Annotated in this window: 56 protein-coding genes (1 of these 56 running past the window's edge); 17 read left to right on the plus strand and 39 right to left on the minus strand. The window is 69.9% G+C overall.

All coding sequences use genetic code 11. From position 1 onward, the window contains the following. The first annotated feature begins 385 nt into the window (after positions 1-385). Genes MT347_RS03140 through MT347_RS03150 form a run of 3 tightly spaced genes read left to right on the plus strand, consistent with a single transcriptional unit; the run spans position 386 to position 1,446 of the window. Complete coding sequence (locus MT347_RS03140) at positions 386-667, plus strand: metallopeptidase family protein (protein WP_235561256.1); 282 nt, start codon at positions 386-388, stop codon at positions 665-667. 18 nt (positions 668-685) lie between these two features. Next, positions 686-967 carry an ATP-dependent Clp protease adapter ClpS gene (gene clpS, locus MT347_RS03145; protein WP_279391020.1) on the plus strand — a complete coding sequence of 94 codons (282 nt, stop codon included), beginning with the start codon at positions 686-688 and terminating at the stop codon, positions 965-967. After that, a complete protein-coding gene (locus MT347_RS03150) occupies positions 964-1,446 on the plus strand; it encodes a DUF2017 family protein (RefSeq protein ID WP_243498011.1) in 483 nt (160 codons plus the stop codon). The genes clpS and MT347_RS03150 overlap by 4 nt, the downstream gene beginning before the upstream one ends. Before the next feature lie 22 nt (positions 1,447-1,468). Here MT347_RS03150 and MT347_RS03155 read toward each other — a convergent pair whose 3' ends face one another. From MT347_RS03155 to gatC, 6 genes are all read right to left on the minus strand, one after another. Continuing rightward, positions 1,469-2,062 (minus strand): hypothetical protein, encoded by a 594-nt coding sequence (locus tag MT347_RS03155; RefSeq protein WP_243498013.1) that lies wholly within the window; start codon positions 2,060-2,062, stop codon positions 1,469-1,471. Continuing rightward, on the minus strand, positions 2,037-2,357 hold the full coding sequence (locus tag MT347_RS03160; protein WP_243498016.1) for a hypothetical protein: 321 nt from the start codon (positions 2,355-2,357) through the stop codon (positions 2,037-2,039). The genes MT347_RS03155 and MT347_RS03160 overlap by 26 nt, the downstream gene beginning before the upstream one ends. 218 nt (positions 2,358-2,575) lie before the next feature. Continuing rightward, positions 2,576-3,832, minus strand: coding sequence for a DNA polymerase IV (locus MT347_RS03165; RefSeq protein WP_243498018.1), 1,257 nt, complete (start codon positions 3,830-3,832; stop codon positions 2,576-2,578). Positions 3,833-4,218: 386 nt separating this feature from the next. Then, positions 4,219-5,736: an Asp-tRNA(Asn)/Glu-tRNA(Gln) amidotransferase subunit GatB gene (gene gatB, locus MT347_RS03170; protein WP_243498019.1), complete on the minus strand. Its 1,518-nt coding sequence runs from the start codon at positions 5,734-5,736 to the stop codon at positions 4,219-4,221. Beyond that, a complete protein-coding gene (gene gatA, locus MT347_RS03175) occupies positions 5,736-7,256 on the minus strand; it encodes an Asp-tRNA(Asn)/Glu-tRNA(Gln) amidotransferase subunit GatA (protein ID WP_243498020.1) in 1,521 nt (506 codons plus the stop codon). Before gatA ends, gatB begins: the two co-directional genes overlap by 1 nt. Continuing rightward, positions 7,253-7,552 (minus strand): Asp-tRNA(Asn)/Glu-tRNA(Gln) amidotransferase subunit GatC, encoded by a 300-nt coding sequence (gene gatC, locus MT347_RS03180; RefSeq protein WP_243498021.1) that lies wholly within the window; start codon positions 7,550-7,552, stop codon positions 7,253-7,255. The genes gatA and gatC overlap by 4 nt, the downstream gene beginning before the upstream one ends. 147 nt (positions 7,553-7,699) lie before the next feature. Here gatC and MT347_RS03185 point away from each other — a divergent pair, with 147 nt between their 5' ends. Both MT347_RS03185 and MT347_RS03190 read left to right on the plus strand, forming a co-directional pair. Next, positions 7,700-9,379 carry a long-chain-fatty-acid--CoA ligase gene (locus tag MT347_RS03185; RefSeq protein WP_243498022.1) on the plus strand — a complete coding sequence of 560 codons (1,680 nt, stop codon included), beginning with the start codon at positions 7,700-7,702 and terminating at the stop codon, positions 9,377-9,379. A gap of 92 nt (positions 9,380-9,471) precedes the next feature. Then, complete coding sequence (locus tag MT347_RS03190) at positions 9,472-9,957, plus strand: hypothetical protein (RefSeq protein WP_243498023.1); 486 nt, start codon at positions 9,472-9,474, stop codon at positions 9,955-9,957. A 93-nt stretch (positions 9,958-10,050) separates the two neighbouring features. Here MT347_RS03190 and ligA read toward each other — a convergent pair whose 3' ends face one another. From ligA to MT347_RS03205, 3 genes are read right to left on the minus strand one after another with little or no spacing between them, the layout of a single operon-like run. After that, complete coding sequence (ligA, locus tag MT347_RS03195; protein WP_243498024.1) at positions 10,051-12,477, minus strand: NAD-dependent DNA ligase LigA; 2,427 nt, start codon at positions 12,475-12,477, stop codon at positions 10,051-10,053. A gap of 49 nt (positions 12,478-12,526) precedes the next feature. Next, on the minus strand, positions 12,527-13,624 hold the full coding sequence (gene mnmA, locus MT347_RS03200) for a tRNA 2-thiouridine(34) synthase MnmA (protein ID WP_243498025.1): 1,098 nt from the start codon (positions 13,622-13,624) through the stop codon (positions 12,527-12,529). A gap of 9 nt (positions 13,625-13,633) precedes the next feature. Beyond that, entirely contained in the window at positions 13,634-14,830 is a 1,197-nt protein-coding gene (locus MT347_RS03205; RefSeq protein WP_243498027.1) for a cysteine desulfurase family protein, read from the minus strand. A 47-nt stretch (positions 14,831-14,877) separates the two neighbouring features. Between MT347_RS03205 and glgX the strand changes: the two genes are divergently transcribed. From glgX to glgB, 3 genes are all read left to right on the plus strand, one after another. Further along, complete coding sequence (gene glgX / locus MT347_RS03210; protein ID WP_243498029.1) at positions 14,878-16,956, plus strand: glycogen debranching protein GlgX; 2,079 nt, start codon at positions 14,878-14,880, stop codon at positions 16,954-16,956. 185 nt (positions 16,957-17,141) lie between these two features. Next, complete coding sequence (locus MT347_RS03215) at positions 17,142-19,109, plus strand: alpha-1,4-glucan--maltose-1-phosphate maltosyltransferase (RefSeq protein WP_243499016.1); 1,968 nt, start codon at positions 17,142-17,144, stop codon at positions 19,107-19,109. Beyond that, complete coding sequence (gene glgB, locus MT347_RS03220; RefSeq protein WP_243498031.1) at positions 19,106-21,241, plus strand: 1,4-alpha-glucan branching protein GlgB; 2,136 nt, start codon at positions 19,106-19,108, stop codon at positions 21,239-21,241. The genes MT347_RS03215 and glgB overlap by 4 nt, the downstream gene beginning before the upstream one ends. A 49-nt stretch (positions 21,242-21,290) precedes the next feature. Here glgB and MT347_RS03225 read toward each other — a convergent pair whose 3' ends face one another. Both MT347_RS03225 and MT347_RS03230 read right to left on the minus strand, forming a co-directional pair. After that, positions 21,291-22,223, minus strand: a complete 933-nt coding sequence (locus MT347_RS03225; protein ID WP_243498032.1) for a tetratricopeptide repeat protein — start codon at positions 22,221-22,223, stop codon at positions 21,291-21,293. Then, the gene (locus MT347_RS03230; protein WP_243498034.1) at positions 22,220-24,025 is read right to left on the minus strand and encodes a glycosyl transferase; all 1,806 of its coding nucleotides are present in this window, start codon (positions 24,023-24,025) and stop codon (positions 22,220-22,222) included. Before MT347_RS03230 ends, MT347_RS03225 begins: the two co-directional genes overlap by 4 nt. Positions 24,026-24,197: 172 nt before the next feature. Here MT347_RS03230 and MT347_RS03235 point away from each other — a divergent pair, with 172 nt between their 5' ends. Then, positions 24,198-25,271 carry an AI-2E family transporter gene (locus MT347_RS03235; RefSeq protein WP_243498036.1) on the plus strand — a complete coding sequence of 358 codons (1,074 nt, stop codon included), beginning with the start codon at positions 24,198-24,200 and terminating at the stop codon, positions 25,269-25,271. Positions 25,272-25,273: 2 nt separating this feature from the next. Here MT347_RS03235 and MT347_RS03240 read toward each other — a convergent pair whose 3' ends face one another. The 9 genes from MT347_RS03240 to rpsB all read right to left on the minus strand — a co-directional run bounded on the left by MT347_RS03240 (position 25,274) and on the right by rpsB (position 32,114). After that, entirely contained in the window at positions 25,274-25,996 is a 723-nt protein-coding gene (locus MT347_RS03240; protein WP_243498038.1) for an alpha/beta hydrolase, read from the minus strand. After that, positions 25,996-26,283 carry a hypothetical protein gene (locus MT347_RS03245; protein WP_243498040.1) on the minus strand — a complete coding sequence of 96 codons (288 nt, stop codon included), beginning with the start codon at positions 26,281-26,283 and terminating at the stop codon, positions 25,996-25,998. Before MT347_RS03245 ends, MT347_RS03240 begins: the two co-directional genes overlap by 1 nt. Before the next feature lie 9 nt (positions 26,284-26,292). After that, on the minus strand, positions 26,293-27,009 hold the full coding sequence (locus MT347_RS03250; RefSeq protein ID WP_243498042.1) for a transglycosylase SLT domain-containing protein: 717 nt from the start codon (positions 27,007-27,009) through the stop codon (positions 26,293-26,295). A gap of 49 nt (positions 27,010-27,058) precedes the next feature. Beyond that, positions 27,059-27,631, minus strand: coding sequence for a DivIVA domain-containing protein (locus MT347_RS03255; RefSeq protein WP_243498044.1), 573 nt, complete (start codon positions 27,629-27,631; stop codon positions 27,059-27,061). After that, positions 27,628-28,677, minus strand: coding sequence for a phosphatidate cytidylyltransferase (locus MT347_RS03260; protein WP_243498046.1), 1,050 nt, complete (start codon positions 28,675-28,677; stop codon positions 27,628-27,630). Before MT347_RS03260 ends, MT347_RS03255 begins: the two co-directional genes overlap by 4 nt. 5 nt (positions 28,678-28,682) lie before the next feature. Continuing rightward, positions 28,683-29,237 (minus strand): ribosome recycling factor, encoded by a 555-nt coding sequence (gene frr, locus MT347_RS03265; RefSeq protein ID WP_243498048.1) that lies wholly within the window; start codon positions 29,235-29,237, stop codon positions 28,683-28,685. A gap of 75 nt (positions 29,238-29,312) precedes the next feature. Beyond that, positions 29,313-30,032 (minus strand): UMP kinase, encoded by a 720-nt coding sequence (gene pyrH / locus MT347_RS03270; RefSeq protein WP_243498050.1) that lies wholly within the window; start codon positions 30,030-30,032, stop codon positions 29,313-29,315. A 116-nt stretch (positions 30,033-30,148) separates the two neighbouring features. After that, entirely contained in the window at positions 30,149-30,976 is an 828-nt protein-coding gene (gene tsf / locus MT347_RS03275; RefSeq protein ID WP_243498052.1) for a translation elongation factor Ts, read from the minus strand. Positions 30,977-31,130: 154 nt separating this feature from the next. Next, positions 31,131-32,114, minus strand: a complete 984-nt coding sequence (gene rpsB, locus MT347_RS03280; protein ID WP_243498053.1) for a 30S ribosomal protein S2 — start codon at positions 32,112-32,114, stop codon at positions 31,131-31,133. A gap of 304 nt (positions 32,115-32,418) precedes the next feature. Here rpsB and MT347_RS03285 point away from each other — a divergent pair, with 304 nt between their 5' ends. Then, on the plus strand, positions 32,419-32,892 hold the full coding sequence (locus MT347_RS03285) for a murein hydrolase activator EnvC (protein ID WP_243498054.1): 474 nt from the start codon (positions 32,419-32,421) through the stop codon (positions 32,890-32,892). A 10-nt stretch (positions 32,893-32,902) separates the two neighbouring features. On the opposite strand, the gene MT347_RS03290 is transcribed toward MT347_RS03285, so the two are convergent. The 10 genes from MT347_RS03290 to MT347_RS03335 form a co-directional block, all read right to left on the minus strand. Continuing rightward, positions 32,903-33,508, minus strand: a complete 606-nt coding sequence (locus MT347_RS03290) for a DUF3060 domain-containing protein (RefSeq protein WP_243498055.1) — start codon at positions 33,506-33,508, stop codon at positions 32,903-32,905. Positions 33,509-33,606: 98 nt separating this feature from the next. Then, a complete protein-coding gene (locus MT347_RS03295; protein ID WP_243498056.1) occupies positions 33,607-34,575 on the minus strand; it encodes a tyrosine recombinase XerC in 969 nt (322 codons plus the stop codon). Positions 34,576-34,893: 318 nt separating this feature from the next. Further along, positions 34,894-36,066: a DNA-processing protein DprA gene (gene dprA / locus MT347_RS03300; RefSeq protein WP_243498057.1), complete on the minus strand. Its 1,173-nt coding sequence runs from the start codon at positions 36,064-36,066 to the stop codon at positions 34,894-34,896. After that, positions 36,063-37,586 (minus strand): YifB family Mg chelatase-like AAA ATPase, encoded by a 1,524-nt coding sequence (locus tag MT347_RS03305; protein WP_243498058.1) that lies wholly within the window; start codon positions 37,584-37,586, stop codon positions 36,063-36,065. Before MT347_RS03305 ends, dprA begins: the two co-directional genes overlap by 4 nt. Beyond that, positions 37,583-37,945, minus strand: a complete 363-nt coding sequence (locus MT347_RS03310; RefSeq protein ID WP_243498059.1) for a YraN family protein — start codon at positions 37,943-37,945, stop codon at positions 37,583-37,585. The genes MT347_RS03305 and MT347_RS03310 overlap by 4 nt, the downstream gene beginning before the upstream one ends. 92 nt (positions 37,946-38,037) lie before the next feature. Further along, the gene (locus MT347_RS03315) at positions 38,038-38,361 is read right to left on the minus strand and encodes a DUF2469 family protein (protein WP_055836674.1); all 324 of its coding nucleotides are present in this window, start codon (positions 38,359-38,361) and stop codon (positions 38,038-38,040) included. 305 nt (positions 38,362-38,666) lie between these two features. Then, on the minus strand, positions 38,667-39,320 hold the full coding sequence (locus MT347_RS03320) for a ribonuclease HII (protein ID WP_243498060.1): 654 nt from the start codon (positions 39,318-39,320) through the stop codon (positions 38,667-38,669). Beyond that, a complete protein-coding gene (lepB, locus tag MT347_RS03325; protein ID WP_243498061.1) occupies positions 39,317-40,066 on the minus strand; it encodes a signal peptidase I in 750 nt (249 codons plus the stop codon). Before lepB ends, MT347_RS03320 begins: the two co-directional genes overlap by 4 nt. A 144-nt stretch (positions 40,067-40,210) precedes the next feature. After that, the gene (gene rplS / locus MT347_RS03330; protein ID WP_243498062.1) at positions 40,211-40,558 is read right to left on the minus strand and encodes a 50S ribosomal protein L19; all 348 of its coding nucleotides are present in this window, start codon (positions 40,556-40,558) and stop codon (positions 40,211-40,213) included. A 181-nt stretch (positions 40,559-40,739) separates the two neighbouring features. Continuing rightward, positions 40,740-41,231, minus strand: coding sequence for an MFS transporter permease (locus tag MT347_RS03335; protein ID WP_243498063.1), 492 nt, complete (start codon positions 41,229-41,231; stop codon positions 40,740-40,742). 125 nt (positions 41,232-41,356) lie between these two features. Between MT347_RS03335 and map the strand changes: the two genes are divergently transcribed. Next, positions 41,357-42,139, plus strand: coding sequence for a type I methionyl aminopeptidase (gene map, locus MT347_RS03340; protein WP_243498064.1), 783 nt, complete (start codon positions 41,357-41,359; stop codon positions 42,137-42,139). Positions 42,140-42,367: 228 nt separating this feature from the next. Here the strand turns inward: map and trmD are convergent, their stop codons facing one another. Genes trmD through rpsP form a run of 4 tightly spaced genes read right to left on the minus strand, consistent with a single transcriptional unit; the run spans position 42,368 to position 44,418 of the window. After that, on the minus strand, positions 42,368-43,057 hold the full coding sequence (trmD, locus tag MT347_RS03345; RefSeq protein ID WP_243498065.1) for a tRNA (guanosine(37)-N1)-methyltransferase TrmD: 690 nt from the start codon (positions 43,055-43,057) through the stop codon (positions 42,368-42,370). 1 nt (position 43,058) lies between these two features. Continuing rightward, entirely contained in the window at positions 43,059-43,766 is a 708-nt protein-coding gene (rimM, locus tag MT347_RS03350; RefSeq protein WP_243498067.1) for a ribosome maturation factor RimM, read from the minus strand. Next, positions 43,766-43,996: an RNA-binding protein gene (locus MT347_RS03355; protein ID WP_058231430.1), complete on the minus strand. Its 231-nt coding sequence runs from the start codon at positions 43,994-43,996 to the stop codon at positions 43,766-43,768. The genes rimM and MT347_RS03355 overlap by 1 nt, the downstream gene beginning before the upstream one ends. A 5-nt stretch (positions 43,997-44,001) precedes the next feature. Then, positions 44,002-44,418: a 30S ribosomal protein S16 gene (rpsP, locus tag MT347_RS03360; protein ID WP_243498069.1), complete on the minus strand. Its 417-nt coding sequence runs from the start codon at positions 44,416-44,418 to the stop codon at positions 44,002-44,004. 233 nt (positions 44,419-44,651) lie between these two features. Here rpsP and MT347_RS03365 point away from each other — a divergent pair, with 233 nt between their 5' ends. Together MT347_RS03365 and MT347_RS03370 are read left to right on the plus strand one after the other, a co-directional pair. Beyond that, entirely contained in the window at positions 44,652-45,815 is a 1,164-nt protein-coding gene (locus MT347_RS03365) for a glutamate--cysteine ligase (RefSeq protein WP_243498071.1), read from the plus strand. Between the two features lie 47 nt (positions 45,816-45,862). Beyond that, positions 45,863-46,645 (plus strand): SGNH/GDSL hydrolase family protein, encoded by a 783-nt coding sequence (locus MT347_RS03370; protein ID WP_243498073.1) that lies wholly within the window; start codon positions 45,863-45,865, stop codon positions 46,643-46,645. 16 nt (positions 46,646-46,661) lie between these two features. On the opposite strand, the gene ffh is transcribed toward MT347_RS03370, so the two are convergent. Further along, on the minus strand, positions 46,662-48,206 hold the full coding sequence (gene ffh / locus MT347_RS03375) for a signal recognition particle protein (RefSeq protein WP_243498075.1): 1,545 nt from the start codon (positions 48,204-48,206) through the stop codon (positions 46,662-46,664). Positions 48,207-48,513: 307 nt separating this feature from the next. After that, on the minus strand, positions 48,514-49,062 hold the full coding sequence (locus tag MT347_RS03380) for a TetR/AcrR family transcriptional regulator (RefSeq protein ID WP_243498078.1): 549 nt from the start codon (positions 49,060-49,062) through the stop codon (positions 48,514-48,516). A 64-nt stretch (positions 49,063-49,126) separates the two neighbouring features. On the opposite strand from MT347_RS03380, the gene lipB reads away from it, so the two are divergent. Together lipB and lipA are read left to right on the plus strand one after the other, a co-directional pair. Further along, on the plus strand, positions 49,127-49,765 hold the full coding sequence (lipB, locus tag MT347_RS03385; RefSeq protein WP_243498080.1) for a lipoyl(octanoyl) transferase LipB: 639 nt from the start codon (positions 49,127-49,129) through the stop codon (positions 49,763-49,765). Then, the gene (gene lipA, locus MT347_RS03390) at positions 49,762-50,796 is read left to right on the plus strand and encodes a lipoyl synthase (RefSeq protein ID WP_243498082.1); all 1,035 of its coding nucleotides are present in this window, start codon (positions 49,762-49,764) and stop codon (positions 50,794-50,796) included. The genes lipB and lipA overlap by 4 nt, the downstream gene beginning before the upstream one ends. Positions 50,797-50,925: 129 nt before the next feature. Here lipA and MT347_RS03395 read toward each other — a convergent pair whose 3' ends face one another. The 3 genes from MT347_RS03395 to smc all read right to left on the minus strand — a co-directional run bounded on the left by MT347_RS03395 (position 50,926) and on the right by smc (position 55,975). Further along, positions 50,926-51,426 (minus strand): DUF2004 domain-containing protein, encoded by a 501-nt coding sequence (locus MT347_RS03395; RefSeq protein WP_243498083.1) that lies wholly within the window; start codon positions 51,424-51,426, stop codon positions 50,926-50,928. Positions 51,427-51,561: 135 nt separating this feature from the next. Beyond that, complete coding sequence (gene ftsY, locus MT347_RS03400) at positions 51,562-52,434, minus strand: signal recognition particle-docking protein FtsY (protein ID WP_243498085.1); 873 nt, start codon at positions 52,432-52,434, stop codon at positions 51,562-51,564. Between the two features lie 4 nt (positions 52,435-52,438). Then, entirely contained in the window at positions 52,439-55,975 is a 3,537-nt protein-coding gene (gene smc, locus MT347_RS03405; protein ID WP_243498087.1) for a chromosome segregation protein SMC, read from the minus strand. A 430-nt stretch (positions 55,976-56,405) separates the two neighbouring features. Here smc and MT347_RS03410 point away from each other — a divergent pair, with 430 nt between their 5' ends. Beyond that, a complete protein-coding gene (locus MT347_RS03410; protein WP_243498089.1) occupies positions 56,406-56,687 on the plus strand; it encodes a hypothetical protein in 282 nt (93 codons plus the stop codon). A 63-nt stretch (positions 56,688-56,750) separates the two neighbouring features. Then, positions 56,751-57,407 carry the 5' portion of a GNAT family N-acetyltransferase gene (locus MT347_RS03415; protein ID WP_243498091.1) on the plus strand. It continues 420 nt past the right edge of the window, so the window shows 657 of its 1,077 coding nt (coding positions 1-657); its start codon is at positions 56,751-56,753; its stop codon lies beyond the right edge, outside the window.

Below are 57,407 nucleotides of genomic sequence, written 5' to 3' on the forward strand. Positions count from 1 at the left end.
AAACCGCGTGATTCCGCGGTAGTACGTCCTCGAAGCAGTGGGTGGGCAAACAGATTCAAGTCCCGTTAGCCACCCCACACATCGAAAGCCCGGGCGGACACGATCCCCCGGGCTTTCGCGTTCCCGGCAGGTGCGCCTCGGGCGCCCGTAGAATCGACGACGGATGCCGCGGCCCCCGCCGTCGGCGCCGGTCATACGCTTCGATACGCCCCGGGAGGTCCGCGTGCACGACACCGACGACGCGCACCTCCGGGATCCGGAGGATCCGTCGGCGACGTCAGCACCCGCGGGCGGCATCGAGGTGGATCTCCTCCCCCCTCTCCACCTCGACGCTGACGCCTTCGAACGGATCGTGGTCGATGAACTCGACCGGCTGCCGGACGACATGATCGAGGGCCTCGACAACGTGGTCTTCGTCGTCGAAGACCGACCGGAGGACGGCTCGCTCGATCTGCTCGGCCTCTACGACGGCTGGGCGTTGACCGAGCGCGACCGGTACGGCGTCGGAGAACTCCCCGACCGCATCATCCTTTACCGCGAACCCCACCTCGCGGCGTGCGCAGACGAAGACGAACTGCGCGACGAGATCCACACGACCCTCGTCCACGAGATCGCCCACTTCTACGGCATCGACGACGAGCGGCTCCACGAGCTCGGGTGGGCGTGATGGGTGGCCTGGCCGTGCCTGACCTCGACGCCGACATGGATCGCGCGCTGTCGGCCCAGCCCCCCCTCGAGCTGGCAGACGGTCGTCTGGAACGACCCCGTGAACCTCATGAGCTACGTCTCGCACGTCTTCCGCAGCTACTTCGGCTTCGATGCCATCACCGCGAACCGGTTGATGTTGGCCGTGCACCATGATGGCCACGCGGTCGTGGCACGAGGACCCCGCGAAGTCATGGAGGCGCACACGCAGGCGATGCACGACTTCGGCCTATGGGCGACCGTCAGGAAGGATCCGGCGTGAGTGAGCGAATCGTGGTGCTCGAGATCAGCGGCCTCGAAGCCCTTCACCTCGCCGGCATCGTGGGGCAGTTCCGCGACCTGCTCGCCGATACACGGTCAGCCGACGACCCCGCGGTGATGAGATTGCTGCCCGACGCCTACCCCGACGACGAGGCCGCGAGTGGGGAGTTCCGTCGCCTCACCGGCGGCGACCTGCTCGAGCGACGGGCGCAGGACGCCGCGACGGTGTTGCGCACGCTGGGGATCGACGGCGCCGACGTCGACCCCACGAGCGACTCGGATGCCACCATCGCCGTCGCCCTCGGCGAGAGCGAGGCTTTGGCGTGGATGCGGACGCTCTCGGCGGTTCGTCTTGTGCTGGCGACGCGGCTCGGTATTCGGACCGAAGACGACCATCAGCCCGATGACCCGCGCTTCGGCGTGTACGACTGGATCGGTTACCGGCTCGACGGGTTGATGACGGCGCTCGACCGGCGTTGACCCGACGGCGCACTGCCCCGACTCAGGGAAGTCGCACGACCACCGACGCGAGCGAGACAGGGTCGTGTCCGGCGATGTGCCCATCTTCCTGCCGTGCCCACCTGTCCCAGTGAGGACGGTAGGTGTCGCCGTCCCGGTCCAGGGCGCGAGTCTTCCGTGACAGCGTCGGCGCGTCGACCCAGACCGACACATCCGCGAGTCTCGCAACCTCGGGCGTGAGAAGACCCGAGCCTTCGACGACCAGAGGCAGCGACGGGTCGACGGCGTGGGCCTCCGCGCGCTCGTCTGCGTCCCAGTCCCACCGCTCCCACACGCCGATCACCCCACGAGCATGCGGTCGCAGAATGGATTCGCACGCATAAGCGGAGCCGTCGGCGAGACCGTCCCAGCCGGGGTACACGTCATCCAACGCCACCAGCTGCACCCGACCTCGCCCCGGCCAGGCAGCCACCAGACGGCGAGCGAGCGAACTCTTACCGGCACCGCTCCTCCCGTCGAAGACCACCACGGGATTGGGCGCCCCCACGGCGACGACGCGTTCCGCCACCACGGACACTGCCGCGGTCAGGGCGTCGTCGAGCGGGTCCGCGCTACTTCTTGAGGGCGCGGATGACACGGCTGAGCGCTCGACCGGCGACCCATACGAACGGGATGCCGACGGCGAGCAGCGCGACGAGGTTCGGGTCGAAGCGCAGATCGTCACCACGGCGGATGTACGCGCCGAGCGGGAGCGTGTATCCGCCCCCACCACCGCCGCCATTGCCCTGCTCGTCGGAGCCGCCGCCGTACCCGGCCCACACGAGGGCGACGGGGACGATGCGCACACCATCGACGTCCTGCTGCTCGCCGTAGGCGGCGGTGACGCCGAATTGGGTGGACTGCTTGCCGAGTTCGAGTGCGATGTTGGGCATGAGCACCACCGTAGCGGGGGTGTCGAGGACACCGCACGGGTGTTGCGCCACGCGGCCGGTCGTGCGACGACCCGGGCTCCTCGCGCGTCCGGGCGTGCCACGACCCGGGGTCCTCGCCGTCCCCGTAAACGACGACAGCTCCTGCACCGGACGACGCCTCGGCTCTCTCGCGGAGACGACCTGCACGGCCGCGCGGCAGGGACCGGAGAGCGGCGGGCTCAATGGTCGTAGGACGGCCGTGGGTTGGTCGGCAGCGCTCCTCCCCCGCGCGACGGGCCGAGCAGCGACCCGCGTGTCACCGCCCCGCGCCCGAAGCGTGCCGTGGCCCCGTCGAGCGCGCCCTCGACCCTACGCCACTCGGCGTCGTCGTCCCACAGCGTGGCCGCCATCGCCGCGGGCTTGAGCTTCTCGCCGCGGACTCCGACGAGCCGGACGGCTTGGCGTCGGTCGATGGAATCGAACAGCTCGATGGCGGCGTCGCCGATGCGCTGACCCACCGAGGTGGGTTCGGGAAGGGTGCGCGAGCGGCTCAGGGTGGTGAAATCCGAGAACCGCACCTTGATCGAGATGGTCGACGCCTCGTAGTGCTGACTGCGCAGACGTGCCCCGACGCGATCGGCCAGGCGCCGAAGTTCGACGTGGAGAGTGCCGGTGTCGGAGATGTCGGCGTGGAATGTCTCTTCGTGTCCCACGCTCTTCTCTGCGCGCCCCGTGTGCACCTCGCGCGCGTCGATGCCGCGCGAGAGATGCCAGACTCGTTCCCCCATCGCCGGGCCGAGCACCTGGTCGAGCGCGTGCCGCGGAGTGTCGAGGATGTCGGACACGAGACGGATGCCACGCGACTCCAGCGCTTCGGCCGCCTTCGGACCGACCCCCCACAACGCCCGCACCGAGCGGGGCCGGAGGAACGCCTCGGTGTCGGCCGCGGCGACTACGAGGAGGCCATCGGGCTTGGAGATCGTGGAGGCCATCTTGGCCACGTGCTTGGTGGCAGCGACCCCGATGCTGCAGGTCAGCCCCGTCTCGGCTTTGACCCGAGAACGCAGATCGCGGGCGATCGTGCCGGGGGTCCCCCACAACCTCCGCGCGCCGCGCACGTCGAGGAACGCCTCGTCGATCGAGAGGGGCTCCACCAGGGGCGTGACATCGTGGAAAACCGCCATGACCTGGCGTGACATCTCGCTGTAGCGATGGAACGGCGGATTCACCACGATGGCCGTCGGACACAGGCGCAGGGCGATCGCCACCGGCATCGCCGACTTCACGCCGTATCGCCGGGCCTCATACGAGGCGCTCGAGACGACCCCGCGGCCTTCGGAACCGCCGATGATCAAGGGTTTACCGGCCAGTGACGGGTCATCGAGGACGGCGACCGACGCGAAGAATGCGTCCATGTCGACGTGGAGGATGCCGGTGCCGGTGTCATCCGCGTCGATGCTCGAGACGATGCGCCCTGTGCCGTCCCCGCGTCCCATGTCTCTATTGTCTCCCGGACCTCCGACATCGGGCCGGAGGGTCCCACCCTCGGACCGGATCGACGCCCGCGACATCCGCGATTCGCGCAACCTCCGCGGTTCGGGCGACCTCAGCGATTCGCGCGACCCCCGCGATTCGCGCGACCCCGCGATTCGCGCGACCTCAGCGATTCGCACAACCTCAGCCGACAACCCACGAACCGCCCTGAGTCTCTGCGGAATGCTGAGGTTTGCGCGACCCCACCATGCGCGCCTCGCACGACGGCCGACCGCACGTCCGCCGACCTGGCGTACGCGCACCTCGACGACTCGACCCGCGGCCGGAACGACGGATGCCACGACCCAGCCGTTCGAGACGGCGGGGGGTCGTGGCATCCGGTGTGCGCTTACTGGGCGGCGGCACGCTCCAGGACGAGCTCGCGTACGCGCGCGGCGTCGGCCTGGCCCTTCATGGCCTTCATGACGGCGCCGATGACGGCGCCGGCGGCCTGCACCTTGCCGTCGCGGATCTTCGCAAGCACGTCGGGCTGGGCGGCGAGGGCGGTGTCGATCGCCGCGATGAGGGCCCCGTCGTCCGAGACCACCGCGAGCCCGCGGGCGTCGACCACCTCTTGCGGGGTGCCCTCGCCGGCGATGACGCCCTCGAGCACCTGCCGCGCGAGCTTGTCGGTGAGCGTGCCCGCGTCGACGAGCTGCTGGAGGGCGGCGACGTGCGCGGCCGAGACGAGGTCGGCGGCGTCGCGGTCCTGCGCGTTCGCGACGCGGGTGATCTCACCCGTCCACCACTTGCGGGCGGCGGCGGGAACGGCGCCGGCGGCGACGGTCTCGGCGACCGCATCGAGCAGACCGCCGTTCGCGACGTCCTGGAACTCGAGATCGGTGAAGCCCCACTCGGCCTTGAGACGGCGACGGCGGGTCGCGGGGGGCTCCGGGAGGGACGCGCGCAGTTCTTCGATCAGCTCCGCCGCGGGGACGACCGGCAACAGGTCGGGCTCGGGGAAGTAGCGGTAGTCATCGGCATCCGACTTGGGACGGCCGGGCGAGGTGCGGCCCGTGTCCTCGTGCCAGTGACGCGTCTCTTGCGTGATGGTGCCGCCCTTCGCGAGGATCGCGGCCTGACGCTGAATCTCGTAGCGAACGGCGCGCTCGACCGACCGCATCGAGTTGACGTTCTTGGTCTCGGTGCGAGTGCCCAGCTTCTGCTGGCCGCGGGGGCGCAGGGAGACGTTCGCGTCGCAGCGGAGGTTTCCCCGCTCGAGCTTCGCCTCGGAGATGCCGAGGCCGCGCACGATGTCGCGGATCGTCGCGACGTACGCCTTAGCCAGCTCGGGGGCGGAATGCTCGGCGCCGAAGATGGGCTTCGTGACGATCTCGACAAGCGGAACGCCCGCGCGGTTGTAATCGACGAGCGAGTACTCGGCGCCCTGGATACGCCCGGTCGCGCCTCCCATGTGGGTGAGCTTGCCAGCATCCTCTTCCATGTGCGCGCGCTCGATCGGGATGGTGACGATCGTGCCGTCGGCGAGTTCGACCTCGACGGAGCCCTCGAACGCGATCGGCTCGTCGTACTGGGAGATCTGATAGTTCTTGCCGAGGTCGGGGTAGAAGTAGTTCTTCCGCGCGAAGCGGCTCGACGGGGCGATCGAGCACCCCAGAGCCAGGCCCAGGCTGATCGAGGAGCGGATCGCCTCCTGATTGACGACGGGGAGGGCTCCGGGAAGACCCATGTCGACGGGCGCCACGAGCGTGTTCGGCTCGGCGCCGTGATTCGCCTCGTTGGCCGGGTTCGGCGCCGCCGAGAACATCTTCGTCGCGGTGTTGAGCTCGACGTGCACCTCGAAGCCGAGGACGGGCTCGAATCGCTCGAGCGCCTCGTCGAAGTCCATGAGTGCGTCTTTGGCCATCAGAGCGACGCTCCGTTCGTGAGAGAAGGGGCACGATCCAGGAGGGGACCGCCCCACTGGTCGACGAGCAGCGCTTCGAGCGCCGCGCCGACGCGGTACAGACGCGCGTCCTCGCGGGCGGGAGCGAGGAACTGGATGCCGACGGGCAGGCCGTCTTCGTCAGCCAGGCCGCTGGGGATCGAGATACCGGGAACGCCGGCCAGGTTGGCCGGGATCGTCGTGATGTCGTTGAGGTACATCTGCAGCGGGTCGTCGATCTTCTCCCCGATGCGGAAGGCCGTGGTCGGTGCCGACGGGGTCGCGATGACGTCGACCCGGCCGAAGGCGGCGTCGAAGTCCTGCTGGATGAGCGTGCGCACCTTCTGCGCGCTGCCGTAGTAGGCATCGTAGTAGCCGGCCGACAGGGCGTACGTGCCCAGGATGATACGACGCTTGACCTCGGGACCGAAGCCCGCGTCGCGCGTGGCGGCCATGACGTTCTCGACGGTGGCGGCGCCCTGCGGGTTCACGCGGAGGCCGAAGCGCACCGAGTCGAACTTCGCCAGGTTGCTCGACGCCTCGGCCGGGAGGATCAGGTAGTACGCCGCCACGCCATACTCGAAGTGCGGAGCGCTGATCTCGACGATCTCGGCGCCCTGCGCCTCCATGGCGGCGAGAGCAGCGCGGAACGAGGCGGTGACGCCCGGTTGGAAGCCCGTACCGTCGAGCTCGCGCACGACGCCTACCTTCAGGCCGGCGAGCACCTGCCCCGTCGCGCCCTCACGGGCCGCAGCGGCGAACGAGGGCCACGCGTCGGAGAGCGACGTGGAGTCGTTGGCGTCATGACCGCCGATGACGTCGTGGAGGAGCCCGGCATCGAGGACGGTGCGCGTGACGGGCCCGACCTGGTCGAGGCTGGATGCCAGAGCGATGGCGCCGTAACGGCTCACTCCGCCATAGGTCGGCTTGACGCCCACCGTGCCCGTGACGTGCGCGGGCTGGCGGATGGAGCCGCCGGTGTCGGAGCCGAGGGCGAGCGGTGCTTCGAACGCCGCCACTGCCGCGGCCGACCCCCCGCCGGACCCCCCGGGGATGCGGTCCAGATCCCACGGATTGCGGGTCGGACCGTATGCGGAGAACTCGGTGGAGGAGCCCATCGCGAACTCGTCCATGTTGGTCTTGCCCAGCGGCACCAGTCCCGCGGCGCGCGAGCGCGCGACCACGGTGGCGTCGAAGGGAGACATGTAGCCCTCGAGGATCTTCGAGCCGCTCGTGGAAGGCATGTCGGTGGTGACGAGGACGTCCTTGACGGCAAGGGGAACACCGGCGAGCTCGTGCAGGTGTTCGCCGGCGGCGCGTCGGCGATCGATGTCGGCGGCGACCTCGAGCGCGTGGTCGCTGACGTGCAGGAAGGCATGGACGTCGCCGTCGACAGCGGCGATGCGGTCGAGGTGCGCCTGCGTGGCTTCGACGCTCGAGACGTCCTTCGCCGTCAGGGCGGCGGCGAGATCGGCCGCTGTCAGCCGAGTGAGATCGGTCACTGCTCCTCCCCCAGAATCGCGGTCACACGGAACCGGCCGTCGGCCTGGTCGGGCGCATTCGACAGCACCTGCTCGCGGCTGAGCGGCGGCTGTACGACGTCGGGACGGAAGACGTTCTCGAGCGGGATCGGGTGGCTCGTGGCGACGACGTCGGGAGTGGCCACCTCGGACACCTTCGCGATGTTGTCGACGATGGCATCCAGCTGGCCGGTGAGGCTGTGCACCTCTTCGTCGCTCAACTGGATCCGAGCGAGCACACCGAGATGGCGCACGAGTTCAGGGGTGATTTCAGACACCCCACGAGTCTAGTTCGCGCGCCGCCGACGCTTCGGCCCGCACGTCTGGGGAGGAGGGTGCGCCGGGCGTCGGCGCACCCTCGGCCGGCCCGCTCAGGCTGTGGAGACGGCATTCGACGAGTAGACGCCGCGTCATAGGCTGGCCGGGTGACGAGCTTCGATCCGCCGCGACCCTGGACCTCGAGCTACGCCGCGGGGGTGCCCGCAGACCTGCCGCCTCAGGACGGTTCGCTCATCGACATCGTCGACGCCTCCGTCCGCGATTATCCCGACGCCCCCGCCCTGCAGTTCTTCGGGCGCGAGACGAGCTACGCAGACCTGTCCGAGCAGATCGCCCGCGCGGCGGCCGCCCTCGCCGCGCACGGTGTGCAGGCGGGCGATCCCGTCGCGATCGTGCTGCCGAACTGCCCGCAGCACATCGTCGCCTTCTACGCGGTGCTGAGGCTGGGTGCGGTGGTGATCGAGCACAACCCCCTCTATACGCCACGCGAGCTGCGCACGCAGTTCGAGGACCACGGCGCGACGCACGCGATCGTGTGGAGCAAGGTCGTCGCCACGGTGCAGGGGTTCGCCGCCGATCTCGGGGTTGAGACGATTGTCTCGGTCGATGTGACCCGCGCGATGCCGTGGCCGACGCGACTCGCCCTGCGTCTGCCGGTCGCGAAGGCACGCAAGTCCCGCGCCGCGCTCCACGCCGCGACGACGGGCGCCGCGGACTGGGACGCCCTCGTGAGTCACGCCCCGCTCCCCTCGTCGCACCCGCGTCCGAGCTCCGACGACCTCGCCATCATCCAGTACACGAGCGGAACGACGGGCACCCCGAAGGGCGCGATGCTGACGCACGCGAACCTTCTCGCCAACGCGGCGCAGGCGCGGGCCTGGGTTCCCCAGATCGTTCGTGGTGAGGGCTGCGTCGTCTACGCGGTCCTTCCGATGTTCCATGCCTACGGCCTCACGCTCTGTCTCACCTTCGCGATGTCGATGGGCGCGCGTCTCGTGCTCTTCCCGAAGTTCGAGCCCGATCTCGTGCTCGCAGCGACCAGGAAGCACCCGGCCACGTTCCTGCCTCTCGTACCGCCGATCGCCGAACGCCTGCTGAAAGCGGCGCGGGAGGAGGGGGTGTCGCTCGCGGGGACCGATGTGGCCATCTCCGGCGCCATGGCTCTGGCGCACGAACTCGTCGTGCCGTTCGAGGAGGCGACGGGCGGCTTCCTGGTCGAGGGCTACGGTCTCAGCGAGTGCTCCCCCGTGCTGATGGCGAACCCCGTCGCCGACAACCGCGTCGCCGGTACGGTGGGCCTTCCCCTACCGGGAACGGAGTGCCGCGTGGTCGACCCCGACGATCCACGGACGGACGTCGATCGCGGCGAACTCCTCGTGCGAGGGCCTCAGGTCTTCCGCGGGTACTACGGCAAACCCGAAGAGACCGCGACCGTGTTCGTGGACGACTGGTTCCGCACCGGCGACATCGTGACGATCGACGAGGCGGGCTTCGTACGCATCGTCGACCGCATCAAGGAACTCATCATCACCGGTGGCTTCAACGTCGCACCGACCGAGGTGGAGGGCATCCTGCGCCAGCACCCGTCCGTGGCCGATGTGGCCGTCGTCGGGTTGCCCGACGACCACTCCGGTGAGCAGGTCGTCGCCGCGGTCGTTCCCACCGACCCCGATGCCTTCGATGCGGAGGCCGTTCGCGCGTTCGCGCGCGGCATCCTCGCGCCCTACAAGGTGCCGAAACGGCTCGTGGTGGTCGACGACCTTCCACGCTCACTGATCGGCAAGGTGTTGCGGCGACAGGTTCGAGACCGCCTGTCCTCCAAGTGACCCCGCCGAGGCGACTCGCTCGGCGGCCGAGCCCTTCGCTACGGTGGGCACGCGGGCCACTCGCGGCCCGAACGACACCAGCGGGGGAACTCTTGACCAACACACGCGCACCGTTCGCTCTCGTCGCAGCCTCCGCGCTGCTCCTGCTCGCCGGCTGCTCCGGTGGGGGCCCGACGACGACGGCCGCCGAAACGACGCCCCCTGCCGCCCCGTCTTCGGCAGCATCGTCCCCTGCCGCCCCTGCCGGCGAAACCGGACAGCCCAAGGCGGACGCCTGCGAGATCATCATCGCGTCGTTCAACGACGTGGCCTCGACGAGCGAGGCGATCGACACGAACGACCCCGACGGCACCCTCGCGGCGTTCGGGGCGCTCACCGAGAAGGTGCAGGCCGACTTCTCTCAGATCACGAACGCCGAGATCGCCCCCGGCGCTCAGAAGGCGAGCGCACAGCTGACCGAGTACTCCGCTTTCCTTCAGCGACTCATGGGCGACCCCAGCCAGGCGAGCGAGCTCATGACTCAGGTGACCGCGCTGCAGGAGAGCTTCACCGAGGCCGCAACCCCCTGCCAGGGCTGACGCCGAGCACGGCGGGGCGCGGGCCGAGGCTCTCGCCCCGTCGTGATCCGCGCCCGTCACCCGCATCCCGCACGGCGTCGGCCGCGCGATGTGTCACTCAGCGGTCCCGTCGGGCTCGACACCACCCGCGTCCACCTCGCCCGCATCGAGCGCCCCGGGCCCCCGCTCGACGAGGATCCGGAACTGGGCGGCGTCCAGGATGCGCAGACCGAGATCTTCGGCCTTCGCCAGTTTCGACCCCGCCCCCGGCCCGGCCGCCACGAAGTCCGTCTTCTTCGACACGCTCGACGCCGCCTTGCCGCCCGCGGCGATGATGGCCTCCTGAGCGCCCTCGCGGGAGTATCCCTCGAGCGAACCGGTCGCGACGACGGTCACCCCGACGAGCACGCCTCCGGCCGCCGCCGCGCCCCCCGGACCGGGGTGCCCCGGAATGGCGAACCGCACTCCGGCGGCCTGCCAGCGTTCGACGATCTCGCGATGCCACTCGACCTCGAACCAGTCGATGACCGCATCGGCGATGATGCCGCCCACGCCCTCGACCGCGGCGAGCTCTTCACGAGACGCCGCACGGATGGCATCCAGGGTGCCGAACCACTGCGCGAGAGCACGCGCAGCCACCGGGCCGACATGCCGGATGTTCAACGAGACGAGCAGTCGCCACAGGTCTTTCGTCTTGGCCTTCTCGAGCTCGGCGACCAGCTTGACCGCCTGCTCGGAGGGACGCACCTCGCGGAAGTCTTTCCGGATGCCGCGACGGCGGCGCTCCGCCGCATCGAGCTCTTCGCTGCCAGGTGGGTAGGAGGCCGGACCGAGCTTCTGGAACGGCGCCCGCCGCACGAGCTCCCCGGTGTCGGCATCGACCTTTCGTTCACCGGTCTCGGAGTCGCGGACGACGACCTCGATGGGCACGAGTTCATCGATCGTGAGCTCGAACAGACCCGCCTCGGTGTCGAGCGGCGGGAGCTCCGGCACCTCGGGCTGCGTGAGCGCCGCGGCCGTCACCTCACCGAGCGCTTCGATGTCGAGAGCGCCGCGCGATCCGATGTGCTCGACGCGCCCGCGGACCTGAGCCGGACAGGACCGGGCGTTCGGGCAGCGCAGGTCGATGTCGCCCTCTTTGGCGGGACGCAGCGCCGTTCCGCACTCGGGGCAATCGGCGGGCATGACGAACGCGCGCTCGCTGCCGTCTCGCAGCTCCACCACCGGCCCCAGCACCTCGGGGATGACGTCACCCGCCTTGCGCAGTACGACCGTGTCACCGATCAGCACGCCCTTGACCTTGACGACGTCCTGATTGTGCAGGGTGGCCTGACGCACGACGCTGCCCGCCACCCTCGCCGGCTCCATCACGGCGAAAGGAGTCGCACGGCCCGTGCGCCCGACGGAGACGACGATGTCGAGAAGTTTCGTGTTGACCTGCTCGGGCGGGTATTTGTAGGCGATCGCCCACCGCGGAGCGCGGCTGGTGGCGCCGAGCTCGTCGTGCAGAGCGAGCTCGTCGACCTTGACGACGACGCCGTCGATCTCGTGCTCGACGTCGTGCCGATGCTCGCCGTTGTAGGCGACGAACGAGAGGACGCCGTCGATGCTCGACTCGACGCGGCTGTAGGGAGACGTCGGGAGACCCCACGAACCGAGGAGGTCGTAGATCTCGCTCTGCGCCGCGACCGGCGGGTCGGGCCAAGCCCCGATGCCGTGGACGTACAACGCGAGCGAATCGATGCGGGCGAGACCCGCTTCGAGTTCGAGCCCGGACTTCTTCTCGATCTGCTGACGCAGACCCCCACTGGCGGCGTTACGGGGATTGGCGAAGGCGGGGAAGCGTCGCGCGGCGGCGACCTCGGCTTTCTCGACGTCGAAGGCCCGTGCACCGCGGCGCCCCGCCGCGCGTTCGCGCGCCTCGGCGACCGCGCGGTCACGGAACTCGCCCTGCAGCCGGTTGAGGTTCTCGAACTTCGCGACGGGGATGAACACCTCGCCGCGCACTTCGACGAGCGCGGGATGGTTCTCGCCCGACAACCGGCGAGGGACTCCCGCGACGCGCAGCGCGTTGTCGGTGACGATCTCGCCGACGCGCCCGTCGCCGCGGGTCGCGGCCGACGTCAGCACGCCGTTCTCGTAGCGCAGGTTGAGCGCCAGCCCGTCGATCTTGAGCTCGCTGAGCCAGTGCACCCGACGCCCGGCCGAGGCCTCGGTTTTGAGCGCCCAGTCCCGCAGCTCCTCGGAGGAGAACACGTTGTCGAGGCTGAGCATGCGTTCGGCGTGTTCGATGGTCGCCAGATCCGTGGCCTCGGCCGCGCCGACCGAGAGAGTGGGGCTGTCCTGCCCCTGCAGTTCGGGGTGGAGCCGCTCGAGGGCCTCGAGCCGGTGCATCCATCCGTCGTAGGTGGCGTCATCGACGAGCTCGGCGTCGCGCCCGTAATACGCGTCGCGCGCGTCGGTGATACGCTGCGCGAGGTCTGTCGCCTCGACGCGCGCGTCGTCGAGGGAGAGGTCGGGAAGTCGATCCGGCGATGTCACCCCTTCAGCTTAGGGACGACCTCCGACATCGTCGGTGGAGGGTGCGCCCTCACACCTCGACGGGAACCGCCGACACGGTGCGGTCGATCGTGAACTGCCCGATCACGCGCGTGCTGTCGTAGAGCACCGCGGTCTGGCCGGGGGCGACACCGTCGAAGGGCTCGTCGGGCCGGACGGTCAGCACCCCGTCGACCAGCGTGGCGGTTGCGGGGACGGGGTCGGCGTGTGCGCGGATCTGCACGTCGCAGGCGAAGGATGCCGCCGAGGGCGCGCGTCCCGCCCAGGTGAAACGCTCCCCCGCGATCTCGGAGCAGGCGAGCGCCTCTTTCGGCCCGACCACGACGGTGTTGTTCACCGGCCGGACCTCGAGCACGAAGCGGGGCTTGCCGTCGGCCGCGGGCACGCCGAGCTGGAGGCCGCGGCGCTGACCGACGGTGAAGGCGTGCGCACCCTCGTGCGAGCCGATGACGGCACCGGTGCGGTCGAGGATCTCGCCGCGCTCGGCGCCGACCTTGTCGGCGAGCCAGCCGCGGGTGTCCCCGTCCGGGATGAAGCAGATGTCGTGGCTGTCGGGCTTCTGCGCCACCGAGAGTCCGCGCTCCTCGGCTTCGGCGCGCACCAGCGCCTTGGAGGGGGTGGACCCCAGCGGGAAGTACGTGTGCGCGAGCTGCTCGGCGGTCAGCACGCCGAGCACATAGGACTGGTCCTTGGCGGTGTCGGAGGCGCGATGCAGCTCTCGGCCCTCAGGAGTGTCGACGAGAGTCGCGTAGTGGCCGGTGCAGACCGCGTCGAAGCCGAGTTCGAGGGCGCGCTCCAGAAGAGCGGCGAACTTGATCTTCTCGTTGCAGCGCATGCACGGGTTGGGGGTGCGTCCGGCGCGGTACTCCGCCACGAAGTCGTCGATCACGTCGTCGCGGAAGCGCTCGGAGAAATCCCAGACGTAGAACGGCATCCCGAGCTTGTCGGCGGCGCGGCGTGCGTCCATCGCGTCTTCGATCGTGCAGCAGCCGCGGCTTCCCGCGCGCAGCGTGCCGCCGGCGCGGGAGAGGGCGAGGTGCACACCGACCACGTCGTGCCCCGCCTCGACCGCGCGCGCCGCCGCCACCGCGGAGTCCACGCCCCCACTCATCGCCGCCAGAACTCGCATCGCTCCAGTCTACGAACGCGCCGCTGAACGGGCGCCGGATGCGGCCCCGGATGCCACGGCGCGGGCGTACGCCTCGGGCAGGCGGGCGAGCACGGCGTCGACGTCGGCCGCCGTCGAGGTGTATCCGAGGGTGAAACGCAGAACGGACCGCGCCGCCCGCTCGTCGAGTCCGAGAGCCAGCACGACGTGCGACGGCTCGGCGACACCCGCCTGGCACGCGGATCCCGTCGACACGGCGATGCCCGCCATGTCGAGCAGGAACAGCAGCATCTCGCCCGCGGCATCCGGGAACAGCACGTGCGCGTTGCCGGGCAGACGTTCGGTCGGGTCTCCGAGCAGCCGCGCCGCCGGGATGGACGAGCGGATGCCGTCGAAGAGCCGCTCGCGCAGCGCGGTCAGTCGCGCCGCTTCGGAAACGCGCTCCGCCTCCGCTGCCCGCGCCGCGACGGCGAACGCCGCCGCCCCGGCGACGTCCTGCGTTCCCGCCCGCAGGGCGCGCTGCTGTCCGCCGCCGTGCACGAGGGGCGTGAGCCGCGCGTGCCTCGACACGACCGCCGCACCCACCCCCACGGGTCCGCCGACCTTGTGCGCGGACACGGACATCGCGGCCAGTCCCCCCGGCGCGCGTCCCGCCCCACGCCAGCCGGCGAAGTCGACCGCCACGTGTCCGAGCGCCGAGACGGCGTCGAGGTGCAGGGGCACGCCGGCCTCGGATGCCGCAGCCGATAGGCCGGCGGCATCCTGGAGCGTCCCGACCTCGTTGTTGGCGACGAGCGCCGTCGCGACGGCCGCCCCGGGCAGGGCGGTGGAGAAGGCGTCGGCGTCGATCCGACCGCGCTCGTCGAGCGGCACGGCTCGCACCGACGCCTGCGCAGCCGACGCGAGCCACCCCACCACGTCGAGCGTGGCGTGGTGCTCGCCGTCGGGCAGGACCACGGCATCCGTCCCCTCGGCGCGGGACCACCAGAGCCCCTTCAGGGCGAGGTTGGCCGCTTCCGTACCCCCGGAGGTGAAGACGATCTCGATGGGCTGGCATCCGAGCACCTCGGCGAGCTGGTCGCGGGCGTCCTCGAGAAGCCGACGGGACGCTTGGCCGGCGCCGTGGATCGACGACGGATTGCCGAGCACCTCGTGGGCGCGGAGCCACGCGTCGCGAGCTTCCGCGCGCAGAGGAGTGGTCGCTGCGTGATCGAGGTAGACCTGCACCTTACGTCCTCCCTCTGCCGCCCGCTGCCTTCACTACCCTAAGACGCATGGTCCGAACCGAGACTGCCCTTGCGGCCCGCCCTGCCCTGCTGAGCCCCGCACTCGACGACCTCGGCGTGCGCCTCGGCCCCGACGGCGGGACGCTGCGCGTCTGGTCGGGCTCGGCCGATGCGATGCAGTTGCTGATCTTCGACGAGATCGACCTCGACTGGGCGACCGAGACGCTCCCCCTCTCCCCCGTCGGCGGCGGTGTCTTCGAGGCGACCACGCCGCTGCTCCGCCCCGGAGCGCGTTACGCGATCCGCGTCGGCGGACCGCAGGGAGCCGGCCAGACCTTCAACCCCCAGTCCCTGCTCGCCGAGCCCTACTCGCGAGGGCTCGTCTCGGGGAGCTTCGGCGACTGGCGCTCGGTCGTGGTCGACGGGTCGTTCGATTGGGGCACCTCGTCCAAGCCGCGCGTGCCGCTCGACCGCACGGTCATCTACGAGGGGCATGTGAAGGGCCTCACCAAGAGGCATCCCTTCATCCCCCCGGCGCTGCACGGCACCTACGCGGGCCTCGCACACCCGGCGATGATCGAGCACCTGCTCGCGCTCGGCGTCACCACCGTCGAGCTCCTCCCGGTGCACGCCTTCGCGACCGAGCCGCGATTGCTCCAGCTCGGGCTCACCAACTACTGGGGCTACAACTCCCTCAACTTCTTCACCCCGCACGCCCCCTACGCCACCGCGGCGAGCCGCGCCGACGGCCCCGAGGCGGTGCTCCGCGAGTTCAAGGGGATGGTCAAGCTCCTGCACGAGGCGGGGCTGGAGGTGATCCTCGACGTCGTCTACAACCACACGGCCGAAGAGGGTATCGGCGGTCCCCGCACGAGTCTGCGCGGCATCGACAACCGCTCCTACTACCGTCAGACGGCCGACGGCGCGTACATCGACGAGACGGGCTGCGGCAACGCGGTGAACACCTCGACCCACGCCGCCGCCCGCCTCGTGCTCGATTCGCTGCGCTACTGGTCCGAGGACGTGCAGGTCGACGGCTTCCGTTTCGATCTGGCGGTCACCCTCGGTCGCGACGAACGACACTCGTTCACCCCCGACCACCCGTTGCTGACCGCCATCCGCGAAGATGCCGTCCTGTCGGGCACGAAGCTCATCGCGGAACCGTGGGACGTCGGAATGGGCGGCTGGCAGACCGGCAACTTCGGCGACGGCTGGCTCGAGTGGAACGACCGTTACCGCGACCGCGTCCGCAACTTCTGGTTGAGCGACATCGACTACGCCCGGCGGGCCGACACCGCCCCCGTCGGCATCGGCGGCTTCGCCACGCGTTTGGCCGGTTCGTCGAACACCTTCAGTGAGGATCGCGGTCCGCTCGCGAGCGTGAACTTCGTCACCGCACACGACGGATTCACCCTCAATGACCTCGTGTCGTACGACGTCAAGCACAACCTCGGCAACGGCGAGCAGAACCGCGACGGCGCCGACACCAACCGCTCGTTCAACCACGGAGCCGAGGGCTCGACCAACGACGAGGGTGTCCTCGCCACACGCCGCAAGGCAATGCGCAACCTCATGGGAACGTTGCTGCTCTCCGCCGGGGTGCCGATGATCACCGCGGGCGACGAGATGGGCCGCACGCAGCGCGGGAACAACAACGCCTACTGCCACGATTCCGCGCTCACCTGGCTGACGTGGGACATGTCGCCCTGGCAGCGAGATCTGTTCTCGCACACGCAGCGGCTTCTGCAGGTGCGGCGCGAGAATCCGGCGTTGCGCCCGAAGCGGTTCGCCCGCCTCGGGGAGAGCATCCCGTCGGCCTCCGTCATGGAATGGTTCGACGAGCACGGCGAGACCATGTCGAGCGACCGGTGGAACGATCCCGCTCACCGCACCCTGCAGTACCTGGCGACCTCGACCCCCGAGCACGAGGCACCGAACCGGGTGCTGTTGGTCATCCACGGCACCGAAGACGCCATCGACATCGTGCTGCCCGATCTCGACGACGTCGTGTTCACCGAGCTGTGGTCGAGCGCCGACGAGAAGCCGTCGGAGGTGAGCGCGGCGTTCTCGCCCGGCGAGGTTCTCACCATCGCGGGGACGACGATGCGGCTGTTCCGCGTCGACTGATCGGAGCGTGCTGTCAAGACCGCGGGAATGGATGCCACAACGTCGGCGCCCCGCGGTAGGTTCGGACCGTGGCCACCACGACGACATCCTCGCCCGAGCTGCCCTGGCGCAGCGCCGCCTCGATCCCCGTGCGTCCGGTCAAGCCGACGCCCACCTCGCGTCGCGTGGTCACTCCGCGCATCCCCATGGCCCTGCCGCATCCGAGTGTGCCCGGCGGGTCCTTCCGGCCGTCGGCCTACGTGGGCGAAGCCGTGCCGTTCACGGTCACCGCGTTCCGCGAGGGCCACGACCGCATCGGTGTCAACGTGCGACTGTTCTCGCCCTCGGGCGACGAGTCGCTGCACCGCCTGAGCCCCCTCAACGACGGCTTCGACCGCTGGTCGACGCTCGTCGCCCCGCTCGAGCAGGGCGTGTGGCGGTTCCGCTTCGAGGCGTTCGCCGACGACTTCGCCACGTGGGAACACGCCGCCGAGCTCAAGATCGCTGCCGGCGTCGACACGCAGCTCATGCGCGAGATGGGCGCGCAGCTCTTCGACCGCGCGCGCGGCGAGAAGAAGCGCCCCGGCGCCGACAAAGACGCTCTATACGACGCCGCGCGCACTCTCCGCGACCTCGACGTGCACGACGACGTCGCCCTGTCGGTCGTCCGCGACCCCGCCATCGCCGCGCTGTTCGCCGCTCGGCCGATGATGGGGCTGGTCTCGGTGGGCCGGGATGCCGAACTCCTCGTCGAGCGCGAACGCGCGGGCGTGGGCGCCTGGTACGAGTTCTTCCCGCGATCCGAGGGAGCGACGCGCGCCGAAGACGGTTCAGTGGTCAGCGGAACGTTCCGCACCGCCGTCGACCGTCTTCCCGGCGTCGCCGACATGGGCTTCGACGTGCTGTACCTGCCGCCGATCCACCCGATCGGCGAGACCAACCGCAAGGGCCCCAACAACACGCTCGTCACTCAGCCGGGAGACCCGGGATCGCCCTGGGCGATCGGTGGCGCGGCCGGCGGTCACGACACGGTTCACCCCGACCTCGGGACTCTCGAGGACTTCCGTGCGTTCGTGGCGGCGGCGCGCGAGAACGGCATCGAGGTCGCCCTCGACCTCGCACTGCAGGCCTCCCCCGACCACCCCTGGGTCGCCGAGCACCCCGAATGGTTCACGACCCTCCCGGACGGCTCGATCGCCTTCGCCGAGAACCCGCCCAAGAAGTACCAGGACATCTACCCGGTCAACTTCGACAACGACCCCGACGGCATCCGTGCCGAGGTCCTGCGTGTCGTCCGCCACTGGATCGCCCAGGGCGTGACCATCTTCCGGGTCGACAACCCGCACACGAAGCCCCTGCAGTTCTGGGAGTGGCTCATCGCCACGGTGAGTGCCGAAGAGCCCGGCGCCGTGTTCCTCGCGGAGGCCTTCACGCGACCGGCTCCCCTGCAGGGTCTGGCCATGGCCGGCTTCCAGCAGAGCTACACGTACTTCACGTGGCGCAACACCAAGGAGGAGCTCGAAGAGTTCCTCGGTTCCCTGGCGCACGAGACCGACGACTTCCTCCGCCCGAACCTCTTCGTCAACACCCCCGACATCCTCACGGAGTACCTGCAGTACGGCGGGCGCCCGGCCTACAAGATCCGCGTCGCCATCGCCGCGACCGCGGCGCCCACCTACGGCGTCTATGCCGGATACGAGCTGGTCGAGAACGTCGCCCGCCCCGGCTCCGAAGAGAACATCGACAACGAGAAGTACGAGTACAAGTTCCGCGACTGGGCCGGCGCCGAAGAAGAAGGCAGGTCGCTCGCCCCGTACCTGCGCATGCTCAATGCGGCGCGGCACGCGCACCCCGCACTGCGGCAGCTGCGCAACCTCGACGTGCACTGGAGCGACGACGACGCGGTGCTCGTGTACTCCAAGCACCTGCCGGCCGAGCTGTCGCCCACCGGCGCCTCCGACACGATCATCGTCGTGGCCAACGTCGATCCGCACTCGGCCCGCGCGACCACCGTCCACCTCGACACGAGCGTCTTCGGCATCGAGCCGGGCACGTCGTACGACGTCGAAGACCTCGTGACCGGCCAGGTGTGGACCTGGGCCGACCACAACTTCGTACGTCTCGACGCTTTCAGCGAGCCCGTGCACATCCTGCACGTCAAGGAGAACCGATGACCCTGCTCCCCACCGACATCCTCGACGCCGTTGCCCACGGCGCCCATCACGACCCGCACAGCGTGCTCGGTGTGCACGAGACCGGCGACGGGTGGGTCATCCGCGCGCGTCGTCCGCTCGCCCGCGAGGTCGTCGCCGAGATCGCCGATGGCCGCCAGGTGCCGCTCGAGCACGTGCGCGGCGGCATCTGGGAGGCGCACGTCGAGGCGTCCCCCGGTGCCTACACGGTGCGCGCGAACTACGACGGCACCGAGCACGTCGCCGATGACGGCTACCGCCACGCGCCCTCGATCGGGGAGCTCGACCTGCACCTCGTCACGGAAGGACGCCATGAGGAGTTGTGGCGCGTCCTCGGCGCGCATGTGCGCGAGCTCGATGGATCGCGCGGTGTGGCCTTCACGGTGTGGGCACCCGATGCCCGTGCCCTGCGGGTGATCGGCGACTTCAACGGCTGGGACGGCTCCGGCAGCGCGATGCGTTCGATGGGTGGCAGTGGCGTCTGGGAACTCTTCATCCCGGGCATCGGCACCGGCACCCGCTACAAGTTCGAAATCCTGACCCGTGGCGGCCAGTGGATCGAGAAGGCCGACCCGATGGCGCGCCTCGCGGAGGTCCCGCCGGCCACGGCGTCCGTGGTGACCGAGTCGGAGTACACCTGGGCGGATGACGCCTGGATCGAACACCGCTCGTCTACCGCCCCCATTGATCGACCCATGTCGATCTACGAGCTGCACCTCGGCTCGTGGAAGCAGGGCCTGTCATACCGCGATGCGGCCGACCAGATCATCGACTACGTCGGTGCCCAGGGGTTCACCCACGTCGAGTTCCTCCCGCTGTCGGAGCACCCGTTCGGGGGGTCCTGGGGCTACCAGGTGTCGGGATACTACGCCCCGACCAGCCGCTTCGGCGACCCCGACGACCTGCGCTACCTGATCGACCGCCTCCACCAGGCCGACATCGGCGTGATCATGGACTGGGTCCCCGGGCACTTTCCGAAGGACGACTTCGCCCTCGCCCGCTTCGACGGCGAAGCCCTCTACGAGCACCCCGATCCGCGCCGCGGCGAGCACAAGGACTGGGGCACGCTCATCTTCGACTACGGCCGCAACGAGGTGCGCAACTTCCTCGTCGCGAACGCGTTGTACTGGTTCGAGGAGTTCCACGTCGACGGTCTGAGAGTGGATGCCGTGGCCTCCATGCTCTATCTCGACTACTCCCGCAACGAAGGCGAGTGGGCGCCGAACCAGTTCGGCGGGCGCGAGAACCTCGAGGCGATCCGTTTCCTCCAGGAGGTCAACGCGACCTCCTACAAGCGCTACCCCGGCATCGCGCTCATCGCCGAAGAGTCCACCAGCTTCCCCGGTGTCACTGCACCGACCTCGGCGGCCGGGCTCGGCTTCGGGTTCAAGTGGAACATGGGCTGGATGAACGACTCCCTGCAGTACATCGGGCGCGACCCCATGTACCGCTCGCACCACGAAGGGGAGCTGTCGTTCTCGTTCGTGTACTCGTTCAGCGAGAACTTCGTGCTCCCGATCAGCCACGACGAGGTCGTGCACGGCAAGGGCAGCCTGTTCGGCCGGATGCCGGGCGATCACTGGCAGAAGCTGGCGAACATGCGCGCCTACCTCGCCTACATGTGGGGCCACCCGGGCAAGCAGCTGTTGTTCATGGGCCAGGAGTTCGGCCAGATGTCGGAGTGGTCGGAATCCCGCAGCCTCGACTGGTGGATGCTCGACCAGCCCGCCCATCGACAGCTGCACGACTTCGTCGCCGAACTCAACCGCGTGTACAAGGATCAGGCGGCGTTGTGGTCGCGTGATCACGACGGTGCGGCGTTCTCGCGACTCGGGGCTCCCACGTGGAACCCGAACGTGCTGTCGTTCGCCCGACGCGATCACCACGGCAACACCGTCGCCGTCGTCTGCAACTTCTCGGGCGTTCCCCTGGGCGACTTCCCGCTTGACCTCCCGGAGGCGGGCACCTGGAACGAGATTCTCAACAGCGACGCCGAGGTGTTCGGCGGATCGGGCCAGGGAAACCTCGGCGCCGTCACGACCGATGCCCGCGGGGGCGCGACGCTGACGCTCCCGCCCCTCGGCGTGCTCTGGCTGCATCACCGCGCCGGCTGAGCCGGAGACGACGAAGGCCCCGTCCTCGGACGGGGCCTTCGTGCGTGGATCAGAAGAGCAGGGATGCCAACCGGGTGCGCGCGCGGATGACGCGGGCGTCGTCGTCCCCGATGAGGCCGAACAGCTCCAGCAGGCGCTCGCGCACGGGACCGCGTTCGTCTGCGGGAAGCGTGGCGAACAACTCGAGCAGTCGACCGAAGGCGTCGTCGACGTGTCCACCGACGACATCGAGATCGGCGACGAGGAATTGGGCGTCGAGTCCCGTGGGCTCCGCGGCCGCCGCCGCGCGCGCCGCCTGCAGGTCAGCGCCCTGCACGCGGTCGAGCAGGCGCACCTGCCCGAGACCGGCACGGGCGTCCGCGTCGCGCGGGTTCTCGGTGAGAGCCTGCTCGTAGGCCGTGATCGCTCGGGCGTAGTCGCCCTCCTCGATGGCGGCGAACGCCTCGGCGTGCAGTGGCGGGAGCGGCTCCTCGGCCGGAGAGTCGGTGGGTGCGGCACCGTCGACCGGCACCGTGCCCGTCACTCCGTGCTGAGCAGCCAACTGCAGCAGCTGGTCGAAGACGTCGCGCACCTGCTGCTCGGGCACCGCCCCGGTGAACAGCGGCACCGGCTGTCCGGCGACGAGCGCGAGCACCATCGGGATCGACTGCGCGCGGAAACCCTGAGCGAGTTGCGGGTTGGCGTCGACATCGACCTTGGCCAGCACCAGGCGCCCACCGAGTTCGATGACCACTTTTTCGAGCGCGGGGCTCAACTGCTTGCAGGGTTCGCACCACTCGGCCCACAGGTCGATGACGACCGGGACCGTGCGCGAGAGTTCCAGGACGTCGCCGAAGGTGGCATCCGTCACGTCGAAGACGAGCGGAGTCGCACCGGTCGCCGGGGCATCAGCGCCCGCGGCGGAGGGCGCCGGCGGACGGTTACGCAGCGACGACAGGTCGACGGCGCCGCGCAGGACGGAACCGGGGGCGGGAGTGCTCACGGGGACACCTTCGCTTCGAGGAGGCTGGATCGATAGCCGAGCAGGCGGATCTTGTCGTCCGACCCCTGGCTGGGGACGTAGAAGAACACCTGGTCGGAGTAGGTCGTGGTGAACCCGGTCGCAGACTGGTCGACACCGGTCAGCGCCTTCACCGCGGGGTTGTTGTCGAGCTTGATGACCGCGTCGGCGTTGGTCGGCTTCGCCGTGTCGCTCTCGTACACGTTGACCGCGACGATGGCCCCGGTGTCGAGGGTCGCCAGGGCGATCGGCTCGGCAGGGCCGGCGGAGGCCGAGAAGCTGATCTCGGCGGTGCCGGCTCCGGTCTGGTTCAGCTCGTCGGTGCGCTTGGTCTTGTTGTCCTGGATGGCGGCGAGGAGCAGGTCGTTGGCGGTGTCGAACTTCGCGTACGACGGGCTGCTCTGACCGTTGTTGATGACGTCGGCATACGCTGCCGCCACGTTCTCGGGTGCGAGCGAGAGGAACGACGAGTCCGGAGCGACCTGCGTCGCCCCCACGTAAGGCGCGGCGAGCTCGGGGAGGTTGGTCGAGGCCTCGAGGTTTCCGACGTAGGACGCCTTGTACTCGTCCCACGGGGTCTCCTGCGACATCATCATGATCGTCGTCGTCGGAGTCGCGGCATCCGCGGACTCCACGACCGTCATGAGCGTGCGCGGCCAGATGCCCGTGGTCTGCGGCAGGACGATCTGCACCGGCTCGGCCGGGATCGCCGGCAGGGCGGCTCGATCGGGGATCGCTGCACGCAAGGTGTAGTTGGTCTGGCGCTCGGCCAGAGCCGGGCCGGACAGGCGTTGGGCGGCGGCGGTCGCGTCGAGGGCGGCATCGGCCTGAGCGACCGTCGATGACACGCGTGAGACGATGCGCTGCGCCTGCGCTTCGGTGACGGCGGGCGGGAACTGCCCCTCGGGCACGATCACCGTGGGGGTGGGACTCGGCGATTCCTCGGCCGTGAACTGCGGCCAGGCATCGGCGGAGCAGCCGGCGAGGAGGGCGACGGAGACGCCGAGCGCGGGGACCGCGATCAACGCGCGGCGCCCGCCGAGCGCACCGCGCGCGCGGGAACCCCGACGGTTCGGGGTCTCGCTGATGATGCCCTTCGCCCCGGCGCCGGTGTCGACCGTGGAGATCGGCTCGGTGACCGGAAGCGGAAGACCCTTGCGGCGCGGACGACGAGAGCGACGGACGTGCCGGATGCCGAGGAGGTAGAGCACGAGACCCGCGAGCAGCACGATGCCGCCGCCGACGATCAGAGGACCGGCCCACGGGGTGGAGTCGTCGACGGGCCAGCTCACGCTGACGTTGGCGGGAGCCGGGGCGGTGCCGTCGGACGCGATCAGCACGCTCATCTCGCTCGGCAGCTGGAGCGTGGCGGACAGGGTGCCCGTCTGCTCGTACTCGTCGAGCCAGAGGTCGGAGTCGACCGGGCTGCGGCCGGCGGCCGCGGCGCTGGTGGCGGTGACGGTGGGCTGTATCTCGGTGGTCTGCACGACCCCCTCACCGTCCACGGTCACGGCGGTGTAGGGCACGTCGGCCAGCCAGGCTTCCACGTCGTCGGTGCGGCCGTAGGCGGCGAAGACCTCGCCATCGCCCTCGACGCGCAACGTCTGTGCACCCGGCACACTCGTCAAAAGCGCGCCGTCCACCAGCGTGTAGGCCGACGTCCCCTCGGTCTGGACGGTCGCCGAGGCTTCGGACGGCCCCTGGAACACCGTCCTCTGGGCGATTCCTGCACCGATCATGACGGCCGCGATGACGAACGCCACCACAGCCCAGACGAATCTCACGCTTCACACCATCCCCACCGGCAGCTCGGGCGCTGCCGAAGAATCGACGTTTCAGACTATCCGAGGGCGGCTGAAAGTTCGCGGCGAAGCCGGTCGTGCGCTCGTGACGCCGCGTCGTCAGTAGTCTGACGTCACGGGCACGAACGCCCGGCTGAGGCGGGAGTCTGGCGGCATGAAGATCCACAACCCATTCCGGGTCGCACTGCTGGCAACGCTCGGCGTCGGGGTCGGCCTGCTGCTCATCGGCAGCGTCCAGAATCTGTCGACGATCCTCCTCTACGTGGGCACGGCGCTGTTCCTCTCTCTCGGCCTCGACCCGGTGGTGTCGTTCCTCGAGAGGCGCGGCCTCCCGCGCTGGGCGGCGGTGCTCATCACGATCCTCGGCGTGCTCGGGATCTTCGCGGGGATCATCGTCATGGTCGTGCCGATCATCGTCGGACAGATCGCTCAACTCGTCGTCCAGGTGGAGCAGCTGCTGCAGCCCGATCGCTGGAACGAGGTCGTCCGGCAGGTGCAGGACTGGGTGTCTGCGAACCTCCCGTGGCTGCGTCTGGATGACGTGTGGGCCGGGGTACAGCAGTGGATCTCCACTCTCGACGTCGGTTCCATCTCGACCATGATCGGCAACAGCCTCCTCACCGTCGGCGGAGCGGTGGCGGCGGGCCTGGGCGGCGCGTTCATCGTGCTCATCCTGACGATCTACTTCACGGCATCCACCCCGTCGCTGAAGTCGGCGGTGTACCAGCTCGTGCCCGCGTCCAAGCGCGCGCGGTTCATCGAACTCGCCGAGAAGATCACCGACTCCGTGGGCTACTACGTCATGGGCCAGGTCAGCCTGGGCGTCATCAACGGCGTGCTGAGCGCGATCTTCCTGTCGATCATCCAGGCACCGTTCCCCGCGGTGCTCGCGGTGATCGCCTTCTTCTTCTCGCTCATTCCCCTGGTGGGCACGCTCACCGGATCGACGATCATCGTGTTGAGCTGCCTCATCCCGGGTGTCGGATCACCCACCATCGCGATCATCGCTCTGGTGTACTACCTCGTCTACATGCAGATCGAGGCGTACGTGATCTCGCCGCGCATCATGAACCGCGCGGTCTCGGTGCCCGGGTCCGTCGTGGTCATCTCGGCGCTCGCGGGCGGCGCGCTGCTCAACCTGCTCGGCGCCCTCATCGCGATCCCCGTGGCCGCCAGCATCCTGATCATCTACCGCGAGGTCATCATCCCCCGGCAGAACGAGCGCTGACCTCAGTCGGCGATGTCGCCGTCCCACTCGACCGCCAGCGGCAGCGCATCGGGGTTGACCGCGGCGACGATCTCGGTGAGCACGCGGCGGGTCTGCGTCTCGCCCACCCACAGGTGCTTGCCGCCCTCGACGGCGATGAGCGTGGCATCCGGAACCGAGGCGAATCGCTCTTGCGCCTCGTCAGGGCGCAGGTAGTCGTCGAACTCGGGGACGACCACCACCATTCGCCGCGCATCTCCGGCCCACGCCGCCACCTCTTCGGCGGTCGCCCGGTGCAGCGGGGGCGAGAGCAGGATAACGCCCTCGACGTCGTGGTCGCGCCCGTACTTCAACGCGAGCTCCGTACCGAACGACCACCCCACCAGCCACGGCCGCGGGAGACCCCGCTCGCGCACGAAGTCCACCGCCGCGGCGACGTCGAACACCTCGCTCGCTCCCCCGTCGAACGATCCCTCGCTCGTGCCGCGCGGCGACGTCGTGCCGCGAGTGTTGAACCGGAGCACGGCGAGATCCGCGAGGGCGGGGAGGCGTCCCGCGGCTTTGCGCAGGATATGCGAGTCCATGAACCCACCGGCTGTCGGCAGCGGATGCAGCGTCACGAGCGTCGCGATCGGCACGCGGTCGACCGGTAGCGCCAATTCTCCAACAAGGGTGAGCTCGTCGACCGTGTGCAGCTCGATGTCTTCTCGACGAGCGGGAAGCAGAACGGGTCCGCGAATCTCCATCAGGCGATCCTCCAACAGTGAGTGTGCCAGTGTCGGCGTGCCGCCAGGTCGGCGGCGTCGCCGAGCACGCCATCGGCGCGCCAGACGACGAGATGGGCGGTCGCCGCCGAGACGGTGCGTCCGCACCCGGGGCAGATGTAGTCCTTCTGCGCCTGCGGCGCCGAGATGGGCTGCACCGTCCACTCGATACCGCGCTTGACCTCCGTGCGCTTCCAACCCGCGATCAACCGATCGAGCGAGTCGTCGCCTCGACCGGGATCCGGGCGGCGCTTACGGGAGCGGGGCATGGATGCCGCTCACCACCAGTGATTGTTGGTCCAGAACGCGTAAGCGCCGGCCCAGCTCCCGTAACGGCCCGTCGCGTACCCGGTGGCCCAACGAAGATTGTCGACCGGGTCGTACCCGTTGCCGGGCACCTTGCTGCAGGGAAGGGCCTGAACGAGACCGCAAGCTCCCGACGAGCGGTTGGTGGCGTTGGGGTTCCACCCGCTCTCACGGCTGACGATGTAGTCGACGTAGCCCATGTCGCCCTCGGCGATGCCCGCCGCCGCCATCCACTCGGCAGGCGCGCCGCCACCGGTGTAGAACAGGGGGCCGGAGCTGCCCGCCGACGACTCCGCGTCGGACTCGCTCGACTGCGTCGGGGTGGGCGTGGGTGTCGGGGTGGGCTTGGGCTTCACGTAGACGTTGTAGCTGGAGCGGTCGAGCTGCGGCGCCTGCTTCTCGCCGAGAGTCGACACCGCCTGCGTGTCGTCGAGGCCCTCGGCGTAGAGCGTGACCGTGCGGGGCTCGTCGGCCTGCGCGGGCTGGAGCGCCGCGCCCATCGGCCCGACGTAGGCAGCCGCGAACAAAACCGCTGCACACGCCCCGAATGCGCCGACGACGCCCCGACGGCGCGACCAGCGGGGTGCCGCCCGATGCGGGAGCACCGGAGGGATGACGTCGACACCCGCCTCGCCACGACGGGCGACGCGGGAGGACGAGGAGCGTGAGGGGTGCGAACCGGAAGTCACAGTGTCGACGAGTCTACCGAGCCGCGGAGACGGGTGCCATCCGCGCCGGTCACCCGACGGCGAGCATCACTTCGACGACGGCGTCGAGTACGGCATCGACCTGGGCCTCGCGGTATCCGCCCCGCTGCATCCGGAACGCCACTGCGCGCACCTGCTCGGGCGTGACGGTTTCGCCCGCCGCAAGATAACGCGCCGCGCGGTCGGCGACGACATCGACCTCGTCGACCCGGTAGCCGTAGCGCAGGATGCCGACTCGTTCGAAGCGCGATCCTCTCGGGCGACGGAGTCGGTCCAACACCACCTGCGCGGTGTCGCGTGTCTCGGCGACCCAGGCGCGCGCACCCAGACGCGAGAGAGCGTGCTCGCGCTCGCGGGCCGCGAACGCGTCTTCGACACGACCGAGAGCGGCATCCACGGATGTCACCGAGTAGCCGCCGCGCACGAGGGGGAAGGCCGCCGCACGCACCTCGGACGACCGCAGGGCACCCACGTCGTCGCTCTCGAAGACCTCGCGCGCGCGGGCGAGGAACGCATCGACGGCGCGCTTCTCGTAGCCTTTGGACCGACCCGAGTCGGGGAACGGGGTCGCTTCGACCTTGTCGTGGATCGGCGTCTCGGTCATGACACTCCCAACGGGGCGAGCAGATAGTAGGTCACGAGCGCCGCCGTGGCCGACGGCAGGATCGAGTCGAGGCGGTCGAGCACGCCGCCGTGCCCGGGCAGCCACGAACTCATGTCCTTGATGCCCAGATCACGCTTCACCATCGACTCGCCGAGGTCGCCGACGGTGGCGGTGGCGAGCACGACCGCGCCGAAGATCAACCCCGCCCACCAGGGGACCTGCAGCATGAACACGGCGAGCAGAGCGCCGGCGACGAGAGCGGCGACGCAGGCGCCGGCGAAGCCCTCCCACGTCTTCTTGGGACTGATCCGAGGGGCCATCGGATGCCGTCCACCCCGGCCGAAGGTGAGCCCCGACACGTAGGCCCCGGTGTCGGCGGCGACGGCGAGGATGATGAACGCGAGGACCCACCATTCGCCGCGGAGCTGGGCGAGCAGCACCACCGCCATGCTGGTGAGGAAGGGCACGTACAACTGCACGAACCCTGCGACCAGCACGTCCCCGATGACGTCGATCGGCGCCCGACCGTCGGCGGTGAACATCTGCGCGGTCAAGCGCCACACGATGACGACCACCACAGCGACGAGGGCGGCGATCCAATGCACCCACGGCCCGAGGAAGAATCCGCTGAGCAGGAGCAGCGAGCCCATCACGAGTTGCGGAACGACGTCCACACGGCGTCCGGCGACCTGGAGGGCTCGGGAGAACTCCAGCACCCCGAGAACCATGGCCGCTCCCGCGAAGAAGACGAACAGCCACTTGACAAAGATGAGCGAGGCGACAAGCACCGCGCCGATTCCGACACCGATCACGGTCGCGACGATGAGGTCGCGACCGGTGCGCTGCTTCAGCCGTTCGTTCGCTTGGCCGAACTCGGCCCGGGCGTGAGCGATGTGCTGCTCGGCATCCGTGCGCATGGCGCGCAGCTGCGACTCGATCGCCGTCACGCCCTCTCCGGTGATCGCTGAACGGCGCGCCGTCGCTTCCCGGCGGGAGTCGGGCGGATCGACCGGCTGATCCTCGCCGATCTCAGGGGCATCGGTCATGCGGGTCAGACCTCGAGCAGCTCAGCCTCTTTGCGCTTCAGCGCCTCGTCGATCTGGTCGACGTGCGTGCGCGTGACGGTGTCGAGCTCCTTCTCAGCGCGGACGAGCTCGTCTTCGCCGACGTCGCTCTTGAGAGCGTCGAGGTCGTCCTTGGCCTTGCGGCGCAGGTTGCGCACCTGCACCTTGGCGTCTTCGCCCTTACCGCGCACGATCTTGACGTACTCTTTGCGACGGTCCTGAGTGAGCTCGGGCATGGTGACGCGCACGATGGTGCCGTCGTTGGTGGGGTTCACGCCCAGATTGGGCATGTCGCGGATGGCCTGCTCGATGGCCTTCAACGCCGACTTGTCATAGGGGTTTACGACGAGCGTGCGCGCCTCGGGGTTGTTCAGCGACGCGAGCTGCGCCAGAGGGGTCGGCGATCCGTAATAGTCGACCAGCACCTTCTGGAACATCTGGGGGTTCGCGCGCCCGGTACGGACGGTCGCGAAGTCCTCCTTGGCGGCCTCCACGGCGCGATCCATGCGCGCTCCGGCATCGGCGAGGACATCGGCGATCACGGTGACTCCATTCGTTGGGACTGACGTCTCAGTCTAGCCGCGTGCGGGCCCGGCTTCCCGGGCCCGCACGGCGCGTCACGTGGTGACGAGCGTGCCCATCGTCTCGCCGAGGAGGGCGCGGGTGACGTTGCCGGCGGGCTCCATGCCGAACACGCGCATGTCCATGCCGTTGTCCATGCAGAGGCTGAAGGCGGTGGAATCGACAACCTTCAGGCCCTTCTGCAGAGCGTCGTTGTAGGTCAGGTGATCGAGCCGGGTGGCGCTCGGGTCGACTCGCGGGTCGGCCGTGTAGACACCGTCGACGCCGTTCTTCGCGACGAGCACCTCGGTCGCGCCGATCTCGAGCGCGCGCTGCGCCGCGACGGTGTCGGTCGAGAAGTACGGCAGTCCCGCGCCGGCGCCGAAGATGACGACGCGCCCCTTCTCGAGGTGGCGCACGGCGCGACGCGGGATGTAGGGCTCGGCGACCTGGGTCATCGAGATCGCCGACTGGACGCGGGTAGCCGCTCCCGCCTGCTCGAGGAAGTCCTGGAGCGCGAGGGAGTTCATCACGGTGCCGAGCATGCCCATGTAGTCGGCGCGCCCGCGGTCCATGCCGCGCTGGCTCAGCTCGGCGCCGCGGAAGAAATTGCCTCCACCGACCACGATCGCGATCTCGACACGGTCCACCGCCTCGGCGATCTCCCGCGCGATCTGACTCACGACATCCGGGTTCACGCCCAACTGGCCGCCCCCGAACGCCTCCCCCGACAGCTTCAGCAGTACTCGGCGCCGCGTGCTGGCTTCATCGATCACGTGTGGTGTCCTCTCGTCTTGAACAAATTAGCTTCCCGCCCGCGCCGACCGATACGACCCCCGGGCAGGGAAAAGGCCCGGGATGCCATGGCATCCCGGGCCTCGTCATACGCGGGTTACGCGCCGACCTTGAAGCGGGCGAAGTCGGTCAGGGTGAGACCGGCGTCGGACGCGACCTTCGCGACGGACAGCTTGTTGTCCTTCGCGTAGTCCTGGTCGAGGAGCGAAACCTGCTTGAAGAACGCGTTCACGCGTCCCTCGACGATCTTCGGCAGCGCGGCCTCGGGCTTGCCCTCGTTGCGCGAGATCTCGGTGACGATCTCGCGCTCCTTGTCGACGTCTGCCTCGGGCACGGCGTCGCGGGTGAGGTACGAGGGGTTGGCGAACGAGATGTGCTGAGCGATGGAGCGCGCCGTTTCGGCGTCGTCACCCGTGTACGCGAGGACCACGCCGACCTGCGGGGGCAGGTCCTTGCTGGTCTTGTGCAGGTAGACCTCGAACTTGTCGCCCGAGATCGTGCGCACGCGACGCAGTTCGACCTTCTCGCCGATGATGGCGGCCTCGTCGGAGATGAGCTGCTCGACGGTCTTGCCGTCGGCGTCGGCGGCCAGCGCGGACTCGACCGAGTCGGCACCGGCGGCGGCGGCCGCGTCGACGACCTTGTCGGCCAGAGCGATGAAGCGCTCGTTCTTGGCGACGAAGTCGGTCTCGCAGGCGAGCTCGAGCAGCGTCACGGTGCCACCGACCTCGCGAGCGGCGACGAGGCCCTCGCTGGTCGAACGGTCGGCGCGCTTGGCGTTGCCCTTGGCACCCTTGAGGCGCAGGATCTCGACGGCCTTCTCGACGTCGCCGTCAGCCTCTTCGAGCGCCTTCTTGGTGTCGACCATGCCGGTGCCGAGCTGCTCGCGCAGCGCCTTGATGTCGGCGATCGTGAAGTTTGCCATGGTGTGGCGGTCTCCTTGTCGTTTCGTTCTCGATGTGAGCCCGGCGGGGCCGTGTCGCCGTCCTCCGGAGGAGGCGGCTGTCACGACCCCGCCGGATCGTAGCCTGTGCGGGTGGCGCGTCGTTCACGCGGAGGAGAACGACGCGCCTCGCGGCTTACTTGCTGTCGGCGGCCTCGGCGTCGGCGACCTCGGTCGCGCTCTCGCCCGACTCGGCGGCGACGGCCTCGTCGTGAGCCTCGGCGCCGGCGGCGTCGTCAGCGGACTCGGTCGCGGCCTGACCCTCGGCGGCCTGCTCGTCGGCGACGAGCTCGGACTCCTCGGAGCTCGCCTCGGCGGCGTCGGCGACCTTCTCGGTCTCGGCGGAGGACTGCTCCGGTGCACCCGACTCGAGCAGGTCGCGCTCCCACTCGGCGAGGGGCTCGGCGGCCTCTTCCTCACCGGCGGGCTGGTGACGCTGGATGAGGCCCTCGGCGGCGGCGTCGGCGATGATGCGCGTGAGCAGGCTCACCGAGCGGATCGCGTCGTCGTTGCCGGGGATCGGGTACTGGAACTCGTCGGGGTCGGCGTTCGTGTCGAGGATGCCGATCACGGGGATGCCGAGCTTCTTGGCCTCGTCGACCGCGAGGTGCTCGCGCTTGGCGTCAACGACCCAGATGGCCGACGGGGTCTTCTGCAGGTTGCGGATACCACCGAGGGACTTGTGCAGCTTGTCGAGCTCGCGCTTCTTGAGCAGCAGTTCCTTCTTGGTGAAGCCGCTCTCGGCGGGGTTCTCGTAGTCGAGCTCCTCGAGCTCCTTCATGCGGGCGAGGCGCTTGGACACCGTCTGGAAGTTGGTGAGGAGGCCACCGAGCCAGCGCTGGTTGACGTAGGGCTGGCCCACGCGGGTGGCCTGCTCGGCCAGGACTTCCTGCGCCTGCTTCTTGGTACCGACGAAGAGGATGGTGCCGCCGTGGGCGACCGTCTCCTTGACGAACTCGTACGCCTTGTCGATGTACCCGAGCGACTGCTGCAGGTCGATGATGTGGATGCCGGAGCGCTCCGTGAGGATGAAGCGCTTCACCTTCGGGTTCCACCGGCGGGTCTGGTGTCCGAAGTGAACGCCGCTGTCGAGCAGCTGGCGGATGGTGACGACGGCCATGGTCGTACTCCTGTTTCTGGGCGCTTTCGCACCGTGGTTGTGGTTGTTCGCGTCAGGCGGTTGGCCCGACGAGCCTGGTGCCCGGCGCACACCCGCCACCCGCCGGAGCGGAGGACCATGGGGTGTGGATGCCACGCGGTGCACTGTCTCGGAAGACGGTGCGATGCGCTCTGGGCACGCGGAGTCATCCCGACATGCGGGATGCATCCCCCAGCATACAGGACGCCTCCTCCCCGCCGCGTGTCCGTCCCCGGCCCGTCTCGACGCGACCCGGAGAGCTCCGTCGGCACGTCAGACTCTGCCGATGATCTCGGCATCCCTTCGTTCTCTGGCATTCTTCGCGACGCTGCTGCTCGCCGTACACGATCCCCTCGCCGACCTCGGATGGGTCTGGCCCGTCGATCAGGTCCGAGTGGTGCGCGCCTACGAGGCCCCCGCCCACGCCTACGGCCCGGGCCACCGGGGGATCGATCTGGCGTCTGGAGACACGGTGCACTCCCCCGCCGACGGGTATATCGCGTTTGCGGGCCAGGTCGCGGGGCGATCGGTGGTCACCATCGATCACGGGGGTGGGCTCGTCACGACCCTCGAGCCCGTCGCATCCGACCTCGCGGTCGGCGATCGCGTCCCGCGGGGCGCGCCCGTGGGTCTGCTCGCGGCCGGCGGACACACCGCGCCCGGGACGCTGCACTTCGGGGTACGCCTGGACGGCGAGTACATCAACCCCTTACGGCTCCTCGGCGGCGTGCCGCGGGCGGTCCTGCTGCCGTGCTGTTGAGGGCGCTCGATCAGCGGATCGAGTTGCCGCTCCCTGAGACGACCGCCGACCCGACGCCTCCGCCGGAGCGCACGACGTTGTCCTGTCCGCGAACGGTGACCGAGGGGATTCCCGTCATCGCCTCGGTCGTGGTGCGATCGCCCGAGATCTCGAGGCGGCCGATGCCCGCCGCCGAGGTCACGGTACCGTCGCTCCCCTCCACGACCACGGTGTCGGCGCCGGCGATCTGCATGCGGATGCGGTCCCCTGAGATGCGGAGAGTGGTGACGGTCGCAGCCGACGCATCGACCGTGAGTGCGGAGCCGGAGACGGTCAGCTCGCTGCAGGCGCCGGTGACGCGGAACGTCTGCTCGGCGCCGGACACGGTTTGAGCGCCGCCGTCTCCGCACGCGAGCTCGCCGATTCCCGGTGCGGGAGTCGTGGTGGCGGGCACCGGGGCGGCGGGGACGGGCGTGGCCGTCGACGAGGGGGCGGTGGGCAGCGTCGTCTGGCCGTCGAAGCCGGGCGGCAGGCGCGTTTCGACCGGGCGCGGCGCGGTGACGACGATGCATCCCGCCAAGAACGTCGCGAGGGCTGCCGCTCCGAGCGGCGCGAGGAGCAGGCGGCGGGAATGCATGGTTTCACGGTAGAGCCCGTGGCAGAGGGTCGCCAGGGGGACGTCTCCCGCCGAGGATGAGCGACGCAGGGGGTCGGCGCGCGACGCGGCCCGGCCCGTCAGGCCCGCGGATGCGCGAGCCGGTAGGCCTCACGCAGGCGCTCCGCTGAGACGTGCGTGTAGATCTGCGTCGTGCCCAGGCTCGCGTGACCCAGGATCTCCTGCACGGCGCGCAGGTCGGCCCCGCCGTCCAGCAGATGCGTCGCCGCCGAATGGCGGAGGGCGTGCGGGCCCAGCACCTCGGCACCGACGCGAGGGGCGACGGTCCGCGAGACCAATGCGTGCACCGCGCGGGGGCCCAACCGACCGCCCTTAGCCCCCAGGAACACTGCGCGTGAGTCGGCGGTCCCCGCGTCACGGTCCGGTTGCGAAGGGTTATCGCTCGTGCGCGCCGCGGAGTCTTCGCCGGCGAACCGACGGGCCCACAGGACCGGACGAGCACGGACGAGGTAGGCCTGAAGAGCGTGTTCGGCGGGAAGGCCGAACGGCACGACCCGCTCCTTGTCGCCCTTACCGTGCAGCCGCAGTGTCCGGCGCTCGTGATCGATGTCATCGAGGTCGAGACCGCAGATCTCCGACACCCGGGCCCCGGAGCCGTACAGCGTCTCGAGGAGTGCGTGATCGCGCAGGGCGATCGCGTCGCCATCAGCTGCCCGCACGGAGGCATCGGAGAGCACCGCGTCGAGAGCGTCGACGGTGGCCACCGCCGGAAGCGTACGCCCGCGCTTGGGCGACACCATCCGCTGGGACGGATCCACCGTCACCAGCCCTTGCTCGGCCGCCCAGGCGAACAACCCGCGAACGGTCGAGGTACGCCGGGCGGCGGTGGCCTTCGACTGCCCCGCCTTCGTCGCCTGCCACTGCCACTCGCGCAGATCGTCGATGTCGATACCCGTGATCGCTCGATCACCCACCGCGGCGACCAAGGCGGCGAGGTCGGCTCGGTAGGCGCGCACGGTCGCGGGCGAAAGGCGCCGTACGTCGGCGACATGGGCGAGGTACCCCTCGACGACCTCCGATGTGCGCATTCGTCCAGCCTGCCCTGGTGCGAGCGTGGGACATGCGTCCCGCGCCGACTGACCGGCCATCGACGAGGGAGACCACGGAGCTCTCGTCGGACCGTCGCGCTGGTCAGCGGACGACATCCTGACCGAGCAACGGATCTCTCATACCGGCCGAGCGGCTCCACGCCCCTCCGATCCTGCCGGGAGCCGCGCCAGTGGTGACGCCCGCGTCAACGCCCCGATGAAGCGGAGGGCGGCGCCAGTGGTGATGCCCGCGTCAACGACCCGATGAAGCGAAGAGCGGCGGCGCCTGTGAGCGCCGAACCTCGGCCCACCCGTGCCTCACCCCGTCCGTCGCGCCTCCGCCGCGTCGCGATGGACCGTGCGCCACGCCCCGTCGTCGTCGCGCAGAACCCGGCCCTCCAGCTCGGCGAACCCCAGCAGGACCGCCGCTTCCTCAGGGGCGAGCCCGCTCCGACGGGCAACGTCGTCGGATGTGCGGCCCGTACGCGGTGACAGCGCGTCGAGCAGGCGGGTGGTGGCGTCGGTGCGGGCCTGCTCGCCCGCGGGGGGTGGTGCTCCCTGCTCGCCGATCATCTCGAGGACATCGGCCGAGGATGTGACGCACGCTCCATCGAACTCCCGGAGGATGCGGTGGCACCCGGCGGACGCGGCACTGGTCACGGGACCGGGGACAGCACCGAGGGCCCGCCCCAGGGTCGCCGCATGTGCGGCGGTGTTCAGCGAGCCGCTGCGCCACCCCGCCTCGACGATCACGACCGCGTCGGCCATCGCCGCGATCAGACGGTTGCGGGCCAGGAAACGCCACTTGGTGGGTGCGGAACCGCACGGTGTCTCGCTCCACACCGCTCCGGTGGCGGCGATCTGCGCGAGCAGGCCCTCGTGACCGCGGGGGTACGGACGATCGACACCGCCGGCCAGGAAGGCCACCGTGGTGCCACCCGTCGACAGGGCCGCCCGGTGGCACGCACCGTCGATGCCGTACGCGGCCCCCGATACGACGGTCACACCCGCTCCCGCGAGGTCGGCCGCCAGATCGGCCGCCACTCCCTCGCCGTAGGCGGTGGACGCGCGAGCGCCGACCAGGGCCACGGCGGGCCGTTCAGCATCCGCCCCCGCGCCCCTCCGCCACAGCGCGATCGGCGCGTGCACGCCGAGGTCGTCGAGACGCGACGGCCATGCGGCATCGCCCGGCACGACGAGCGTCGCCCCGCAACGTCGGGCTGCGTCGAGGGCCGCCTCCACTGCCCCCGGCTGGAGACGAGGCATCCACCGCGCCCGCGCCCGTTGCACGCCCGGATCGGTGGAGTCGGCGATGTGACGCAGGGCCTCGGCCGCACCGAGCTCCGCGACGAACGCTCCGGCCGTGCCGTCGCCGGGCTCGACGAGAACACTCCACACCGCGCGGGCGTACGCGTCCTCGGCGGCGCGCGCCTCCGCACCGCGGACACCGCGCAAGGCCGCCGTCGCCGCGGCTGCATCGAGGGCGATCACGCGCCCGCCCCCTGACGCAGGTACAGCGCGCGTCCGACGTCGTCGAGCTGCAACCGGTCGTGGCCGGCGATGTCCGCGACTGTCCACGCGACGCGCAGCAGTCGGTCGTAGCCGCGGAGCGTCAACGCGCCGCGGCGCAGCGCCACGTCGAGCGGCCGGATGACCTCGGCGGGCGGGGCGGCCGGGCCCCGTAACCACGTGCCGGGAACGTCGGCGTTGCGACGCCATGGCGTCGATGACCACCGACGCGCGGCGCGGTCCCTTGCCTCGGCGACACGGCGGCGCGCCTCGGCGGAGGTGACGATGCGTGCGTCCACTTCTTGCCGGGCCGACGAGACCCGCTGCAACCGGAGATCGATGTCGATCCGGTCGAGAAGCGGACCGGAGAGGCGGCGCGTGTACCGGCGGATGGCCTGCGGTGCGCACTCGCACAGACCTCCCACCACGCCGTACTGACCGCAGGGGCAGGGGTTGGTTGCGACGACGAGCTGGAACCGAGCGGGATAGGTCGCCGCAACACCCGAGCGATGCACCTGGATCATGCCGCTTTCGAGAGGCTGTCGCAGCGCGTCCAGAACAGATGCGGGGAACTCACCCCCCTCGTCCAGGAAGAGCACCCCGTCGCTCGCCCGGGCGATGGCGCCCGGACGCACGATGCCCGAACCCCCGCCGATGAGCGCCGCCGCCGTTGCGCCGTGATGAGGGCTCTCGAACGGCGGCGTGCGCGAGAGCCGCGTCACGGCATCGCCCGCGAGCGAGCGGACCGAGGCGACCGACAGGGCCGCCTCGTCGTCGAGCGGCGGAAGGATGCCGGGGAGCCGGCGCGCGAGCATGGTCTTGCCCGCGCCGGGCGGCCCGCTCATGAGGATGTGGTGCCCGCCCGCAGCCGCGACGACGAGGGCATCGACGGCCTCGGGCTGTCCGACGACATCGGCGAGGTCGAGCGGTGCGTCCTCGATGTCGACGCTCGAGGGGGCCTCGACCGCGGCGAGCTCGATCGCATCGCTGCTCCCCCCGTGCCACCGCACGACCTCGGCGAGGCACACGGCGGCGAACACCTCGACGCCGTCCACGAGCCGGGCTTCCGCGGCGTTGCCCGCCGGGACCACGACCCGTCCGTGTCCGGCGCGCTGCGCGGCGACCACCGCGGGAAGGACTCCGGGCACCGGCCGCAGCCGCCCGTCGAGCCCGAGTTCGCCGATGTGGACCGTCGTCGCGACGCGGGCGGCATCCATCCGGACCGAGGTCGCCAGCGCGGCGATCGCGATCGCCACATCGAATCCAGAGCCACGCTTGGGCAGACTCGCCGGCGAGAGGTTGACGGTGATCCGTCGCTTGGGCAGATCGAGACCGCGGTTCGTGCACGCGTTGCGCACACGCCGTCCGGCCTCGCCGAGGGCCTTGTCGGGCAGGCCGATGATGGAGAACTCCGGCGTCTGCGACGAGACGTCGGCCTCCACCTCGACGAGATCTCCGCGCAGCCCCGTGAGGGCCACGGCCCAGGTGCGTGCGACGGTCACAGGGCGTCCTCGAGGTGCTCGAGTCGGGCCGTAGCCGGATCTCCCCCGGTCAGGCCGATCGCATCCACACGTAGTCGCCGCCCCCGCGCGGCATCGGGATGCGCGGCGATCCACGCCATCGCCAACCGCCAGAGACGCGTCGCCTTGCGCTTGTCGATCGCCTCGAAGGGGTGCCCGAAGTCCTCGCTGCGCCGGGTCTTCACCTCGACGACGACGAGCGTGCCCTCCCGCTCGGCGACGATGTCGATCTCACCCTGGGGGCATCGCCAATTGCGGGCGATGATTCGGTAGCCGTCACCCGTCAGATAGGCGACGGCGCGGTCTTCCCCGGCTCGGCCGAGGTCGTCTTTCGCTGCCATACCCGAGAGGGTCGCACCGGGATCGCCCGGCCCGTCGGGCGAGAGGAATCATCCGTGGACAGGGAGCGTGATCAGCCCCCTGGGGAGGAACCTCAGTTGTCGAGTGACAGCTCGTCGGGCAGCTGGAAGTCGTGCCGCGACAGCTCTTCGACGTTGACGTCCTTGAACGTCAGCACCCGTACCGACTTCACGAACCGGTCGGCGCGATAGATGTCCCACACCCACACATCGGTCATGGAGATCTCGAAGTAGAAGTCGTGCTCGGTGTCGCGGCGCACGACGTTGACGTCGTTCGCGAGATAGAACCGACGCTCGGTCTCGATCACGTAAGTGAACTGGCGCACGACATCGCGGTACTCGCGGTACAGGGCCAGCTCGAGTTCGCGGTCGTAGTCCTCGAAGACGTCGTCATCCATGGTCTTCCCATCCTAGGTGCGCGTCACCGCGCGGGCCGCACGGGGGCGCCCGCCCGGGCGCGTCCCCACGGCCGCCGCGCGCAACGTTCGCGCCACACCACCGCACGCCGGCCGCGTCCCACCGTCGGCCGGCGCCGCCTCCGCCCCACCGTCCGTCGCCGCGGCACCCGTCCCACCGCCGGCCGGCGCCGCCTCCGCCCCACCGTCCGTCGCCGCGGCACCTGCCCCACCGTCGGTCGCCGCCGCCTCCGCCCCACCGTCGGCCGCCCGGTCGGAACGGAGCGACTGCCGCAGCCGTCGCCCGGTCAGAACAGGGTCGGAGCAGCCGCGATCGCCCAGGAGTGCCGGTGATGCACGCTCATGCCGTGCGCGGTGATCGCATCGCGGTGGTCGAGGCTCGCGTAGCCCTTGTTGCGCGCCCAGCCGTAGGCGGGAAGGTCGTCGTGCAGCCCGGTCATGAGCGTATCGCGCGCGACCTTGGCGATCACGGATGCCGCGGCGGCGCTCGCGCAGTCGCGATCGGCCTTGATGATGGGTCTGACGGTCAGACCGGACTCGCCCGCCGGGGTGATGTAGTCATGGTTGCCGTCGAGGATCACGAGCGCCTCCTCGGGCACGACACCGTGCGCCCGCAGGTCGGCGATGGCCCGGACGGCGGCGAGACCGAGGGCGCGGATGATGCCGATCTCGTCGATCTCGACGGAGCTCGCCCACCCCACGGCACTGTGCTGCACGAAGGCCGCGGCCCGCGCCGCCACCTCGGGCCGGCGCGCCTCGGGCACCAACTTGGAGTCCCGCAGGCCCACCGGCACCCGCTTGCGCGAGCGCGCCGGATCGATGACCGCCGCCCCGACCGCCACCGGCCCGGCCAGTGCACCGCGACCGACCTCGTCGCACGCGATCACGATCGCGTGCTCCTTCAGCACGCGACGCTCGAGGGTGAGGGTGGGCTCGATCACGGCGCGCCCGGAGCGGGAACCCCCGCGAACACCTCGTGATGGAAGTCGATCAGACCGAAGCGCGTGAACGGCCAGGTGATGAGGAAGGCACGCCCCACCACGTTGTCGACCGGCACGAAACCCTGGCTCGGCTGATCCTGGTTGAATCGGGAGTCGCGCGAGCTGTTGCGGTTGTCACCGAGCACCCAGAGCGACCCATCGGGCACCGTGACGTCGTACGGCACCGGGTCGGGCGCGGTGGCCCCCGGGGCGAGGCGCACGTAGCTCTCGTCGAGCGGCACGCCGTTCACGGTCGTCTGCCCGAGCGCGTTGCAGCAGACGACGTGATCCCCCGACGTGCCGATGACGCGCTTGATGAGGTGGTCGTCACTGTCGGGGGCTGAGAGGCCGAAGAGGGAGAGCACCCAATCTGCCCCCTCGACCACCGGCGAACGCTCCTCGACGGGCTTCGAGGGGAGCCAGCCGCCCGGGTCGCGGAAGACGACGATGTCACCGCGGGAGTACTCGCCGAAACGGGGGGTCAGTTCGTCGACGAGGATGCGGTCCTTGATCAGGAGTGTGTTCTCCATCGACGCCGACGGGATGTAGAACGAGCGCACGACGAAGGTTTTGACCAGGAACGACACCAGCAGGGCGATCGCGATGATGACGACCAGGTCGCGGAGGAAGGCGCCCCATCCGCGGCGGCGCCGCTCGGTCGATGCGGATGCCGTGGCATCCGGGGTCGAGGCGGTCTGGTCGCTCATGTGTTCCTTCACCGGGTTCGTCGCACGCCGAGCGAACCGCACAGACCAGGGTCGCACACCCCCGCACCGCACGGTGACCGCGCCGCCCGCGAAAACGCCGAACGCCCCATGGGTGAAACCCACGGGGCGTTCCAGAGAGCGGACTCAGCGGTCGCGCTTCTCCTTGATCTTGGCCTTCTTGCCGCGGAGGGCACGGAGGTAGTAGAGCTTGGCGCGACGAACGTCACCGCGGGTGACGACCTCGATGTGGTCGATCACGGGGCTGTGGACCGGGAAGGTACGCTCGACGCCGACCTGGAAGCTGACCTTGCGGACGCAGAAGGTCTCGCGGACGCCATCGCCCGAACGGCCGATGACGACGCCCTGGAAGATCTGGATACGCGAGCGGGAGCCTTCGGTGATGTTCACGTGCACCTTGACGGTGTCGCCGGGAGCGAAGACGGGGATGTCGGAGCGGAGCGAAGCCGCATCGACGGAGTCGAGGATCTGCATGATCGTCACTTCCTGCGACCGCCACAGGTCGATCGCACGATAAAGGGGAAAAGGATGAGGCGTGCCCGAGGCCGCGGATGCGACGTGACTCCCCTGAGGCAGAGCCGGTCAGGGCACAAGTGCCTATTCTGCCACGCCGGGCCCGCGCAGCCAAAACGGTGGGCGACCGCACGGAGAGGTCTCAGCCAGGGCGGCGATTCTCCGGCACGACGATGACCTCGCCCGCGACGGGCGGCTGCGTGCGCTCCCGCGTCGGCGGAATGTAGGCCGTGCCGTCGGAGGTGTGCAGCACCGTCACGGCGCCGCGCGCCTCGTTCCACAGCTGTGCCAGCGACGACCAGAACAGCAGCAACGCGCCCACGATCGACAGCACGAGTAACGGAAAGAACACCCGCGAGTCGAATACTCCGAGCGCGACGATCACGAGGTGCCAGACGCCCAGACCCGCGACGTCGCGCCACGACACCGCTCGGCTCTCGCGGACACTCGTGCGGGCACGGATCACCAGCGACAGCAAGAGCTGGGACACGAAGACCGCGGGCACGGCGACGAACAGCCACAGCAGTGCCCAGCCGCTGCCTCCGGAGAACACGATCCAGCCGACGAAGAGCCACAGCGGCAACACGAAGGCGGCCGGGAACAACCAGCGGAGGAACAATCGGCGCAGCACCATGAGGCGATGTTAAGGCCGGTCGATGTGCGGCGCCTTTGAGAATCCTCTGGCCCGTCGGGATGCCGCGGTACCCGGGCATCCGGCATCCATCGGAGACAATGGAGGTTCGACGAAAGGATCCCACCATGATCGAACTGCGCACCCCGGCCGAGATCGACGCGATGCGGCCCGCCGGCCGTTTCGTCGCTGAGGTGCTGGCCACGCTGCGCGACGAGACCAAGGTGGGAACGAACCTGCTGCACCTCGATCGTCGGGCTCACGACATGATCCGCGCGGCCGGCGCGGAGTCGTGCTACATCGACTACCACCCGTCGTTCGGCGCGAGCCCGTTCGGCAAGGTGCTGTGCACCTCCATCAACGACGCGGTGCTGCACGGCCTCCCCCACGACTACGTGCTGCGCGACGGCGACCTCGTCTCTCTCGACTTCGCCGCCTCCGTCGACGGGTGGGTCGCCGACTCGGCGGTCTCGTTCGTGGTCGGCACCGCGCGCGACGAAGACCTCGCCCTCATCGACACCACTCAGCGGGCTCTCGCCGCGGCCATCGACCACGCCACGGTCGGCAACAAGATCGGCGACATCTCCGCCGCCATCGCCGCGGTCGCTCACGCTCGAGACCTGAAGATCAATACCGACTTCGGCGGTCACGGCGTCGGTCGCACCATGCACGGCGACCCCCACGTCGCCAACGACGGCAAGGCGGGGCGGGGTTATCCGCTCCGCGCGGGACTCGTGGTCGCTCTCGAGCCGTGGTTCCTCCACACCACCGACCGGCTCGTTACCGACCCCGACGGGTGGACTCTGCGCAGCGCCGACGGCTCGCGCGGATCGCACTCCGAGCACACGGTCGCGATCACGCCCGAGGGGCCGATCGTGCTCACCGACCGGTCGTTCCTCGGCGTCGACTGACGAAGATCAGCGGATGCCGCGGCCCCGGGTCGCGGCATCCGGCACGTCCAGCCCGCCTTGGCTCCACGGAAGCTCGCAGAAACGCAGGTCCCTCGCAGAATCCGCGCTGACCAATGCGAGATCCTTCCCCTTCTCCGAGCCCGAGGGACGTGCGGTCACGCCACAGATCCTGGATGCCGCAGCCTCGGCGCCCGAGCCGACCGACACGTCAGCTGATCAGCTCGAGCGTCAGTCGGGAAGCAGGTCGGGGCGCCGCTCGCGAGTGCGCACGAGCTGCTGCTCGTGCCGCCACGTCGCCACCGCACCGTGATTGCCGCTCAGCAGCACCGGCGGCACCTCGCGTTCGCGCCAGACGGCGGGTTTGGTGAACGACGGGTACTCCAGCAACCCGTCTTCGTGGGACTCTTCGACGAGGCTCTCCGGGTTGCCGACGACGCCCGGGATGAGTCGCCCGATCGCCTCGACCATCGCCATGACGGCGACCTCTCCCCCATTGAGGACATAGTCGCCGAGGCTGATGAGCCGGACGTCGCCCAGCTCGGCGGCGTAGTCGAATACGCGCTCGTCGATGCCCTCGTAGCGTCCGCATCCGAACACGAGGTGGGGAGCGGTCGAGAGCTCGCGGGCGATGGCCTGGGTGAAGCGCTCACCCGCGGGCGAGGGGAAGACGATCACCGGCCGCTGGGCGGCGTCGCGGGTCACGGTGTCGAGCGCCTCACCCCAGGGTTCGGGTTTCATCACCATGCCGGCACCGCCGCCGTACGGCGTGTCGTCGACCGTGCGGTGACGGTCGTACGTGTACTCGCGAAGGTCGTGAACGCGTACGTCGAGCAGACCACTCTGCCGCGCCTTGCCCAGGAGCGACACCTCGAGGGCGTCGAAGATCGTGGGGAAGATCGACACGATGTCGATGCGCACGTCAGTCCTCGCGCGTGCGGCAGTCTGCGACGTCGGACTCTGCCGGGTCGGTGGGCACGGCCGCATCGGCGGGCTCGGCATCGCTCGCGGAGTCGGCCTCGTCGGCGAGGTCCGTGGGCTCGGGCTCATCGTCGGCCTCGGCGGGGAGCTCCTCGAAGAGCCCCGTCGGCGGAGTGACGACCACCCGTCCACCGGCGATGTCGACCTCGGGCACGATGGCGCTCACGAAGGGCACCAGCACCTCGCGGTCTTCGCCCGTGGGGCGCACGATCAAGAGGTCCTGCGCCGGGAAGTGATCGACCCGGGCGACCCGGCCGATGACGGCACCGTCGCGCACGACCTCGAGACCGACCAGCTGGTGGTCGTACCAGGCGTCGTCCTCGGCGGGAGCGGCCTCGGCGTCCTGGTCGATCCAGAGGATCGCCTTGACGAGTGCCTCGGCGGCGTTGCGGTCGTCGACGCCCTCGAAGAAGACGACGGGGTGGGAGTTCATCCAGCGGAACTCGCGGACCGTCAGCTCACGGCCGTGCCACGGCGAGGACTCCGGAACCTGAAGGGTGAAAGAATTTCCCGCGACGAAGCGTCCGTCGGGGTCGTCGGTGTACAACTCGAGCTTGAACGCGCCTTTGAGCCCGTGGGCCTTGACGAGCCGTCCGACGCGGAGCTGAGCTTTGGCGGGCTGAGGGCCCGCGTTGTCGCCGGCCGACATCAGTCGTCGGCGACGTCGACGCGCACGCGGCGGCCGTCGGCGAGAGCGGTGATGAGCGTGCGCAGCGCCTTGGCGGTGCGTCCGCCGCGCCCGATCACGCGACCCCGGTCATCGGGGTGCACGCGAACCTCCAGCACATCTCCGCGGGGAGACGTGCTGGAACGGATGGTCACGGCGTCCGGGTGATCGACGATCCCCTTGACGACGTGTTCGAGCGCGGCAGACAGCACGAGGATTACTCGGCCGAGGTCTCGGCGGCGTCGTCGGCGGAAGCCGAAGCCGGGGCCTCGTCGGCCTTCTTCTCGGCCTTGGGCTTGACGACCGACTTCTTCGAGGTGTCGGCCTCGAACGCGGCCTTGGGCTCGCGCACCTTGACGGTGGAGACGGCGTTCGCGTCGCCCTTGAACTTGCCCCAGTCGCCCGTGAGCTTGAGGATGGCGGCGACCTGCTCGGTGGGCTGTGCGCCGACCGACAGCCAGTACTGCGCGCGCTCCGAGTCGACCTCGATGAACGAGGGCTCCTCGGTCGGGTGGTACTTGCCGATCTCCTCGATGACACGACCGTCGCGCTTGGTGCGCGAGTCGGCGACGACGATGCGGTAGTAGGGCGCGCGGATCTTTCCGAGGCGCTTGAGACGGATCTTGACAGCCACGATGACTCCTGATGATGAAGATGAACGAACCGGACGCCTGGAGCGTGGGGTGCACACCCGGCGGAAGCTCAAAAGGGGGGACCGCCACTGGATAGAGGGTCGAGTGGTGGGTCCGACCCTCTATTCTGCCAGATCCTTTCGACTCACCGTGACAGGCGAAGCGAAACGACACGGTTCGTCGCGCAGAGTAGCGGAGCGGCACCCGCCGAGAACGTCGTGTCAGACTGAGCCGCATGAGGCTGCCGTTCGCTGCATCGACGCGTTCGTCCGTGGGTCTGGAGTGGGAGCTCATGCTCGCCGACCGCGACACGGGCGATCTCGTCCCCCGCGCTCCGGAGATCCTCGAGCACCTCGAAGACCGGACGTCGCTCGAACGCTTCACCGTGACCGGCGAGTTGCTGACGAACACCGTCGAGGTCACCAGCGGCGTCGGGCACACGGTCGCGGAAGCCGTCGACGACATCGGCGACGCCATCGGCGCCCTCCGCGACGAGACCGAGCCCCGCGGCGTGGAGCTGCTGTGCGCCGGCAGCCACCCGTTCGCGCAGTGGTACGACCAGCAGGTCACCGACAAGACGCGCTATCACACCCTCATCGAGCGAACGCAGTGGTGGGGACGCAACATGATGATCTGGGGCGTGCACGTGCACATCGGCGTCGACGACGTCGAGAAGGTGCTGCCAATCATCAACGCGCTGACGGTGTACCTCCCCCACCTCCAGGCGCTGTCGGCATCCAGCCCGTTCTGGGCCGGGGACCGCACGGGATACGTCTCCAACCGCGCCCTCGTGTTCCAGCAGCTCCCGACCGCGGGCCTGCCCTGGCAGCTGGAGACCTGGGACGACTTCGAGGGCTACCTCGACGACATGGTGCGCACCGGGGTGATGGCGGATGCCAGTGAGGTGCGGTGGGACATCCGTCCGGCGCCGAAGTGGGGCACCGTCGAGATCCGCGCCTGCGACGGCATGTCCACCCTGCCGGAACTCGCGGCCGTCGCCGCTCTCGCGCAGACCCTCGTCGAGCATTTCTCGCGCCTCCTCGACGAAGGACGCGAGCTCCCCGGCATCCCGCCGTGGTACGCCCGGGAGAACAAGTGGCGTGCCGCTCGCTACGGCCTCGACGCCCGGGTGATCGTCGATCGTGCGGGAACGCAACGACCGGTCGTCGAGCACCTGCGCGAGACCATGGAGGAGCTGGCCGACGTCGCCCTGGAGCTGAAGTGCGCGCGCGAGTTCGCGAGCCTGGAGACGATCCTCGCCACGGGCGGGAGCTCGGCGCGTCAGATCGCGGTGGCGGAGGCCGCCGACGGCGATCTGCGCGAGGTCGTGCAGCACCTGATCCGGGAATTCCGCGGCGGACCGACGCTCCGCGAGCACCTGGCCGCCCTTCGCGTGTGAGACGCGTTCGACGCCGGCTCATAGGCGCACGATCGTAGGATCTCGACATGATCTCCGGACGCCGCGCCTCGGCGGTTTCCCTGGTGGCCCTGGCGGCTGCGGTCGCGGCGGTGCTCACCGGATGCGCGGCGGAGCCCGTCGTCGCGGCCGCGGGCACGCCCTCGGCATCCGTCGCGCCGGGGGCGACGGCGTCCCCGTCACCGGCGCCCTCGACGTCCGTGACGTCATCCGCCGCGGCGTCATCGACCGAGGTAGCGCCGACCTCGTCATCGCGCGAGCGCGTCGTCACGCTCGGCGACTCGCTGATGTCGGGGTTCGGCCTCACGGCGAGCGAGGCATGGCCACGACTTCTGGCCGAGGGAACGCACCTCTCCGTGATCAACCTCGCCTGCCCCGGTATGGGTTTCGTGGTGCAGGGCGACTGCGGAACGCCCTACTCAGGTCTCGTCCCCGCCGTCGCCGCCCTGCAGCCCGACCTGCTGATCGTGGAGTCCTCCAGCAACGACTTCTGGCAGGACGGGGACGAGATCCGCTTCGACACCGCCAGCACCCTCGAGAGCCTGCACGCGGCCGCACCCGACGCACGCATCGTCGGTCTCAGCACCATCTGGAACGACGATCCAGAGGTCCCCGACGACACCGGGGTCACCTCCGATGCGCTACGAGACGCGGTCGAGTCGGTCGGCGGCACCTACATCGACGTCGGTCAGCCACTGGCCGGACACCCCGAATGGATGCAGGACGACGACGTGCACCCGACCGCGCGCGGGCAGAAGGCGATCGAGCAGTCGGTGATGTCGGTGCTGCAGCGCGCCGGCGTGCTGACCTGAGGGGGCAGCCGTCCGGTCAGCCCCGGCCGAGCATCTTCTGCAGTTCGGCGAGATCGGCCTCGCTCGGCGCCGCCTGACCACCCAGGCCGAAACCGGACCCCGTCGCCGGCGCCGCCGCCGCGATACCGGCGTTCTCGGCCGCGCGCTTGGCCGGGTTGCCCGAACGCGAGCCCTTGGCCTTCTGCTGCTTGCCGCGCTTGGACGAGGCGCCGGGCTTGCCGCCCACCGGGCCCATGCCGGGGATGTTGGGCACACCGCCGCGGGCGACGGTCTTCATCATCTTGGCGGCCTGATCGAAACGCTGGACGAGCTGGTTGACGTCGGTCACCGTCATGCCCGAACCGCGGGCGATGCGCAGGCGGCGCGACCCATTGAGGATCTTGGGGTTGCGACGCTCGCCGAGCGTCATCGAGCGGATGATGGCCTCGGTGCGATCAATCTCGCGCTCGTCGAAGTCCTCGAGTTGCTGCTTCATGTTTCCCATACCCGGGAGCATCCCGAGCATCTTCTTCATGGAGCCCATCTTCTTCATCTGCTGCATCTGCTCGAGGAAGTCCTCGAGGGTGAAGGTGTCGGTCGCGAGCTTCTCAGCGACCTTCATCGCCTCGGCCTCGTCGAACGCACTCTGCGCCTGCTCGATCAGGGTGAGGATGTCACCGAGGTCGAGGATGCGCGACGCCATGCGGTCCGGGTGGAACGGCTCGACATCGTCGAGACCCTCGCCGGTGGACGCGAAGATGATGGGGCGACCGGTCACCGAGGCGACCGAGAGAGCGGCACCGCCTCGTGCGTCTCCGTCGAGCTTCGACAGCACCACGCCGGTGAAGTCGACGCCGTCCTGGAAGGCCTTGGCCGTGTTGACGGCGTCCTGACCGATCATCGCGTCGATGACGAAGAGCACCTCGTCGGGCTGAGTCGCCTTTCGGATGTCGGACGCCTGCTTCATCAGCTCGGCGTCGACGCCGAGGCGACCGGCCGTGTCGATGATGACGATGTCGTGCTGCTGGCGAGTGGCGTACGCGACGCCGTCGCGGGCCACCGTGACCGGGTCGCCGACGCCGTTGCCGGGCTCGGGAGCGTAGATGGCCGCTCCCGCACGCTCGGCGACGACCTGCAGCTGGTTGACGGCGTTGGGGCGCTGAAGGTCGCAGGCGACCAGGAGGGGCGTGTGCCCGTCTTTTTCGAGCATCTTGGCGAGCTTGCCCGCGAAGGTGGTCTTACCCGAACCCTGGAGCCCCGCCAGCATGATGACCGTGGGCGGGTTCTTGGCGAACTGCAGCCGTCGCTGCTGGCCGCCCAGGATGCCGATGAGCTCGTCGTTGACGATCTGCACGACCTGTTGCGCGGGGTTCAGCGCGCGGTTGACCTCGTCGCCCAGCGCACGATCGCGCACGGCGGCGGTGAACTCTTTGACCACGGGCAGCGCCACGTCGGCGTCGAGAAGGGCGCGACGGATCTCGCGTACCGTCCCGTCGACGTCGGCGGGCGTGAGCTGGCCCTTCTTCCGGAGGTTGCGGAAGGTCTCTGTGAGCCGGTCGGAGAGGGTGCCGAAAGTCGCCATGATGCAACGAGTTTACGCGGGCGCCGCCGACGACGCTGCCGCCGCCTCGCGCCGGGCTTCCCCCGCCGCCGGAGCCCGGCGATCCGCATACCCTCAGCCCCACGCCCGCGGATGCCAGGACCTCGCGCGAATCTCCGCGTGACGCACCCGCGGCGCGACGCGAGGCCGCCCGCACTACGATCTCGGCGATGCGCACACCCTCAGCCCGGCGACCCCGGATGCCACGAACCTCTCGCGAACCGCTGAGGGCACGCAGTGATGCCGGACGCGACGGCGCTCGGCCGGTCGGGCTGACTCGGGCTGCGCGTCAGACGAGGGCGAGAGCCTCGGCGAGCACCTCGTCGAGGGGGCGCCCCGTCGCCGTGCGGTCCGCCCACGACCAGACCGCCGCCAGTACCGCGGCCGACAGCGCGCCCGCGCGGACCTCGGCGAGCAGGCGCGGCATCCCCTCTCGCGCGAAGCGGGCAGCGACGTGCTGTTGCAGACGGAACTGCCGCACGGCGCGGTCGCGGTCGAGCTCTGCGGCGATGTCCATGGCGTCGGCATTGGTGATCGCCAGGGCGAGAGCATCGGGGGTCAGCCCCCGGCCGATCGTCGACAGGGCGGCGACGACGTCGGCGCCATCATGGAGGAGCGCGACGCCCGCGGCGACCTGCTCGTCGAAACCCGACCACAGCACGTCACTCTTGGCCGCGAAGTAGTTGAAGAAGCTCGAACGGCTCACCCCGGCGCGACGCGTGATGTCGGAGACGCTCGTCGCGTCGTAGCCCTGCTCGAGGAAGAGCTCGCACGCCGCTTCGGACAGCACCTCGCGGGAGGAGGCGCGGGGGCGTCCGCTGCGGGGCTCGGGGGTCACGGCCCCAGACTAGACGGGTCGCTCGCGTGTATTGTTGGACTCCATCCAACATCGGAGGCGGTCGATGATCGACATCCACCTGGCGGGCCTCGCCCCGTTGTACGTGCCCTACCTCGACGGGTGGGCTCACCAGCGCCGTATCCATGCCGAGGTGGTCGGCGGCGAACGGCCCGACACCCTGCTGCTGCTCGAGCACGAAGCCGTGTACACCGCCGGTAAGCGCACCGAGGCGCACGAGCGACCCGACGACGGCACGCCGGTGGTCGACGTCGACCGCGGCGGCAAGATCACGTGGCACGGTCCGGGCCAGCTCGTGGGTTACCCGATCGTGCGCCTGCCCGAGCCGATCGACGTCGTCGCCCACGTGCGTCGGCTCGAGGCGCTGCTCATCGACGCGCTGCGCGAGTACGGGGTCGACGGCTTCCGCGTCGACGGGCGCAGTGGCGTGTGGGTGCAACGGCCCCTCGGGGTCGACAAGGTCGCGGCCATCGGCGTCCGCGTGGAAAAGGGAGTGACGATGCACGGCTTCGCGGTCAATTGCGACAACACCCTCGCCGGATTCCGGCACATCGTCCCGTGCGGGATCACGGATGCCGGAGTCACGACCGTGAGCGAGGTGGTCGGCGCCGACGTCTCCCCCGCCGACCTCGTCCCGGCGATCGAGCGCGTGTTCCGCGCCGAGTACGCGGCGGTCCCCGCGTGAGCGCCTGCGGAACCGGGGCGGCCGGGGCGGCGGCATCCACCGCCCCCAATGGACGCAAGCTCCTCCGGCTGGAGGTGCGCAACGCCGAGACGCCCATCGAGCGCAAGCCCGAGTGGATCAAGACCAAGGCCAAGATGGGCCCGGAATACACGGCGTTGCAGAAACTCGTGAAGACCGAGGACCTGCACACGGTGTGCCAGGAGGCGGGCTGCCCCAACATCTTCGAATGCTGGGAGGACCGCGAGGCGACCTTCCTCATCGGCGGTTCGCAGTGCACGCGCCGGTGCGACTTCTGCCAGATCGACACGGGCAAGCCGGCCGACTACGACCGCGACGAGCCCCGCCGCGTCGCCGAGAGCGTCACCCGGATGCAGCTGCGTTACGCCACGGTGACGGGCGTCGCGCGCGACGACCTGCCGGACGAGGGCGCGTGGCTGCACGCCGAGACGGTGCGGCGCATCCACGCTGAGAACCCCGGCACCGGCGTGGAGATCCTCGCCACCGACTTCTCGGGGAATGTCTCGCACCTCGACGAGGTGTTCTCGTCGCGCCCCGAGGTGTTCGCGCACAACGTCGAGACGGTGCCGCGCATCTTCAAGCGGATCCGCCCCGCCTTCCGCTACGATAGGTCGCTCGGAGTGCTGACCGCCGCCCGCGACGCCGGTCTCATCACGAAGTCGAACCTCATCCTGGGCATGGGCGAGGAGCCCGAAGAGGTCGTACAGGCTCTCGAAGACCTGCACGCGGCCGGCACCGACATCATCACGATCACGCAGTACCTGCGCCCGACCCCCCGTCACCTTCCCGTGCAGCGGTGGGTCAAGCCGGACGAGTTCGTCGAGTTCAAGGAGGAGGCCGAGCGGATCGGCTTCCTGGGCGTGCTCGCCGGTCCCCTGGTGCGCTCGTCGTACCGCGCGGGGCGCCTGTGGGCGCAGTCGATGGTGTCGAAGGGGCGCGAGATCCCCCCGCACCTCGCGCACCTGGCGAAGGACATCGCCGCCGCCGACGCCGGCTTCGCCCAGGCGGTGTAGCCCGGCGGTCGGGCACGGTGTGCGCAGGTCGACGGGAGCGTCTCGACGCGCCGTCCGGTGGGCTGCGCGGCATCCGGGGGACGAGCGGTGTCGACGGGCAAAGCCGAGGGTGGAGCGGCCGGCGTGCGCTCAGTCGGCGCTGGTGACCGACTGCACGCGTCCGTCGGAGGCCAGGTTCACCAGCAGCACGTCGTCGGTCGCGTCGGGGTCGAGCGCGTACTCGAGAACCGCGAACGGGTCGGCACCGCCGTGCTCGTCGGCGAGGATCGTCATGCTCATGAACTGCAGAGCCTTGATGACGTCGATATGGGTGTCGCCGGTGACGTCGGACAGCAGGTCGTCGAGCTCTTCGCCGAGGGTCGCCTGCTGCTGCAGGATGTACTCGGTCACCTCACTGGTGCGGGAGTCGAGTTCGTCGACCATGGCGTTGCGAGCCGCGAGATCGATCGACTCGAGGGACGAGACCAGGGATGCCGCGACGTCGAGGGCCTCGGGCGACACGTCGTCCTGATCGGGGGCCGTCAGGTCGACCGTGACGCTCTGGTCGCCGAACTCCACGTTCTCACTCCAGAAGATGGACCCGTCGGGCCCGGATTCGAGGAGTCCGAAGAAGTCGTGCTCGATGGCCATGACTCCATGTAAGCAGGCCGGTCGGGCTTCGGGAAGACGACCCGCCCGAGGTCGCGGGTGCGCTATGGCGACGGCCGAGCATCGCCGCGCACCACCGCGGCATCCGACCGCGGCCGAGGCGTCGGCGCCGCCGCGTCAGTCGACGAGGGAGGCCGCGAAAACGTGCGGGGTGAAGCCCGTGAGATCGCCGATATTCTCACCCTGCCCGAGGAGTTTGACCGGGATGCCGGTGAGCTCCTGCACCGCGAGCACGAAGCCGCCCTTGGCCGACCCGTCGAGCTTGGTGAGCACCAGACCCGTCACTCCCGCACTGTCGAGGAACGCCTGCGCCTGCATGAGACCGTTCTGGCCGGTCGTGGCATCGAGCACGAGGAGCACCTCGCTGATCGGAGCCTGCTTCTCGACCACGCGCTTGATCTTGCCGAGCTCGTCCATGAGCCCGCCCTTGGTGTGCAGGCGACCGGCCGTGTCGATGAGCACGATCTCGGTGCCCGTCTCCTTCGCGTGGGCGACGGTCTGGAAGGCGACGGATGCCGGGTCCTGGCCCTCGTGCTGGGGGCGCACGATGGTCGCTCCCCCGCGCTCGGCCCAGGTGGCCAGCTGGTCGACGGCCGCGGCGCGGAAGGTGTCGGCCGCGCCGACGACGACGGTGCGACCATAGCGTTGCAGGAACTTGGCGAACTTGCCGATCGTCGTGGTCTTGCCCACGCCGTTGACGCCGACCACCAACACGACAGCGGGGCGCTCGGTGAGACGAAGCGTCGTGTCGAACTTCGCGAAGTGCTCTTCGAGCGTCTCGCGCAGCATCCGCTGCAGATCGCGCGGATCGGTGGTGCGATAGCGCTCCACTTTCTCACGCAGCTCGTCGATCAGGCGCTCCGTGACGTCGGGACCGAAGTCGGCCGTGAGCAACGCCGTCTCGAGGTCGTCCCACGTCGTCTCGTCGATCGTGGGCTTGACGAACAACCCGCGCAGCGCGCGGCCCAGCGACCAGGAGTTCTCAGCCATTGCCTCAGCTTACGGGGGCGGTCTCGTCGCGCGCGGCTGTCGACGCTCCGCCCGCTGCGCGCTCTCCGACCCGCTGGCCGACGACGGCGGACACACCGTCCTGACGCATGGATACGCCGTAGAGCGCGTCGGCGATCTCCATCGTGCGCTTCTGGTGGGTGATGACGATGAGTTGGCTGCTGGCCCGCAGCTTCTCGAACACGCCGAGCAGGCGTCCGAGATTGGCGTCGTCCAGCGCCGCCTCGACCTCGTCGAGGATGTAGAACGGGCTCGGGCGGGCGGTGAAGATCGACGTCAGGAACGCCACGGCCGCGAGAGACCGCTCACCGCCGGACAGGAGCGAAAGGCGCTCGATCTTCTTGCCGACGGGGCGCACGGCGACCTCGATACCCGTGGTCAACGGCGACTCGGGATCGGTCAGCGAGATACTGCCGGACCCGCCGGGGAAGAGGATCGGAAAGATCTCGGTGAAGGCGGCTCGGGTGTCCTCGAACGCGGCGACGAAGATGGTCTGCATTCGTTCGTCGAGGTCGGCGATGATCGTCTGCAGGTCGGCGCGGGTCTGCTGCAGGTCGGCCAGCTGCTCGGTGAGGAATGCATGGCGCTGTTCGAGTGCGGCGAACTCCTCGAGCGCGAGCGGATTGACGCGGCCCAGCCGCGACAGCTTGCGCTCGGCATCCTGGAGCCGGCGCTTCTGGGCGTCACGGTCGAACGGCTCGCCGTCGCCGTCATCGGCGCCGGGAACGAGCTGATCGGGACCGTACTCGGCGAGCAGGATGGACTCCTCCAGCGCGAGTTCGGAGTGCGCACGCTCCAGCAGGCTCGAGACGTGCAGCCTCTTCTCGTGCATCTGCAGTTCGAGTCCGTGCACGCTTTCGGTGACGCGCGCCAGCCGCTCACGCACACGCGCGTCGTCGGCGCGGGCGCGCGCAAGCTCCTCGGTGATCGCCGTGCGCGCCGACTCCGCTGCCGCGAGCTCCACGCGCGCCTGGCTGACCGACCGGTCGACCGAGTCGAGAAGAGCGGGCAACTGTCCGGCGACGTCGGCCGCGACCTCGCGTTGCGCCCTGCGGATGACGGCGCGACGGGCGGCCTCGGCTGCGGCCGCGCGTTCGCGCTCGCGCTGCTGCTCGAGCTGCACGATGCGGGCGTCTCCCGCACGCACGCGCTCTTTCAACGTCTCGATGTCGAGACGTGCCCGCATCTCCGCCTCGCGCGCCGCATCCACTTCGGCGGCCAAGCCTGCGCGCGCCGAGGCATCCAGCAGGGGACGCGGAGCCTCGAGGGCACGGGACAGTGCGTCGTCGGCACGACGCGCGGAGCCCTCCGCCTCGGCGACGGCCGTCTCGGTCTGGGCGAGCCCGGCGGCGAGGCGATCGCACTCGGCCATCGCTGCCTCGTGTCGCACCGTCACGCGGTTGACCTTCTCCGCGTGGGCGGCCGACGCGGCGTCGTGGGCCCGCAGCGTCGACAGTGCCTCTTTCGTTCGGTGACGGGCGTCGGCGAGCGCGCGCTGTTCGTCCGCGAGGGCCTCTCGCAGCGAGTCCGCGATGACGACGATCTCATCGAGCCGCTCCGCCGCGGCGTCCCTCTCAGCGGCGAGCTCCAACCGTGACCGGCCCGATCCTGATCCGGACCGCAGCGTCCGCGAGGTGGCGACCTCTCCCGCGCGCGTCACCACGGTCACCTCGGGGGGAAGCAGGGGTTGGATCTCACGAACGGCGGCGAGATCCTCCGCGACGACCGTCCGCGACAGGATGCCGCACACCCCCGGCGAGGCGACGACCACCTCGACCGCGGGCACGGTCCCCGCCACGCGGAATGGGGCCTCGGCCGGGGCGCCGTCGGCGATGACGATCTCGACGACACCGAGATCACCGTCGCTCGCGGCCCGCGCGGATGCGAATGCGGCCGCGGTGTCGTCGACGAGAAGTCCTTCCGCGAGCGACCCGAGCGCTGCGGCGATCGCCGCTTCGTACCCCGCGGTGACCTTCACGTCGTCGCCCACGAGGCCGCGCACACCGCTTCCCCCGGCCGCCAGCAGGTCGGCGGCGGCGTTTCGCACATCGAGGGCGCGTCCGAGTGCGGTGGTCTGCGCCGAGAGGGCGTCGCGCTCCCGCTCGGCGGCGTGCAGGCGCTCCCGCAGTCCCGCGACGGCCGCCTCGAGGTGGTTCGCGTCGCGCTGGGCACGCTCGTAGGCTGCGGCGTGCTCGGCTGAGGAGGCGTCGGGAGCGTCCCGCGGATCGAGCTCCGCACGCGCCCGTTCGGCCTCCGCCCGGCGCACGAGAGCCGCGTCGAGGGCCCGCTGCTGCCGCTCCACGCCCGCGCGGACCGCGACCAGCGCGGAGTCCGCGGCATTCGCCGTTCCGCGCAGCGTCTGGATCCTCATGTCGTGTTCGGACACGAGCGCGCTCTGCGCGGCGATGTCGACGTCGAGGGCGTCGAGGTCGGCGCGTGCGCGGACGACCGCGCGGGCGGCATCGGCCGCGACGTCCTGCGCGTCACCGAGCCCCGTGGCGATGTCGTCGATCTCGGCCCGGACGTCGTCGATCATCGACGGGGTGACGGTGGGGGCGAAGCCCGCCGTGTCGCCCCCCTCGTCGGCCAACAGTGTCAGGCGCTGACCCGCGAGGGAGTACAGGCCGCGCAGGCGCTCCTGGACCTGCTCGAGGGCGAACGCGACGCCGCGGGCGCGGTCGACGGCCTCCGAACGCTGATCGTTCTCCAGTCGCTCGACGCGTCGGCGAAGGCCGTCCGACTGCTCCTGCAGACCGAGTCGCTCCGTGTGCCGCTCGCTCTCGGTACGTGCGGCATCCGCGAGCTGCGTGCGCAGTGCCACCAGGTCGTCGGCGTACAGCCGCGCCTTCGCATCACGGACGACCGCGGCGATGGTCGCCGCCTCTCGCGCGATCTCGGCCTGCTTGCCGAGGGGCTTCAGCTGCCGCCGCAGCTCTCCGGCGAGATCGCTGAGGCGGGTGAGATTGGTCTCCATCGCCTCGAGCTTGCGGACGGTCTTCTCTTTGCGGCGGCGGTGCTTCAAGATTCCTGCGGCCTCTTCGATGAAGCCGCGGCGGTCTTCGGCGGTCGCCTGCAGCACCGTGTCGAGGCGCCCCTGACCGATGATGACGTGCATCTCGCGTCCGAGTCCGGAGTCGCTCAGCAGTTCCTGCACGTCGAGCAGTCGACAGGTCTGGCCGTTGATGGCGTACTCGCTGGCACCCGTGCGGAACAGCGTCCGACTGATGGTGACTTCGCTGTACTCGATCGGCAGCGCGCCGTCGCCGTTGTCGATCGTCAGCTGGACCTCCGCGCGGCCGAGGGGCCCGCGGGTGGAGGTGCCCGCGAAGATGACGTCCTCCATCTTGCCGCCGCGCAGTGTCTTGGCACCCTGCTCCCCCATCACCCACGCGAGAGCGTCGACGACGTTGGACTTGCCCGAGCCGTTCGGTCCCACGATGCAGGTCACGCCGGGTTCGAGAGCGAAGGTCGTCGACTGGGCGAAGGACTTGAAGCCCTTGAGCGTCACGCTCTTCAGGTGCATGTCACCCGCCTTCCCGCCCGGTCGAATTCTCGCCTCACGCTAGTCCAGGATCCGCGGAAAACCGCGGCGGCGAGCCGCGTCCGCCTTCACGACGCGCCCGGATGTCGGCCGATTCTGGGAAATCGCTTGACCTCCGGCGACGACCTCCGCTAGCGTCGGGGGTCGCAACCGACGTCGAAAGGAGGTCACACCATGATTCGCACCACGACCGGCTTCACCGCCACCGGCTTCACCGCCGTCCCCGTGCTGTCCGCACCCGTCACCGGAGTGACCACCGCCGTCGGCACGCCCTCCCATCAGGGCTGACCCGTCGCGTTGAGACGCCTCGCGTCTCCGCCTCCCGCGAGCCGGCATCCGCCGCTCGCCCGGATCCTCGCGATCCCGCCACGCGCTCGCCGCGTGTGTCACCATCCCTCTACGGAGACCCCGCATGAACGCCCTGTTCGCGCGCGCGCCGCAGCACTCCTCGGCCGCGCTCTCTTCCACCCCGTCCACGATCACGATCGACACCGCCATCGACCGCCCGCTGGGTCTTCTCGACCGGATGTCACTGCGCCTCGGTCTGTGGCTTCTCACCCGCCACGCCGACCGCGCACAGGCGCTCGATCACCGGGCCGCCGTCGCTCATCGCGCACGCCGCGCCCGGGCCGAGCGTCTGGAACGCGAACGCGCCTGGCAGCGCACCGCCGCCCTCACACGGCTGCCCTTCTGATCGGCGGGGTCGACCTCCCGCGTCGACCCCACCCACCCCTCCTCCTCGACACGAAAGCTCATCATGACCACGCTTCCGGCCGGCCTCGAGCTGCGCCCCCTGAACATCCCGGCATCCATCGATGCCCCCGACGCGGCGGACTTCCGCGAGATGGTTCGCCTCCGCAACCTCGTCTACGCCGAGATCTCGGGCCACGACGACGGCTCCATGCCCGCGGATGAACTGCTCCCCCTCTATCAACCGCAGCCCGAGACGAAGCGCTTCGCGTGGATCGCCGTGCTCGACGGCGAGATCGTCGGTCGCGCGGGTCTCGACCTCCCCCAGGAGGCCGGTGCCCGGACCGGCAACTGGCTCGTCGAGCTGCGCCGCTCCGCCTGGGGCCGCGGTATCGGCCCTGCCGCGTTCGCCGAGATCGAGCGCGTCGCGCGAGAAGAGGGCCGAACGATTCTGCAGTCGTGGGCCGAGCACCCCGCGGGCGACGGACCCCGTTTGGAGGCGCCGACGGGGTTCGGCTCCATCCCGCGCGATCACGCCGCGCGCTTCTTCCTGGCATCCGGGTGCTCCCTCGAGCAGATCGTGCGCGTGAGCGCGCTCGAGCTCGCCGGGACCCGACCGCGGCTTCAGGCCCTCCTGGCCGAGGCGGAGGCCGCCGCCGCGGGATATCGCGTGGTGCAATGGACGCTGCCGACACCCGACGAGTTCGTCGACGCGTTCGCCGGG

Origin of the sequence: Microbacterium sp. VKM Ac-2923, from assembly GCF_022815605.1 — a bacterium.
Classification (GTDB): Bacteria; Actinomycetota; Actinomycetes; order Actinomycetales; family Microbacteriaceae; genus Microbacterium.

Coding starts and splice junctions, on each gene's coding strand:
- lipB (WP_243498080.1), top strand. CDS start 49,127: ATGATCGACATCCACCTGGCGGGCCTCGCCCCGTTGTACGTGCCCTAC.
- glgB (WP_243498031.1), top strand. CDS start 19,106: ATGACCCTGCTCCCCACCGACATCCTCGACGCCGTTGCCCACGGCGCC.
- MT347_RS03410 (WP_243498089.1), top strand. CDS start 56,406: ATGAACGCCCTGTTCGCGCGCGCGCCGCAGCACTCCTCGGCCGCGCTC.
- smc (WP_243498087.1), bottom strand. CDS start 55,975: ATGCACCTGAAGAGCGTGACGCTCAAGGGCTTCAAGTCCTTCGCCCAG.
- MT347_RS03240 (WP_243498038.1), bottom strand. CDS start 25,996: ATGGAGATTCGCGGACCCGTTCTGCTTCCCGCTCGTCGAGAAGACATC.
- MT347_RS03295 (WP_243498056.1), bottom strand. CDS start 34,575: ATGCGCACATCGGAGGTCGTCGAGGGGTACCTCGCCCATGTCGCCGAC.
- map (WP_243498064.1), top strand. CDS start 41,357: ATGATCGAACTGCGCACCCCGGCCGAGATCGACGCGATGCGGCCCGCC.
- glgX (WP_243498029.1), top strand. CDS start 14,878: ATGGTCCGAACCGAGACTGCCCTTGCGGCCCGCCCTGCCCTGCTGAGC.
- MT347_RS03260 (WP_243498046.1), bottom strand. CDS start 28,677: ATGACCGATGCCCCTGAGATCGGCGAGGATCAGCCGGTCGATCCGCCC.
- MT347_RS03165 (WP_243498018.1), bottom strand. CDS start 3,832: ATGGGACGCGGGGACGGCACAGGGCGCATCGTCTCGAGCATCGACGCG.
- MT347_RS03365 (WP_243498071.1), top strand. CDS start 44,652: ATGAGGCTGCCGTTCGCTGCATCGACGCGTTCGTCCGTGGGTCTGGAG.
- MT347_RS03245 (WP_243498040.1), bottom strand. CDS start 26,283: ATGCCCCGCTCCCGTAAGCGCCGCCCGGATCCCGGTCGAGGCGACGAC.
- MT347_RS03310 (WP_243498059.1), bottom strand. CDS start 37,945: ATGGCAGCGAAAGACGACCTCGGCCGAGCCGGGGAAGACCGCGCCGTC.
- ffh (WP_243498075.1), bottom strand. CDS start 48,206: ATGGCGACTTTCGGCACCCTCTCCGACCGGCTCACAGAGACCTTCCGC.
- mnmA (WP_243498025.1), bottom strand. CDS start 13,624: ATGCGAGTTCTGGCGGCGATGAGTGGGGGCGTGGACTCCGCGGTGGCG.
- ftsY (WP_243498085.1), bottom strand. CDS start 52,434: ATGGCTGAGAACTCCTGGTCGCTGGGCCGCGCGCTGCGCGGGTTGTTC.
- gatB (WP_243498019.1), bottom strand. CDS start 5,736: ATGGCCAAAGACGCACTCATGGACTTCGACGAGGCGCTCGAGCGATTC.
- MT347_RS03290 (WP_243498055.1), bottom strand. CDS start 33,508: ATGCATTCCCGCCGCCTGCTCCTCGCGCCGCTCGGAGCGGCAGCCCTC.
- rpsB (WP_243498053.1), bottom strand. CDS start 32,114: ATGGCCGTCGTCACCATCCGCCAGCTGCTCGACAGCGGCGTTCACTTC.
- rplS (WP_243498062.1), bottom strand. CDS start 40,558: ATGCAGATCCTCGACTCCGTCGATGCGGCTTCGCTCCGCTCCGACATC.
- lepB (WP_243498061.1), bottom strand. CDS start 40,066: ATGAGCGACCAGACCGCCTCGACCCCGGATGCCACGGCATCCGCATCG.
- MT347_RS03255 (WP_243498044.1), bottom strand. CDS start 27,631: ATGACCGAGACGCCGATCCACGACAAGGTCGAAGCGACCCCGTTCCCC.
- MT347_RS03335 (WP_243498063.1), bottom strand. CDS start 41,231: ATGGTGCTGCGCCGATTGTTCCTCCGCTGGTTGTTCCCGGCCGCCTTC.
- MT347_RS03395 (WP_243498083.1), bottom strand. CDS start 51,426: ATGGCCATCGAGCACGACTTCTTCGGACTCCTCGAATCCGGGCCCGAC.
- MT347_RS03215 (WP_243499016.1), top strand. CDS start 17,142: ATGGCCCTGCCGCATCCGAGTGTGCCCGGCGGGTCCTTCCGGCCGTCG.
- rimM (WP_243498067.1), bottom strand. CDS start 43,766: ATGTCGGCCGGCGACAACGCGGGCCCTCAGCCCGCCAAAGCTCAGCTC.
- tsf (WP_243498052.1), bottom strand. CDS start 30,976: ATGGCAAACTTCACGATCGCCGACATCAAGGCGCTGCGCGAGCAGCTC.
- MT347_RS03285 (WP_243498054.1), top strand. CDS start 32,419: ATGATCTCGGCATCCCTTCGTTCTCTGGCATTCTTCGCGACGCTGCTG.
- MT347_RS03140 (WP_235561256.1), top strand. CDS start 386: ATGATCGAGGGCCTCGACAACGTGGTCTTCGTCGTCGAAGACCGACCG.
- MT347_RS03235 (WP_243498036.1), top strand. CDS start 24,198: ATGAAGATCCACAACCCATTCCGGGTCGCACTGCTGGCAACGCTCGGC.
- MT347_RS03370 (WP_243498073.1), top strand. CDS start 45,863: ATGATCTCCGGACGCCGCGCCTCGGCGGTTTCCCTGGTGGCCCTGGCG.
- MT347_RS03315 (WP_055836674.1), bottom strand. CDS start 38,361: ATGGATGACGACGTCTTCGAGGACTACGACCGCGAACTCGAGCTGGCC.
- MT347_RS03160 (WP_243498016.1), bottom strand. CDS start 2,357: ATGCCCAACATCGCACTCGAACTCGGCAAGCAGTCCACCCAATTCGGC.